The organism is Shewanella algicola (assembly GCF_014648035.1).
Lineage (GTDB): Bacteria > Pseudomonadota > Gammaproteobacteria > Enterobacterales > Shewanellaceae > Shewanella > Shewanella algicola.
On sequence record NZ_BMQI01000001.1, the window covers coordinates 173,015 to 228,649 of the forward strand.

The 55,635-nt window shown below is 44.8% G+C and carries 71 protein-coding genes (2 of these 71 only partly in view); 21 read left to right on the forward strand and 50 right to left on the reverse strand.

The window, feature by feature from the left end:
* From IEY42_RS00800 to IEY42_RS00960, 34 genes are all read right to left on the reverse strand, one after another.
* Nucleotides 1–552, reverse strand: the 5' portion of a protein-coding gene (locus IEY42_RS00800; protein WP_188923483.1) for a hypothetical protein. It extends 438 nt beyond the left edge of the window; the window shows 552 of its 990 coding nt (coding positions 1–552); its start codon is at nt 550–552; the stop codon falls past the left edge of the window.
* A gap of 63 nt (nt 553–615) precedes the next feature.
* Nucleotides 616–3,054 (reverse strand): hypothetical protein, encoded by a 2,439-nt coding sequence (locus tag IEY42_RS00805; protein WP_188923484.1) that lies wholly within the window; start codon nt 3,052–3,054, stop codon nt 616–618.
* Nucleotides 3,055–3,088: 34 nt separating this feature from the next.
* Entirely contained in the window at nt 3,089–3,466 is a 378-nt protein-coding gene (locus tag IEY42_RS00810) for a hypothetical protein (protein WP_188923485.1), read from the reverse strand.
* A gap of 41 nt (nt 3,467–3,507) precedes the next feature.
* Entirely contained in the window at nt 3,508–6,990 is a 3,483-nt protein-coding gene (locus IEY42_RS00815; RefSeq protein ID WP_188923486.1) for a tape measure protein, read from the reverse strand.
* Between the two features lie 96 nt (nt 6,991–7,086).
* Entirely contained in the window at nt 7,087–7,806 is a 720-nt protein-coding gene (locus tag IEY42_RS00820) for a phage tail tube protein (protein WP_188923487.1), read from the reverse strand.
* The gene (locus IEY42_RS00825) at nt 7,803–8,228 is read right to left on the reverse strand and encodes a hypothetical protein (RefSeq protein WP_188923488.1); all 426 of its coding nucleotides are present in this window, start codon (nt 8,226–8,228) and stop codon (nt 7,803–7,805) included. Before IEY42_RS00825 ends, IEY42_RS00820 begins: the two co-directional genes overlap by 4 nt.
* A 28-nt stretch (nt 8,229–8,256) precedes the next feature.
* A complete protein-coding gene (locus tag IEY42_RS00830; protein ID WP_188923489.1) occupies nt 8,257–8,808 on the reverse strand; it encodes a hypothetical protein in 552 nt (183 codons plus the stop codon).
* 8 nt (nt 8,809–8,816) lie between these two features.
* Nucleotides 8,817–9,143, reverse strand: a complete 327-nt coding sequence (locus tag IEY42_RS00835) for a hypothetical protein (RefSeq protein WP_188923490.1) — start codon at nt 9,141–9,143, stop codon at nt 8,817–8,819.
* Entirely contained in the window at nt 9,136–9,456 is a 321-nt protein-coding gene (locus IEY42_RS00840) for a DUF2190 family protein (protein ID WP_188923491.1), read from the reverse strand. Before IEY42_RS00840 ends, IEY42_RS00835 begins: the two co-directional genes overlap by 8 nt.
* 72 nt (nt 9,457–9,528) lie before the next feature.
* Nucleotides 9,529–11,553: a ClpP-like prohead protease/major capsid protein fusion protein gene (locus tag IEY42_RS00845; RefSeq protein WP_188923571.1), complete on the reverse strand. Its 2,025-nt coding sequence runs from the start codon at nt 11,551–11,553 to the stop codon at nt 9,529–9,531.
* On the reverse strand, nt 11,507–13,072 hold the full coding sequence (locus tag IEY42_RS00850) for a phage portal protein (RefSeq protein ID WP_188923492.1): 1,566 nt from the start codon (nt 13,070–13,072) through the stop codon (nt 11,507–11,509). Before IEY42_RS00850 ends, IEY42_RS00845 begins: the two co-directional genes overlap by 47 nt.
* Before the next feature lie 12 nt (nt 13,073–13,084).
* Complete coding sequence (locus tag IEY42_RS00855; protein ID WP_188923493.1) at nt 13,085–13,285, reverse strand: DUF6148 family protein; 201 nt, start codon at nt 13,283–13,285, stop codon at nt 13,085–13,087.
* Nucleotides 13,285–15,267 (reverse strand): phage terminase large subunit family protein, encoded by a 1,983-nt coding sequence (locus IEY42_RS00860; protein ID WP_188923494.1) that lies wholly within the window; start codon nt 15,265–15,267, stop codon nt 13,285–13,287. Before IEY42_RS00860 ends, IEY42_RS00855 begins: the two co-directional genes overlap by 1 nt.
* Nucleotides 15,242–15,775, reverse strand: coding sequence for a terminase small subunit (locus IEY42_RS00865; RefSeq protein ID WP_188923495.1), 534 nt, complete (start codon nt 15,773–15,775; stop codon nt 15,242–15,244). The genes IEY42_RS00860 and IEY42_RS00865 overlap by 26 nt, the downstream gene beginning before the upstream one ends.
* Nucleotides 15,776–15,794: 19 nt before the next feature.
* Complete coding sequence (locus tag IEY42_RS00870; protein WP_188923496.1) at nt 15,795–16,046, reverse strand: hypothetical protein; 252 nt, start codon at nt 16,044–16,046, stop codon at nt 15,795–15,797.
* 48 nt (nt 16,047–16,094) lie between these two features.
* Nucleotides 16,095–16,400 (reverse strand): hypothetical protein, encoded by a 306-nt coding sequence (locus IEY42_RS00875; protein WP_188923497.1) that lies wholly within the window; start codon nt 16,398–16,400, stop codon nt 16,095–16,097.
* Nucleotides 16,397–17,269, reverse strand: coding sequence for a hypothetical protein (locus IEY42_RS00880; protein ID WP_188923498.1), 873 nt, complete (start codon nt 17,267–17,269; stop codon nt 16,397–16,399). Before IEY42_RS00880 ends, IEY42_RS00875 begins: the two co-directional genes overlap by 4 nt.
* Nucleotides 17,266–17,556 (reverse strand): HP1 family phage holin, encoded by a 291-nt coding sequence (locus tag IEY42_RS00885; RefSeq protein ID WP_229779834.1) that lies wholly within the window; start codon nt 17,554–17,556, stop codon nt 17,266–17,268. Before IEY42_RS00885 ends, IEY42_RS00880 begins: the two co-directional genes overlap by 4 nt.
* Nucleotides 17,540–17,773 (reverse strand): Rz1-like lysis system protein LysC, encoded by a 234-nt coding sequence (lysC, locus tag IEY42_RS22705; RefSeq protein WP_373292763.1) that lies wholly within the window; start codon nt 17,771–17,773, stop codon nt 17,540–17,542. Before lysC ends, IEY42_RS00885 begins: the two co-directional genes overlap by 17 nt.
* Entirely contained in the window at nt 17,667–18,131 is a 465-nt protein-coding gene (locus tag IEY42_RS00890) for a hypothetical protein (protein WP_188923500.1), read from the reverse strand. The genes lysC and IEY42_RS00890 overlap by 107 nt, the downstream gene beginning before the upstream one ends.
* A gap of 29 nt (nt 18,132–18,160) precedes the next feature.
* The gene (locus tag IEY42_RS00895; RefSeq protein ID WP_188923501.1) at nt 18,161–18,682 is read right to left on the reverse strand and encodes a glycoside hydrolase family protein; all 522 of its coding nucleotides are present in this window, start codon (nt 18,680–18,682) and stop codon (nt 18,161–18,163) included.
* 166 nt (nt 18,683–18,848) lie between these two features.
* Nucleotides 18,849–19,190 (reverse strand): DUF4406 domain-containing protein, encoded by a 342-nt coding sequence (locus IEY42_RS00900; RefSeq protein ID WP_188923502.1) that lies wholly within the window; start codon nt 19,188–19,190, stop codon nt 18,849–18,851.
* Between the two features lie 228 nt (nt 19,191–19,418).
* Entirely contained in the window at nt 19,419–19,673 is a 255-nt protein-coding gene (locus IEY42_RS00905; RefSeq protein ID WP_188923503.1) for a hypothetical protein, read from the reverse strand.
* 395 nt (nt 19,674–20,068) lie between these two features.
* Complete coding sequence (gene orn / locus IEY42_RS00910; protein WP_188923504.1) at nt 20,069–20,746, reverse strand: oligoribonuclease; 678 nt, start codon at nt 20,744–20,746, stop codon at nt 20,069–20,071.
* A gap of 3 nt (nt 20,747–20,749) precedes the next feature.
* Nucleotides 20,750–21,118, reverse strand: a complete 369-nt coding sequence (locus IEY42_RS00915; protein WP_188923505.1) for a hypothetical protein — start codon at nt 21,116–21,118, stop codon at nt 20,750–20,752.
* The gene (locus IEY42_RS00920; protein ID WP_188923506.1) at nt 21,105–21,323 is read right to left on the reverse strand and encodes a helix-turn-helix domain-containing protein; all 219 of its coding nucleotides are present in this window, start codon (nt 21,321–21,323) and stop codon (nt 21,105–21,107) included. Before IEY42_RS00920 ends, IEY42_RS00915 begins: the two co-directional genes overlap by 14 nt.
* 54 nt (nt 21,324–21,377) lie before the next feature.
* On the reverse strand, nt 21,378–22,631 hold the full coding sequence (locus IEY42_RS00925; protein ID WP_188923572.1) for a tyrosine-type recombinase/integrase: 1,254 nt from the start codon (nt 22,629–22,631) through the stop codon (nt 21,378–21,380).
* Nucleotides 22,632–22,633: 2 nt separating this feature from the next.
* Nucleotides 22,634–22,855, reverse strand: coding sequence for a hypothetical protein (locus IEY42_RS00930; protein WP_188923507.1), 222 nt, complete (start codon nt 22,853–22,855; stop codon nt 22,634–22,636).
* Nucleotides 22,848–23,576, reverse strand: coding sequence for an ATP-binding protein (locus IEY42_RS00935; protein WP_188923508.1), 729 nt, complete (start codon nt 23,574–23,576; stop codon nt 22,848–22,850). The genes IEY42_RS00930 and IEY42_RS00935 overlap by 8 nt, the downstream gene beginning before the upstream one ends.
* 11 nt (nt 23,577–23,587) lie before the next feature.
* Nucleotides 23,588–24,505, reverse strand: a complete 918-nt coding sequence (locus IEY42_RS00940; RefSeq protein WP_188923509.1) for a replication protein — start codon at nt 24,503–24,505, stop codon at nt 23,588–23,590.
* A gap of 60 nt (nt 24,506–24,565) precedes the next feature.
* The gene (locus tag IEY42_RS00945) at nt 24,566–24,976 is read right to left on the reverse strand and encodes a hypothetical protein (protein WP_188923510.1); all 411 of its coding nucleotides are present in this window, start codon (nt 24,974–24,976) and stop codon (nt 24,566–24,568) included.
* Between the two features lie 83 nt (nt 24,977–25,059).
* The gene (locus IEY42_RS00950) at nt 25,060–25,263 is read right to left on the reverse strand and encodes a DUF2116 family Zn-ribbon domain-containing protein (protein ID WP_188923511.1); all 204 of its coding nucleotides are present in this window, start codon (nt 25,261–25,263) and stop codon (nt 25,060–25,062) included.
* Between the two features lies 1 nt (nt 25,264).
* Nucleotides 25,265–25,858, reverse strand: a complete 594-nt coding sequence (locus tag IEY42_RS00955; RefSeq protein ID WP_188923512.1) for a toxin YdaT family protein — start codon at nt 25,856–25,858, stop codon at nt 25,265–25,267.
* A 26-nt stretch (nt 25,859–25,884) separates the two neighbouring features.
* Nucleotides 25,885–26,070: a Cro/CI family transcriptional regulator gene (locus IEY42_RS00960; RefSeq protein ID WP_188923513.1), complete on the reverse strand. Its 186-nt coding sequence runs from the start codon at nt 26,068–26,070 to the stop codon at nt 25,885–25,887.
* A 117-nt stretch (nt 26,071–26,187) separates the two neighbouring features.
* Here IEY42_RS00960 and IEY42_RS00965 point away from each other — a divergent pair, with 117 nt between their 5' ends.
* Nucleotides 26,188–26,880 (forward strand): XRE family transcriptional regulator, encoded by a 693-nt coding sequence (locus IEY42_RS00965; RefSeq protein ID WP_188923514.1) that lies wholly within the window; start codon nt 26,188–26,190, stop codon nt 26,878–26,880.
* Here IEY42_RS00965 and IEY42_RS00970 read toward each other — a convergent pair.
* Complete coding sequence (locus IEY42_RS00970) at nt 26,875–27,498, reverse strand: hypothetical protein (RefSeq protein WP_188923515.1); 624 nt, start codon at nt 27,496–27,498, stop codon at nt 26,875–26,877. The two genes, IEY42_RS00965 and IEY42_RS00970, sit on opposite strands and share 6 nt — an antisense overlap.
* Before the next feature lie 151 nt (nt 27,499–27,649).
* Here IEY42_RS00970 and IEY42_RS00975 point away from each other — a divergent pair, with 151 nt between their 5' ends.
* Genes IEY42_RS00975 through IEY42_RS01035 form a run of 14 tightly spaced genes read left to right on the forward strand, consistent with a single transcriptional unit; the run spans nt 27,650 to nt 33,748 of the window.
* Nucleotides 27,650–27,973: a hypothetical protein gene (locus IEY42_RS00975; protein ID WP_188923516.1), complete on the forward strand. Its 324-nt coding sequence runs from the start codon at nt 27,650–27,652 to the stop codon at nt 27,971–27,973.
* A complete protein-coding gene (locus IEY42_RS00980; RefSeq protein ID WP_188923517.1) occupies nt 27,970–28,137 on the forward strand; it encodes a hypothetical protein in 168 nt (55 codons plus the stop codon). Before IEY42_RS00975 ends, IEY42_RS00980 begins: the two co-directional genes overlap by 4 nt.
* Nucleotides 28,134–28,394, forward strand: coding sequence for a pyocin activator PrtN family protein (locus IEY42_RS00985; RefSeq protein WP_188923518.1), 261 nt, complete (start codon nt 28,134–28,136; stop codon nt 28,392–28,394). Before IEY42_RS00980 ends, IEY42_RS00985 begins: the two co-directional genes overlap by 4 nt.
* A gap of 17 nt (nt 28,395–28,411) precedes the next feature.
* Nucleotides 28,412–28,747: a hypothetical protein gene (locus IEY42_RS00990; protein ID WP_188923519.1), complete on the forward strand. Its 336-nt coding sequence runs from the start codon at nt 28,412–28,414 to the stop codon at nt 28,745–28,747.
* 21 nt (nt 28,748–28,768) lie between these two features.
* Complete coding sequence (locus tag IEY42_RS00995; protein ID WP_229779836.1) at nt 28,769–28,999, forward strand: hypothetical protein; 231 nt, start codon at nt 28,769–28,771, stop codon at nt 28,997–28,999.
* A 4-nt stretch (nt 29,000–29,003) separates the two neighbouring features.
* Nucleotides 29,004–29,402: a hypothetical protein gene (locus tag IEY42_RS01000; protein WP_188923520.1), complete on the forward strand. Its 399-nt coding sequence runs from the start codon at nt 29,004–29,006 to the stop codon at nt 29,400–29,402.
* A complete protein-coding gene (locus tag IEY42_RS01005; RefSeq protein ID WP_188923521.1) occupies nt 29,399–30,100 on the forward strand; it encodes a hypothetical protein in 702 nt (233 codons plus the stop codon). Before IEY42_RS01000 ends, IEY42_RS01005 begins: the two co-directional genes overlap by 4 nt.
* Entirely contained in the window at nt 30,097–30,447 is a 351-nt protein-coding gene (locus tag IEY42_RS01010) for a hypothetical protein (protein ID WP_188923522.1), read from the forward strand. Before IEY42_RS01005 ends, IEY42_RS01010 begins: the two co-directional genes overlap by 4 nt.
* Nucleotides 30,444–30,707: a PapB/FocB family fimbrial expression transcriptional regulator gene (locus IEY42_RS01015; protein WP_188923523.1), complete on the forward strand. Its 264-nt coding sequence runs from the start codon at nt 30,444–30,446 to the stop codon at nt 30,705–30,707. Before IEY42_RS01010 ends, IEY42_RS01015 begins: the two co-directional genes overlap by 4 nt.
* Nucleotides 30,708–31,646 carry a phage N-6-adenine-methyltransferase gene (locus IEY42_RS01020; RefSeq protein WP_188923524.1) on the forward strand — a complete coding sequence of 313 codons (939 nt, stop codon included), beginning with the start codon at nt 30,708–30,710 and terminating at the stop codon, nt 31,644–31,646. It abuts the gene before it with no gap.
* On the forward strand, nt 31,643–31,885 hold the full coding sequence (locus IEY42_RS01025; protein WP_188923525.1) for a hypothetical protein: 243 nt from the start codon (nt 31,643–31,645) through the stop codon (nt 31,883–31,885). The genes IEY42_RS01020 and IEY42_RS01025 overlap by 4 nt, the downstream gene beginning before the upstream one ends.
* Complete coding sequence (locus IEY42_RS01030) at nt 31,882–33,312, forward strand: DNA cytosine methyltransferase (protein ID WP_188923526.1); 1,431 nt, start codon at nt 31,882–31,884, stop codon at nt 33,310–33,312. Before IEY42_RS01025 ends, IEY42_RS01030 begins: the two co-directional genes overlap by 4 nt.
* Before the next feature lie 8 nt (nt 33,313–33,320).
* Nucleotides 33,321–33,446 carry a hypothetical protein gene (locus IEY42_RS22550; RefSeq protein ID WP_268244259.1) on the forward strand — a complete coding sequence of 42 codons (126 nt, stop codon included), beginning with the start codon at nt 33,321–33,323 and terminating at the stop codon, nt 33,444–33,446.
* Nucleotides 33,446–33,748, forward strand: coding sequence for a hypothetical protein (locus IEY42_RS01035; protein ID WP_188923527.1), 303 nt, complete (start codon nt 33,446–33,448; stop codon nt 33,746–33,748). Before IEY42_RS22550 ends, IEY42_RS01035 begins: the two co-directional genes overlap by 1 nt.
* A 7-nt stretch (nt 33,749–33,755) precedes the next feature.
* Here IEY42_RS01035 and IEY42_RS01040 read toward each other — a convergent pair whose 3' ends face one another.
* Nucleotides 33,756–34,049 carry a hypothetical protein gene (locus tag IEY42_RS01040; RefSeq protein WP_188923528.1) on the reverse strand — a complete coding sequence of 98 codons (294 nt, stop codon included), beginning with the start codon at nt 34,047–34,049 and terminating at the stop codon, nt 33,756–33,758.
* A gap of 915 nt (nt 34,050–34,964) precedes the next feature.
* On the opposite strand from IEY42_RS01040, the gene IEY42_RS01045 reads away from it, so the two are divergent.
* Nucleotides 34,965–35,435: a chemotaxis protein CheX gene (locus IEY42_RS01045; RefSeq protein ID WP_188922432.1), complete on the forward strand. Its 471-nt coding sequence runs from the start codon at nt 34,965–34,967 to the stop codon at nt 35,433–35,435.
* Nucleotides 35,436–35,536: 101 nt separating this feature from the next.
* On the opposite strand, the gene alr is transcribed toward IEY42_RS01045, so the two are convergent.
* Both alr and dnaB read right to left on the reverse strand, forming a co-directional pair.
* Nucleotides 35,537–36,655, reverse strand: a complete 1,119-nt coding sequence (gene alr, locus IEY42_RS01050) for an alanine racemase (protein ID WP_188923529.1) — start codon at nt 36,653–36,655, stop codon at nt 35,537–35,539.
* Nucleotides 36,656–36,779: 124 nt separating this feature from the next.
* Complete coding sequence (gene dnaB, locus IEY42_RS01055) at nt 36,780–38,186, reverse strand: replicative DNA helicase (protein WP_188923530.1); 1,407 nt, start codon at nt 38,184–38,186, stop codon at nt 36,780–36,782.
* A gap of 130 nt (nt 38,187–38,316) precedes the next feature.
* Here dnaB and IEY42_RS01060 point away from each other — a divergent pair, with 130 nt between their 5' ends.
* Nucleotides 38,317–40,515, forward strand: coding sequence for a S46 family peptidase (locus tag IEY42_RS01060; protein WP_188923531.1), 2,199 nt, complete (start codon nt 38,317–38,319; stop codon nt 40,513–40,515).
* 199 nt (nt 40,516–40,714) lie between these two features.
* Here IEY42_RS01060 and rplI read toward each other — a convergent pair whose 3' ends face one another.
* From rplI to rpsF, 4 genes are read right to left on the reverse strand one after another with little or no spacing between them, the layout of a single operon-like run.
* Nucleotides 40,715–41,167: a 50S ribosomal protein L9 gene (gene rplI, locus IEY42_RS01065; protein WP_188923532.1), complete on the reverse strand. Its 453-nt coding sequence runs from the start codon at nt 41,165–41,167 to the stop codon at nt 40,715–40,717.
* Between the two features lie 42 nt (nt 41,168–41,209).
* A complete protein-coding gene (gene rpsR, locus IEY42_RS01070) occupies nt 41,210–41,437 on the reverse strand; it encodes a 30S ribosomal protein S18 (RefSeq protein WP_006083042.1) in 228 nt (75 codons plus the stop codon).
* A 12-nt stretch (nt 41,438–41,449) separates the two neighbouring features.
* On the reverse strand, nt 41,450–41,752 hold the full coding sequence (gene priB, locus IEY42_RS01075; protein WP_188923533.1) for a primosomal replication protein N: 303 nt from the start codon (nt 41,750–41,752) through the stop codon (nt 41,450–41,452).
* Nucleotides 41,753–41,760: 8 nt separating this feature from the next.
* Entirely contained in the window at nt 41,761–42,153 is a 393-nt protein-coding gene (rpsF, locus tag IEY42_RS01080; RefSeq protein WP_188923534.1) for a 30S ribosomal protein S6, read from the reverse strand.
* Nucleotides 42,154–42,368: 215 nt separating this feature from the next.
* On the opposite strand from rpsF, the gene IEY42_RS01085 reads away from it, so the two are divergent.
* Together IEY42_RS01085 and IEY42_RS01090 are read left to right on the forward strand one after the other, a co-directional pair.
* Nucleotides 42,369–43,121 (forward strand): DUF481 domain-containing protein, encoded by a 753-nt coding sequence (locus tag IEY42_RS01085; RefSeq protein WP_188923535.1) that lies wholly within the window; start codon nt 42,369–42,371, stop codon nt 43,119–43,121.
* A 75-nt stretch (nt 43,122–43,196) separates the two neighbouring features.
* Nucleotides 43,197–44,627 carry an MFS transporter gene (locus tag IEY42_RS01090; protein WP_188923536.1) on the forward strand — a complete coding sequence of 477 codons (1,431 nt, stop codon included), beginning with the start codon at nt 43,197–43,199 and terminating at the stop codon, nt 44,625–44,627.
* Between the two features lie 98 nt (nt 44,628–44,725).
* Here the strand turns inward: IEY42_RS01090 and rlmB are convergent, their stop codons facing one another.
* The 8 genes from rlmB to zapE form a co-directional block, all read right to left on the reverse strand.
* Nucleotides 44,726–45,469 carry a 23S rRNA (guanosine(2251)-2'-O)-methyltransferase RlmB gene (rlmB, locus tag IEY42_RS01095; protein WP_188923537.1) on the reverse strand — a complete coding sequence of 248 codons (744 nt, stop codon included), beginning with the start codon at nt 45,467–45,469 and terminating at the stop codon, nt 44,726–44,728.
* A 4-nt stretch (nt 45,470–45,473) separates the two neighbouring features.
* The gene (gene rnr, locus IEY42_RS01100; protein WP_188923538.1) at nt 45,474–47,927 is read right to left on the reverse strand and encodes a ribonuclease R; all 2,454 of its coding nucleotides are present in this window, start codon (nt 47,925–47,927) and stop codon (nt 45,474–45,476) included.
* 37 nt (nt 47,928–47,964) lie between these two features.
* A complete protein-coding gene (locus tag IEY42_RS01105; protein ID WP_188923539.1) occupies nt 47,965–48,582 on the reverse strand; it encodes a tetratricopeptide repeat protein in 618 nt (205 codons plus the stop codon).
* Nucleotides 48,583–48,724: 142 nt separating this feature from the next.
* Nucleotides 48,725–50,020, reverse strand: coding sequence for an adenylosuccinate synthase (locus IEY42_RS01110; RefSeq protein WP_188923540.1), 1,296 nt, complete (start codon nt 50,018–50,020; stop codon nt 48,725–48,727).
* Nucleotides 50,021–50,089: 69 nt separating this feature from the next.
* Nucleotides 50,090–50,278: a DUF2065 domain-containing protein gene (locus tag IEY42_RS01115; RefSeq protein ID WP_188923541.1), complete on the reverse strand. Its 189-nt coding sequence runs from the start codon at nt 50,276–50,278 to the stop codon at nt 50,090–50,092.
* 673 nt (nt 50,279–50,951) lie between these two features.
* Complete coding sequence (gene rpsI / locus IEY42_RS01120; protein ID WP_160052681.1) at nt 50,952–51,344, reverse strand: 30S ribosomal protein S9; 393 nt, start codon at nt 51,342–51,344, stop codon at nt 50,952–50,954.
* Nucleotides 51,345–51,358: 14 nt separating this feature from the next.
* Nucleotides 51,359–51,790: a 50S ribosomal protein L13 gene (gene rplM, locus IEY42_RS01125; protein ID WP_188922409.1), complete on the reverse strand. Its 432-nt coding sequence runs from the start codon at nt 51,788–51,790 to the stop codon at nt 51,359–51,361.
* A gap of 300 nt (nt 51,791–52,090) precedes the next feature.
* On the reverse strand, nt 52,091–53,203 hold the full coding sequence (gene zapE, locus IEY42_RS01130) for a cell division protein ZapE (RefSeq protein WP_188923542.1): 1,113 nt from the start codon (nt 53,201–53,203) through the stop codon (nt 52,091–52,093).
* 291 nt (nt 53,204–53,494) lie between these two features.
* Here zapE and degQ point away from each other — a divergent pair, with 291 nt between their 5' ends.
* Together degQ and degS are read left to right on the forward strand one after the other, a co-directional pair.
* Nucleotides 53,495–54,844: a Do family serine endopeptidase DegQ gene (degQ, locus tag IEY42_RS01135; protein WP_188922405.1), complete on the forward strand. Its 1,350-nt coding sequence runs from the start codon at nt 53,495–53,497 to the stop codon at nt 54,842–54,844.
* Nucleotides 54,845–55,009: 165 nt separating this feature from the next.
* Nucleotides 55,010–55,635 carry the 5' portion of an outer membrane-stress sensor serine endopeptidase DegS gene (gene degS, locus IEY42_RS01140; protein WP_188923543.1) on the forward strand. Its footprint extends 454 nt past the window's final position, so the window shows 626 of its 1,080 coding nt (coding positions 1–626); it begins with the start codon at nt 55,010–55,012; the stop codon falls past the right edge of the window.

Here is a 55,635-nt window from a genome sequence, read left to right on the forward strand (position 1 = left end):
GTTGTGTGACGCGTAGGAGTCATCACCTACGGTGTTAGTAGTGTTTAATGCTATAAATTTACCAGCATCAGCAGGTATCACAGAGTTGAAATCCCCGACAAAACATAGGTCATCATATCTTTTGTCATACCCAGACACCGGTGATGTGTCAGACACTATGATGTAAAACCCAGTAGCATTACCGATTACAAACCATTTTGTCATTGATGTTAAGAACGAATGAACACCTGCGCTATAACCCCTACGGTAGCTGGTGTTAATATCCACAAAATCTACAGCAGGTACGAAATCCAACATTACACCTGCATTATTCAAACCATTTCTAGGTGACACAGACACACACGAACCTGTACCCAATGTAGGGTCGTTTCTGAATACAGTCTTAAACTGACTTGGTTCATCAAATACAACAGACCAACCTAGTGGTGATTTAGTACCGTACCCGTCAACTAGGCATTTCCTCAAAATGTTAAGTATTTCAGATGGTTTTCGGTCTGTAATCTGCGGCGCCCCTGCATCATCCCAACGATATACCGTAACTGGTAATCCCATGATTTTTCCTCACGCGAAAGCGGTACCGGCATTACTGCTGGCACCACTGTCTTTAAAAAGTAATTAAGCTTCGTTACCGCGAAACGCCAATACGGCGCGGTCGGTGTTGATTTGGCTGTGGCCTGCTTGCACAGTGCGAATTGGCATAACCGGTTTAGCGCTGGCAACAGTGGCAAAGCGAATGGCTTCACCCGGGTTCCAACCGGCACCGAACGCGCCGGAGCGGATCACAAAGTACGGTTGATTAGTTAACGTATTAATTGGCGCAAAATCGTTTAACGTATCGCCCGTGGCAATTTGGCCAATACGTTTACCGACACAACGAAACGCGGTGCTTGAGGTAAACACTATCGCCCAATCTTCATTTACTGCCGCAGCGTTGGTGACCTCAATCGGGTAATCAACCGTGTTTAAATTGCCTTGCGCAGCCTCGCCGTCTAGGTCCCAATTGTTCGCCCAGCTGGTCATGTCGCGCACCTTGCCGACTCGCGCTTGTAAGTCACCGAGTATCTGCACACTGGCCACACTTGAACCAATGGGATACTCACGCGACAACGCCGCTGAAATGGTCACAGTATTGGTATTCACTGCCGTGACTAACGCCAGCTCGCTTATTGTGTCGCTTAAAATAAACGGTGCAGTAAAGCCGCTAAAGTCACTGTTTAAGGTCACGGTGCCGGCTGCGCTGTCAACGCTAAAGTGATCACTGGTTGCGGTCCATAAACTTGCGCCAGTTGAGTCGGTAATATCAACAAAGTTACTGCCCGTGCGAATGGTAATAACCGCACCATTGCTTGGGCTAACTACGTTTTGATAATCAGTGTGTGAAACCGCAACTGTGCCCCACTGCCTGAATATATCAACCACGCCAGCATTGGGAATGCGCAGCGGGTTTAGGCCGTAAATATCAGCAGGCGGCAGGTTGCGCACTTGCTCGGTAATGTCATAGCGCAAGGTGCTTAACTTAACATCTTGAGTAAACGACAACTGCACCAGGTTATTGACAATACTGCCGCTAATGCCTGTGCCTGTTATCGTGCCATTAGCATCACTGCTGGCGCTAATTAACACATCGCCCACGGTAAACACTTGCACATAAAATGTATCTAACACGGCATCACTGGCATTGAGTACAAACGTGGCCACATTAGCTGACTCGGGCGCAATCACTAAGCCAACATAATCAAGATTAGATATACCATTTTCAAGCGTTATGCTGCCAGTTTGATAGTCTACAATGGCGGCGCGCTTTTCTTCACGCACAACCAACGAGCCAACACCAGACACAATCGTGATGTATAACGCACCATCACGTTCAGTGAATGAGTAAGCCGTACTTTGATGAGTCACCTTACCCGTTAACGTGTTGGGTACTAATTCGCGATCTGCAGGGAATGCATCAGCGTTGTCATAGTTTTGATACGACACGCCCGAGATGTACTGCAACGACACAGGGGTATTGATGTCAGGTTTACGCGATAACGTCACACTCACCGTGTCACTGCTAACCACCACAATGGCATCGTCACTGCCGTACTGAATGCCGCCCGATGTATAACTGGTGATGGGGGTGTAATCTATTGCCGTGTTATCACCCTGCAATACATCAACAAGCGCGAACTGATAGCTTTGCGCCGTTGTCGCATTTTGGGTCACCGTTTTACGTACTATGTCGCCGTCGCTAATTGCTTGGCCTGTTTTAACTTGCTCGCTTAGCACCACTGGCAACAGGTTTTGCTGCACAGCGGCAACGGCTAGATTCTTGTTACTACTCGCGGCAGTTAACTTACTCACGCCATGAAACGTTAACGGGCTGGCCTCGTTCGTTAATCGCAGCTTAGTGCAGTTGGCAGTCGCATTAATGGTGACGTTGTACTCAGGGGTTGCAAAATCAATCGGCGGGTCGAATACAATATTGCCCTCGCTGTTGCCTGTTGCGTTGGTGTCAGTCACCATGGCGTAATGTATTTTGCGTGGCCAGTCTGCATCTTCAACGCCAGGGTATTCCACTGCAATGGCAATCACTTGGCCCACGCGCAAAGAAGTGGTTTTGCGGTACTCTTTACCGTCGAACGTATAAGTAGACTGTAAATACTCGCGGCTAAAGCTGTTTTGATTCGGTAAAAAGCCTGGGGCGCCAGAACGGATTAATGACCCCGCCGTGACTGACGACTCTAATATTTCTTTCATTTCGACCATGCGATCTTCATCGTCTAATGCATCGGCCTCTACCAATAGCATAGACACAAGCGGATCACTCGGCGGCTGACTAATAAACACATGCGCATCGAGCAATGTGGCGGTGTCTGTGGTGTCTAATGCGGGGTAGCATTTAACAACATCGAGTGATGATTGCGCGTGGTCGATGTCTGAAATGGCAGTAAACAATTCGTTAAGTTTGCCCGACTCAACCGCATTACGAGTACGCTGGCCGCCTGCGTCGTCACTGGTACCAAGCAACTCGGGTTTAAATATCTTTAATTTATTACGGGTAATGCTCATGAGCCACCTGTGTTTATCAATAAGCGAAAAAGAGTTATAGCGTTAAGAAACGTAATACCACGTTGGTGAGCAGCGGATACCCGCCTAGCTGGTCGTCCACATCATCACCGGTAATCACGCTGGTTTGGGTGTTATCCCACACCACAGTCATGTCGGTGCCATCGTGACTAATCACAAACTCAGTTAATGTGCTGGCCGCATGGGCTTGCAGTTGTGCAAACTCACTGCGGGGCATCCAGCCGTTTTTACTGCCAAGCTCTAGCGCTATGCCTGCGGGTATCACGGTTTGCTGAATATGCGGGGCACCGTTAAGCGCCCGTTTCATATTGGCTGCAACCCGTTGGGTGTTATTGCGGTTTAGCCAGTGCAATGGCTCGGTTAACACAATAGTGTCGATGGTGGTGTTATACATATCGCCTCATTTTTTAATGTGCGTAACGTTGCCAAACAAAACTAACCACCCACTGATTGCAGGCGCTTAATCTCGGCAACCAACTCATTCACAATGCTGCGCTTGGTTTGCGTGTCGAACGTGGCGTTACCCACTTGCAGCTGCAGCACCACAGTGTCGCTACTGGTTGCTGCGGTTGTGGTGGTCGTGGTTTGGGTTTGAGTTGCCGTGGTTTTGGCTGCGGCCGTTGCTGTCGTGGTGGCGGTTTGTTGCTTGGCAGTTTCGGCATCACTAAGGGCCTGTTTTTCGCTGGCTTCTTGCTGGGCTTTAATCTCAGCAGTTCGGTAAGCGTAAACCTTGTTTAGCGTTTTCTCGGCCTCCTTCAACTGGCTGATTAACGCCTTGTCGCCCGTGGTTTCAGCCGCCGCTAACTGAGCTTTAATCTCAGTCAGTTCTTGCTGATAACGGCGTTTTTCGATTTCATCTTGGCGGCCAAGGTAACCGTCGAGTTCATCTTGCAAGGTGTCGAGGGTTGATTGGGCACTATCACGCAAGGAGTCCATGCTCGATTTAGCCGATTCAATCGCGCTGCGCAGCACACCCAAGTCTTGATCATTCATCAAGTTCATTGAATTTGCCGCACGTTCGGCGCTATTGATTAAACCCACATTGCCGTTTTCGGCTGCATTGAGCGCATCAACCAGTTTGAGCAGTTCAATGCGCTGGCCGTAATACGCCTGCTGCGCCTGCTTACCTGCAATTTCGGCTGCACGGGCAAAGTTACTAATGCCGGTAAAGTCGATAGATTTGGCTTGAATGGTTTGCAGATCACCGATTTCACCACGCAGATTTTTGTAAATCTGAATGGTTTTTTCAAGCTCGCTGCTTGAGTCAGTTAACTGGCGTTGTCCGTATAAAATCTGCTTAAAGTACGCTACGGCGCCAGTGCTGAGGTCAGCAACTTGCGCGGTGATCCCCTGCAAGTATGCTGTAAAAAACTCAGCCACACTTTGCAAAGACGAACCCGCATCTTGCGCGCTTTTAACAATCACGCCCACGGTATTTTGAATGCTAATACCAATGTTAGTGCTTGAGCTTTCTACTTCCTTTTCGGCTTGCTGGCCACTTTCGCCCATGGCCGCTTGTGCTTGGTTCAGCTTTTGGTACTGAGTAACCAATGCGTCAACATTTTCGCTCAAGCCAAGGTTGGCGGCTTGTTGCTTAAGGCTCGACTCAACTTGCTTGTCACCCGCAGCTGCGGCTTTTATCGATGCCTCTGCGTATTTTAAGAACGCCTGGTTAAGCTCGTTCGTTGAGGCAACACCATCCGCAGCACCTTGTTTAACTTCTTCGTAAGTGGCTTTGGCTGCGGCGGCCTGTTCGCGCAATACTGTAACAGTAGTAATGCCAGCCTTAGACATCGCCAATTCAAACTCTTTGATTTTGGCGGTTTGTTCGTCGGTAGCATCACCTTGGCTTTGCTGAGCATCAGCTACATCATTGGCGGCATCAGTTTGTACCTTAGCGCTTTTAGTTGCGGCCTCGCCTGCGGCTTTATAAGCAGTTGCAGCGGCCTGTTCAACCTCCCCCGTTACTTGTTGCCACGCAGCATTAATGTCTTTACTGTCTTGCTCGATTTGCTGTTTATAGCCTTCAGCAATTGCTTTAACAGCACCAGACGCCTGGCGAATTGATGCGGCTAATTCATCACCACCGAGTTTTTCAATCATAAATGCATAGGCATCAATGACCGTCGCGAACGATGACGTAGCAACCAATGCAATGGACGACAAGCCAGCAGTGATACCATTCCACACTAGGCGCAGTGATCCACTAATCACATTTAACGCCCGAGCAAAGGCGGCAATGTTTTCAAGGGTGGCGGTAATGCTTGAGCCACCATCGCGGATCATGGTGGTGAAAAAGTCGCTTATGTCTTGCGCAGCTTGTTTGATTTGACCGCTTTTATTGAGCTCATCAAACTTGGCGTTTAACGACTGAATAAAATCAACGGCTACTTGATACGCGCCAGAATCAGCAATAATGGTTTTAAACTCGGTCCATTTGTTGGACATCAAGTTAACTTGGCCGCTCAAGCGTTCAAGGCTTTTAGAGGCTTGGCCATTGGCTTGGTTACCAATTTCGGTAAACAACTGCTGCATTACATCGCGGCCAAGCAAACCCGCTTCACTTAACTTACCAAGCTGTACCGCATTTTTCCCGGTGACTTTTTCGAGTAAATCCCAAACAGGTACGCCGCGCTCAACTAACTGCAGTATTTCTTCACCCTGCAGTTTTTGTTTTGCCCAGGCTTGGCCAACGGCCAAAATGATACCCTCGAGCTTTTCTTGGCTACCACCTAGTTTAGCGTTGTAATCGACCATGGCTTGCAAACTGCCATTCATGGGGTCGATGCCAAATGTTTTTAACGATGCAAAGGCTTGTTTAGCCGAATCTAAACGGGTACCTGTGTTATTGGCAAAGTCTTTAATCCATTGGGTAGCCTGCTCACCACTGGCAATACTGCCCATCATAGCGGTCATTTGCGCAGTGAACGCGGCGGCCTCATCGCCTGCGGTTAATACCGACTTGATGCTATCCCATAGCTTGTCGATACCGACATACGCACCCGCCATGGCAACCAGCGAGGCGGTTGCACTTTTAATGCTACCACCAAAATCACCGGCATCTTTTTTAGACTCAACCAGTAACTTATTGTGTTTTTCAAGCTTGGTGTTCACGCCGCTTAATGCGGTTTCGGCTGCCGCTTGTTGGCGTTTTAAGTCCTGCGTGGCATCCGCTAGGCTGTCCATGCTGATGCCCGCAGCTTTTACACTGGCGGTATTTTTGTCGAGTTCGGTTTTGTTTTTATTAATACTGCTGGCTAACTGATTTAACTCAGTACGCGCCGTTTTAACTTGCAGTGTGTAATCGGCTTTATTGCGGCTTGCATTGTCAACTGCAGTGCTAACCTCTAACAACTCACGGCGCTGAGTATCTAATGCGGTGGCCAGTTGTGCCGCAGCATTTTTAGCGCTGGTTTGTTCGGTCGTTAATTGCTGTAAATCAATTTTGGCTTTAGCTAATGCGGCGGCTTGTTCGGTGCTTGCCGTTGCACTTTGTTGCTGCTCGGTGCTGAGTTTTTCAACTTCAACACGGGCCTGTTGTAACTCAGACTCGTATTTAACCAATGCCGCTTGCGCTTGATTGTATTCTTGCTCAAGCAGGTTGGTTGAACCCTCGGCCGCTTTTTGTGCGGCTTCAAGTTGCTTTAATTCTTTAACCGCTGCCTTTTGCTCGGTGACTAACTTATCAAGTGCCACCGAATTGTCTTTGTAGGCCTTTTCGCCCTTGGCAATTGATGCTGTTAAATCATCAATTGAGTTGGCAGCGGCTTGTAAATCTTCTAACTCTTTTAAGCGATCGTTTAATACTTCGCTTTGTGCCGCTAACTCAGTGACTGCCTTTTCGGACTTTTTGGCTTCACTTGAAAATAAATCTTTGCCCTGAATGATCAGGTTAATGACTTGGTCTTTAAAACTCATACATCACCAAATTAGCGTTAAAAAACAAAATAAAAGCCCACAGCGGTTAACTGTGGGCTTGAATGTTGAACTATCCGGATATTCCGGACAGTTCAATTACGCTGCGCTACGCACAAAGAACTTGGACTTCCCAGCGGCAACAATGCTGCTGTCGGCCAGTACGCCGCCTTCGATGTCGAATGAACCGAAGTCGTCGCCAATTAAGTCTAGGCCCGATGTTGGTGTAGGCTTCCAGCGGTAAAACTTAAGCACGTTAGGCTTGCCTGTGGCATCGTTAACACCATCAATCACCACTTTGACTTCTTCGCCTGATTCAACCAGTGCTTGCAAGGCATTGCCTGCTTTACTGGTGTAGCTGACTTTTAAGTCTTGGCCTGCAGTAATCTCACCTGTGCTTAATGCACGAATACCGCCAGCGCTAACCACATAGTCAACATCAACAACATAAGTGGGTGTGCCTGAGCTGTGGGTTACCACTGGGGGCACTGCGGTATCAATCATTTTGGCGGTGTCGGCTAGACCATCTAACACAGCAGTAATGGCTTCGTCTGTTACCGACTCAGCGGTTAACACGTCAATTTTACCGCGCAGCGCTAACGCTAGGTTGGCGTTGCTAAAGTCGTTTAACGTCATTGATAAGTTAACCGATTTAACCACGGTGATTTCATCAGCGTTACCGCCACCACCGCGATAGTTTGGCTGCTCTTTGGTTTCTTGCTCGATTGAAATGTTCACGCCGCTGGCGTTACCCACGTCGCGGCCGTTGACATACACGATGCCCGAGCCGATATAACTCTCTACTACGGTTTCGCTCATAGTTGTTCTCCAAATGGTACTGTATGAATTAAGGTTAAAGTGATGACCGCTAATCCATGTTTTTCATGGGCTTCGGGCATAATGTATTTACAAGCCTCGGACTCTTTAAACGTAATAGCTTGGGGTAGCCATGACGGTTTCTCGGTATTACGTTCGTCTTTAAAGAGTGCGCTGCGAATGTCGCGAACCAGGTTGATTAGCTCGGCGGTGGGGTTGGTTGATTTACTCAGATTAATGCCGGCAACCACTTGCAATACCAAATCATCGCGGTATGGGTTAATGCCGTTTTTGGCGCCGAACAAATCGGTATAAGGCTGCAAAAAAATAAACTGCGCTTCTTTTGCCAAAGATTGCGCATAAAAACCTTCGCGCACCGTTGCGCCGTCAACCAGCTTTAGGCGGTCTATGATTGTGTTAATCATGGGTAATGTCTCTTGGTGAAGTTAAGAACTACTTAGCGTATTGGCCGTATTTTTTACGCAAATGGGCGATAATGGGTGGCTCTAACTCGTCACGCATATACCCAAAGCTGCCTGCCACTGAAGGGCCGTATAACGATTTTTGTCCTTTTAAATCTCGCCAAGAGTTGTCACCCGTTTTACGGCTAAACATGAGTTGATTGCCGTTGCGCCCAATGACAGTAAACGCACCGCTAAACCACACAGGCTTATTGCGAATAACGTTTATGCTGTATCCACCGGCTACCCGAGCGGCACGTTTACCCACTTTGTAACGAGGGCTGGCAAACCGAGTTAAGGTGCTGGCGCGCATCCTTGCGCTAATTGAGGCGGTTAGGGTTTTGGGGTTAATGCTCACGCTGAAATGTTGCTCAACATACGACTTAGACTTAAAACCGTATTTGTTAAAAATGGCATCTACAGCAAGCTGATTACCAAAATTGGCGGCATCGTCAATGGCTTTAGCAATGGCAGGTGATTGCGCATCACGAATGCGTTTAAGCTCGCGATCTACTTCTGCAAAGCCTGTGCTAGTTAATGCCATGACAACACCTACATTTGTAAATACACATAGGTCACACACACTGAGTCAGTGCTAACCCGCTGGGTTAATCGGCACTCAACCCCGTTGATGGTAAATACATCGCCCGAATTAACATCACCTTCGCTGAGCAAAAACTCAGCGCGCATGATTAACTCAGGCACGTATTCGTTAGACGATGCGGCAATTTCGCTGCCGTTATCGTCTAGTGACACCAGGCGAGTGTAGGGGGTTGCCCCATCCGTTGGGGCGAACGTGCACGGGTCAGCCAAGCGCTGAAACACCCGTGCTATTTTGGCATTTACTCGTTCAGCAAATACCGCTGCCAAACTAGGCATTGATTTTTACCCATACTGTATCGCTTGGGTTGCCAGCGGCCGCCCATGCTTTACCCGCCAAGGTATTGCCCGATGCAGTTGATGTGATCATGCCGTCTGACTTGATATACACCTGAGCGCCTTGGGTGATGTCGTCGGCGGTGACTTTAGGCAATTCAAACACGCCCTCTGTTACACCAACACCCACGTCATCAAGGGCAACATTGCCAAGCGACACAGCAACTACTTTGCCTAATAACACTGGCGCACCACTGGCCACTGCGGCCGTAGCGATAAAGTCGATGGTATTACCATCTGATACACAATTTTTCATGGAATGATTCCTATGATTTAACAATCAAAAATAAAAAGGCCGCTAGCTAATTGGCTGCGGCCTTTTCGTTAATTACTGACCAGATGACTTGTACACACCACGATGATCAAGCGGTGCTACACCTGCGTCGATACGCACTTTGGTGGCAACACCGTCAACGGTAAAGCCTTGTTGCTGCTCAATGTATGGCGTATCCATGCCGTCAAGGTATGCCACTTCAATGGTGTCACGGCCTTGGCCTGCGGCTAAATACCACGCTGCTGCACTTGCGTCATCTAAACGAGACTCGGCAATAACTTCAGCAAAGTTTTGGATAGGGTTAGCAATACCCGCGTTAACATCGGCGCCTTTAACTGAGCTTGATTTGATGATTTGGTTCATCGTTGTTTCAAGCGCTACTGGGCACAATACAAACTCAGGGCGAATGTTTAAGTGGCGAGTGCCAGACTTTTGCTTACGCATAGCTTGGCGGCCAGCATCTAAGGCCGCAACACTTGCAGCACCTGAGCCTAGGTTGCCATGGTCTGAATGGAACAAGGCTTTACCGTCTGACATTTTAGGGTTTTGCGTTAACACTGCATAAACCAAGTCGCCAATGGTGCCTTTCGCTGCAAAGCCCATTTTCATTGGGATGTCAGTTAACATGCTCATATCGTCATTGATGATTGCCTGGCGAGTAATCGAAAACAATTCACCATATGTTGCTAGGGCGATTTGCTCTGCGCGATCACCTAAGGTGATGTACTTATACTCAGCACCTTCGCGCACTTCGCGTAAGCTGTTAAAGTCACCAAGCCCCACACGTTTAGCAATTTTAAAGTCACCCAACTGGCCTTTTTTGGTCCAGCGTTCAAAGGTTTCTTCTGCGGTTTCCCAGCCCATTAACACCGACTTATTAGCCACATCCAATAGGATGTTTCCAAAATCGCTTGAACTATGGGTAAAGGCTAAACCCACCATCTGCATTGGGTTTAAGTTGGCGATGCCAATACCGCGATCAACCAACGATGCACGGGCAAGCTCACGTAAGTTGTAGCTATTGTAAGCATTGTCTTTTTGCGCTTCACCGTGACCAGCACGATTCATAACATGCGCACGAATTGAGTCACCCACCAAGTTACCGTTACCAGCATGAATGATCACGCTGTTAGGTTGAGCGGCTAACGACGTAGTGCCTTCGCCCAACTTTGCCAAGATCATGTCTTTGGCTTTGCTGGCATCGATGTTGGTATCTGCAATACAGGTGTTTTTAATGTCTGCAAACTGCGGAAACGTAGCGAACGCAGCATTAATGCCGTCGATACGATCTTTGTTCATTGCAGCAGCTGCAGCTTGAATGTCTGCTTGCGACGGTGAAGTTGGTGCTGGCACCGATGCTGCTGGGGTGTTAGTGGCTGCTGGCGCAGGCGTATTGGTTGCACCAGGTACATTACCCTGTGGTGCAAACAGTTTTTTTAGAGCTTCAGGCATATTAGTAAAGTCCTTGAGTCTTTTTGAGTTAAGCGAAGCCGCCATTTGCAGCGGTTCAGTGAGGGTGTTGGCGAAACCTTTTTCAACCGCTTCGCGGCCAGTTAGCCATGTTTCAGCTGCCAAAAGCGTATGTAACTCATCTTCTGGCAAACCTGTTTTTTGTTGATACGCGCCAACTAAATTACCTTCGACTTTGTCGAGTAAGTCGGCATATTTGCGCATGTCGTCGGCATCACCTAACGTGCCGCCCCATGGTTTATGCACCATCATCATGGCGTTTTCGGGCATAATCACTTCATCAAATGCCATGGCAATCACGCTGGCCATTGACGCGGCAAGGCCGTCAATATGGCAAACCTTGTGCGCGGGGTGGCCTTTGATCATGTTGTAAATCGCCATGCCCTCGAACACGTCACCACCTGGCGAATGGATGCGTGCCGTTAAGGTGCCGATTTTGCCTAATGCTTGTAAGTCGCTGGCGAACTGACGGGCACTAATGCCCCAGCCACCAATTTCGTCATAAATCATTAATTCGGCATTACCGTTTTGCGCCTTTAAGCTGTACCAGCTTTTTTCGGGCTTATTGGTCGGTGTCAGGGTCAGGCTTGCTTGTGGTGCTAGCAGCATTGCGGCGGCTACCGCCAGATGCATTTGTGTCTTTTTCACTTGGGGTTACTCCGTTTTGTGGCTCTGGGTCGTTACCCGTGACCATGTCGTTGTCGCGGTTAAACTTAACTTCACGTTGGCGTTGTCGTTTAACTTCGCTTGGGTTACGGCCACGAGCTCGCGCCCAGTCAGCCTCGGTTGCGGCATTACCGGCTATCATCATTTCCCAGCCTTGGGATTCTTTGCGGGGATCAATCCATGGCATGGTTGGTCCGTAGTACACCGCGTCAAACAAGGTGCGGGTGTCTAAGTCTGGCGGCAATGTTAATGGGTCCTGCTTATTCATTAACTCCATCTGCAACCAGTTACGAAATGCTGGCCGCGCCCAGCCGGCACAAAACCATTGCTGCATAATGCGGTTCGACTCGTCTTGCTCGACTAGCTCTTGGCGCTGGCTTGAGTAGCTGCCTTGATAATCACGGGCAATACTTGAGTAACTACCACGGGTGCCTGCGGCACAGGCTTTCAACTGGCCATTACGAAAATCAACCAAGTGCACGTTGGGGCGGTTTGACTCAATCATGCCGACATCTTCACCAACAGCGAGATCATCAAAGGTCATGCCTGGTGCAATGTTTATTTCGCGGTCAGCTTTGGCGTCACCATCTAAGCCGAACATACTGGCATCGCCGCGTTTGATGTAAAACGCTAACGCTGCCGCAATACGGGCGGCGACTCGTTCAGATTCTTCATAGTCTTTTATGTCGCCAAGGCGGGTTAAAATGCCATGAAAAATACTGATACCGCGCAGCTGGTGCAGGCGCTTAAACAAGCCCAAGTGCAGCATATTGCTTGCAGGTACCGTTTTGGTTTTGTAGCGAAAACCGATTTGGTCGGCGGGATGGTCTAGCAGCACATGGTAATTCACCACCTGCCCCCATCCGTTAACCTCTAACCCCTGACGAACGCGACTTGATACATCGTTAAGTTCAAACGGAATGTAATCAGGCTCAAGCGCTTCAATACTGTATTGGGTGCCTTGCGGGTTTGGGTGACCAAACTTAGCCACTTTACCGCGCACTTGCTGGCCGAACACTTCACCGTCGCGTAATGCGGTGCGCAGCACTAAGCGCTCAAGTTCTGGCCGAGTGTAGCGCCCTGTTACGTCAGGCTTTAATGACCATGTGGCAAAACGGCGTTGTATTTCGTTGGCCAGTTCGTCGAGTATTTCACCACTCATGCTGCGAGGCTGTGGCTCAACCACTATGCCTTGGGCACCAATAACCCGCTCTTCCATGCGGTCTAAAATGCCAATACTGAGGTCGTGATTTTCGTCTAACCAGCGCGCTTGTTCACGCAGGCTTTTACCTGCTGCAAATACCGCTTGGTTAGCGCCGCGCCCCTCTTTACTGGCTTTGTGGGTTCGGCTTGGGCTGGCTGCTTCGTAACCTTTTAAGTTGCGATAACTCATTGCGGCCGCCTGCCGTTTTAACGCCCAGCCTGGGGATAAATACGATAGTGCATCGTTAATAATGCTCATGCTGAGCCTCTTTTAAAATCTTGCGAGTGTGGTACCCCGTGGGCGGGTGTACATACTGAGTGTGCGTTGCCATTCAATGCGGCCTTTGCGGATTTGATCCAGGTCTTCTGTACTCATCATCTTGCCGTTGATGGAGACTGACTTACCCGCCAGCACATCTTTTTCGGCTTCGATATAGAGCGCGACCATGTCTGCCGCTTGTTGTTTTGACATTACAGCCAGCCTCCTGATTTAGCCGAGCCCCCATTAAGCCAGTTATTAACTGGGGCTTTTTTCGGTTTTTTGGGTTGTGGGGGGTCATCGGGTGATGATGGGTTTTCTTCTTTATTTGTTACCACTTTACTGAGCGATTCGAGATTGATGCCGAACCTATCAATGGCGATATACAGTGCCGCCAAGGCATACACAAAACAGTCGAGTGCTTCGTTACGTCTACCGCCTGCGTCCCATCGGTAAACAATGCGGCCGTCGCGCCTTGTTGGCATTTTGCGTTCAGACGTTAACTGTTGCAGTTCGGTGTCATCACACACGTTGTCGTTTAGGGGCAAATGAATTGCACCAGGTGTACGCATATCAACACTGGGTTGAGTACGCATCATGGACATGATCAACTCTTTAGCGTTGTCGGTACCGACCTCGGTTAAATACACGCCTTTGTTGGTTCGCTTGCGCGGAAAATTCGCAATCGGCTTGCCATACATGTTGGCGCCTTTAACTGGGATAACACGGTACAAACCGAGCTTTTTACTCATTGAGTAAACCGTGTCGGTATAGTGACCGCCCGAATCCCAACAGGTTGTGCCAATGTTAAGCACGATGCCGTCGTTACGGGTGTAACTTTGGTTTAAGCGCAGCGCAACTTTATCAAGTAGCACTTGGCTGGCTGGGTCGCCATACAAAATAAACCTATCGAACAAGGCGCACTCTTTACCTGCGCCCCACCCCCAAACACGGCCTTCGTAGCGGTCGTCTTGGGTATCAACACCCGCCGTGACATACACAACCCAATCGGGCATTTTGCCGTTGGGGTACATTTCACGCCTGCGGCCGAGGTCTTCCCACTCAATGCGTTCGCCGTTGTCGTTGTCCCACGGCTGGCCTAATTTGGTGTTAACAAAGGTTTGTAGCTTTTCTTTGTCGCCTTTGGCTTTGTAAAATTCGGTGACTAACTTGGCCCAGCTGTTAAGCGTGTTGTAAGCCGACCAGATATAAATTGAGATATTTTCGGGGGTTAAAAAGTCGTTGCCGTCTTTATCAAAAAACGAAATAAAATCTGGGGTGTACACGCCCGTTTTGTCGCATATCCATACTGCGCGGGGGTGTTCTTCCATGTCGTGCAGTTGATTGTTTTCAATGCAGGCACCGCAGTGTTCGCACACGTAATACGCCGTGCTTGGGTCGCTACCTTGCCACTTGATGCCAAATGGTTCGGTTTTGCCGCCCCACTTTAAGTGCTGCAGTTCGTCGCAGTGTGGGCACGGTAAGTTAAATCTAAATTGGTACTGGCTTTCGCTGCATGCCTTTTCAATTTGGCAGGCACCGAGAATTTTAGGCGTTGAACCACGGATCGACTTAGGAAACATCGACAGTTCAACACGGGTATCACCTAAAGATGTGGCGTTACCCTCGTGTTCGATTGACTCGTCAAAACCTGCAAGTTCATCGTAAATTACATCGTCAGTTGATATTTCACGATAATTAGCAGCGGCGGTACCACCGCGCACCATTAGCGTTTTACCGTTGCTGAATACCTTATCTTCTAATGTGCTGTCTTTGTGTTTGCGGCCAATCCAAGGCGCTAGGGCCTTCCAAATCGGCATGTCACGTATTGCCGTTTCAACGTGTTTTTTCATGAACGTTTTGGCGGCACCGTCCCGCGGCTGGTATATCAGCACGTTACGTTTTTTGTGTTCGACTTTGTAACCCGCATTGGCCATCAGCATTTTGGTGTAACCGACACGCGCTGATTTCATAATATTGAGCGTGGTGATTTGGTCGTTACCCATGGCATTTAAAATGCCGATTTGAAACGGTAGACTTTCCCATTTGCCTTCTGTGTAAGACGACTCCGACGACATATAAAAATGCGTGTCGGCGTATTCACTGCACGTTAAAACGGGTGGACGGTAAAACGATTTAAGACCAGCAGATACAGCGGCTTTCAGATTGTTAATCTGTGCTGCTGATATACTCATCTAATAAATCCTCAATGCCGTTGGCCAGTTCAGCGGCGGTGTTTTGGCTTTTAATTACTTCGGCGCGAATGGCGTCTATCGTGCGTTCTGGCATGTCGGGGAATTTACGTTTTACGCGAATGTGTATTTGGTCAAGCACTGGCGATATTTGCGCGGCTATACGGCTCAACACAAACGAGCAAAACGCCACCTCGACCACTTCTTTGCGGTCTTTTTCGTTCTTCAATTCTTGGCCGTCGGCCTGCGCTTTGGTTAAACGGTAGCGCTCGTAATCAATATTTGGTTTGTCGTCTTCATCATCCAGCGGTTTGCTTACATGTTTTTTGCGCTCGTTGGCGACACGATTGCCCACAACATCGGCCATGGTGTACAAACACTCACGGCCTTTTTTGCTGTGTATTGGCACATCCCACTTGTCGAACGCCTGGGTACTAATGCCCAAACTTTTGCACAAGTCGGTTTTATTCAGTAGCACTGGCTCGGCTTCGGGTGTTTGAATACGTGCCATATAATGCCTATTGTTTCAGTTAGTAACCTTGAATGATTGCAGTGCTAGTGCCTGCGCTGGTGAGTGTAAATTTTTCAATGTTGCCTAGTTCGATGTTATGGCTACCGGCTTCTAGGTCTGCTTGAGTAAAGTCAGTACCGTTGATGGTGTACGCCAGCGTGATGTTGTCACCGCTAAATATCAGTTGGTGTTGTTTGCAACTTTGCATAACACCTGGGCGCGTAACGTCCACGGCCGACGTAGTCACCGTTAAATTTTCGCTGTAAATCATGTGAGTTCCTTGGCTTGTTGTGTAAAGCGGGATTGTTACTTGCGGGGGTTATGGGTTGGTAAAATCTTCTTCTATCTCGGTTACAAACTGGGTCGCAAATTCAAGCGCTTCATCCCACGTTAATAACATCGGCGTTGTGTCGCTAATGCCGAATGATACTGTATGACCTTGCTCTGTTAAATAGTCAACAAAGCGTTCAGCGTTTTCCTTGTGATAATTCACCATCCGATAGTCACCGTAAGATACTGCATCGGGCCATGCATTTTTAGCGGGTTCGCTGTCTTGATAGCCTTGTTCAGACAATACAACAAACACGTATAGACCTGAGTTAAGCCATTGTTCTAACTGTGTCATACTGCTGTCCATCCTGCCGCGTTGTAATTAACAATAGTCGCGTTAATACTTCCGACCGTTGCGAGTTGGTTGGCGCCTTGGGACTTGTTGTTTAGTGGGATCTCTAATATTTTCAATCCAGCAGAATCAACACTAAGTTTTGTTATAGCCCCTTTAGCATATGAACCCGATGCCTCCATTAACTTTGATAACTTAACAGTACCTAGAGAAATTGAGTTATCGACAACACCTTCTAAAACTCCGTTTATATACACTGAAGAAACCTGACCTACGCGCCTAAACCTTATGAGCCTAGAGGTGTTATCAGTAACCTTTGTTGTTGACGTTGGCGTTGCGTAGCCACAGTACATCCTTACGGCACCATTCAGATCAAATCTTGCAAATCTGTCATTATTAGCCGCAGCCATAAATGTTTTGTAGTCTGCCGCCAGCCCTTTGTACGTAAATAAAACGTCAAAATCGCCACTTAATACTATTTCACTACTTAGCGATATAAATTGCGTCAATCCATCTGTAATAAACGCATAACTCGTAACACCTAATGCCGCAGCCGTTGACGTAATAGATGTACCTGCACTATCAGTCACAACAACAGTAATCGACGCAGCATTATCAGTAGCATCGGCAGCAAATGACAATGCCGCGCTATTGGTGCCAACGTTTGCACCGTTCTTTTTGTACTGATACGAATAAGGCGCAACACCACCTGTCACTTCACAGCTAAATGTAGCGAGGGCATACTCGTCAACGGTTTTGCTTTGTGGCTGAGATACGAATGATAGTGTCGTAACAACAGGAACCTGAACACCAAACACTGACGTTATAGCTGGTCGTATTGCGGGGCGAAATGCGGGTTTGAATGCGTTCATTTGAGTTCGGCCTCAATATCTTCTATCACGTGACTTGAGCGTTCTAGCTCAATATTTTGCAGCTGCTTGTTCAGTAATTGCTTTTGTAATGCTTGTATCTGCTCGTCTCTGTCACTCTTGCGAGACTGATAAAACCAGTTCACTAACGCAGTGGCCACAGCACATATCACACCAACTAAAACCCCAATATCCATATCGTTCACATAGCTGCCTGCTGCGGTGAAAAACGAGGCGATATAAGAAACAACCGACGTGAACTTTGCACCAATGTCAGTCGTTATACTCATGTGATTGCCGCCATTGTTGTAAACGCTGCATATTTGCATTACACATTGCTAGCGCGTGAGTTTGGGTAAGTGAGTGTTTAAGTAAATCAAGATTGGTGGTACCAACAAAATCAGGGGTGCTGCACAGCACTATCCAATCGGGCGGCGGCAACACATACACCGTTTTGGTTTGGGTCACCACTTTTACAATCGGTGTGCTTGAGCAGCTGCAAAGCATCAGTAGGCAACAAAGCGTTAGCCCAATCTTTAGTAGGTTCATCGTCTGATTCCTTAATGAGATTGGCTTGAACAATTCGGCTTTCGTGCGTAGCCTGTAAATCGATCAGCTGTTTTCGGTGCGTAGCGTTAATCTCAGTCATTACCCGGTAATCACGCTCAAGTATTTTGATACGTTCAGCTTGATTGTCGTTACTGCTTAATAGCGCTTCAACACTCACTTGAGATTGCAATACATCATGCGTTAGCGATGCGTTCTTGGCTTTGAGTGAGTGCATACCCAAACCGCCAACAACGAGCAACGTAGTCATAATCAGCACAAGGCATAAAAGCACAGTGGTTTTAAAATCATTAAACATTACAAGCCCCTTAAACAATAACGCCGCAGTTACTGCAGCGCTTCAAGTGAGTTTACGCATTGCCTGTGTCGGTCTTGCGCGCGGGTCCAAACGCCATAACACCGTTTGTTGCCAGGTGTTGAACAATCAAAACCCGCGACAGTTCGGTACTGTGGCAACAGCAACGCATCACAAGCCTTGCGGTATTCGCCATTTAATACATGTACACGCATGGGCGACTTTAGCCAACGGCCGATGCCGTACTGGTAAACCCAGTCGATATATAAATCATATTCAGCCTGGTTAAGCTCGGCGCCAATTAAGCTTTGTCTAAATCGGGTTTCATCTTTAGAGATATGCGCTTTGGCTATTTGCAGCGCATTAATTGGGGTAACCGTATCGCCTAGCTTAACTGGGCGGTCATTAATATGGTAAGTGGACCCAAAGCCCACGGTAGGCCGATCACCTTTTACCGGAATTGTCGCAGTAGGCGTAAACCCTTCGGAAATAACCAAACCAATAAAAGCAGCGGCCGACAAGCTAAGGCCTGCCACTGTCATTCTGTTAGCCATAATTACCCCCAAACAAATATTCATATGATAGCTATTGATGCATTAACGGGGCGCAAACCCGAACTACGTCATGCCGTTACTTTTTCAAGCTCGGCCACTTTTCGCTGACTGTGTTGCAAAGCGAACTGCTCAAGCTGATTAAACGTGCGAGCTGACACGCTGGCGGTTAAAAGTGTTCTTCACCCGTCAAACCAATTAATGCTATTTCATGATCAATGCCCTCCTGGTAAACAATGTGTAAGCTAAGCTTTTGCGCTAGTGCATGCTCTGCTCGTGCACCGTGTGATTGTTCCCAACCATCGAGCATGTAAACCATATCGGCACACATCAACATGGTGATGCCAATCTGCATGTATTCAGGTTCAGATAAACCCGCTGGCAAAGTGGCTGGGTTAAGCACAATGTGCGTTAACGACTTTTGCACTTGCGCGGCCAAGTTAAACGCAGGCCGATTGCAATCTGGTAAACCAGACATAGGCCCAGCGATATACACTTTTTTACGGTTCATGTGTTCACCAAATAACATGCAAAAAAAATGGGCTCCAATGCAGGAGCCCAATGGCGAGGATGTAAGCAAAGAGAAACGATAGAGGAAGCTAAGCAAGTTACGCAGTTGTACCAAGCTTACATAAATATACCCATTTTTTTGGCCATTAAACAGGCCATATATGGCCTTTAGGTTTTTGGCATTCCGTGATATATGGCGCTAAATTCTCTAGACAATTCAAACTAAAAGTTATCGGTTAAGTGAGCGGTAAGCCCTTTTAGATATTTCATCTAATAACGTTAACTGCTCATCAGTCAATTGGACCTCGCAACGATGACCAACCACAATGGCATTGTCATCGTTATAATAAGTGATGATCTCCATATCATCTGGGAACACCCCAGCAGCTTTAACCTCCACACCAATCAGGTCATCCATATCCAAAGCAAACTTATCAACTCTAAGCAAGCCAAGATTAATGTTTTTTATCTCTAAATTATCCATAGTATTCCTTTACAAAATTAGTATTGAGTTAGGCGCCCAAAAGACTGCAAGCGCAACAATATTGATAACACCAAAACTGAATTTATAAAAGAAAGATCTGGATGATCAAAAGTTGTTATTTACTGCGATCAAAACAAACCGCAAAAAACTGGTAACAGAAAAGGCTACAAATACAAATAAATTCATTAGCTTAAGAATAGTTATCAATGACACATAACTGATTGAATTAGTTAGGTTCGATAAAACAACAACACAACCCCCTAAAATTTTCACATGTAGTGAAGCACTGCGCTTCTCTGCCCCCGCAGTGCACCGAGCCAGAAGGACCCATTTATTTTTTGCCCCAAATGATAATCGATCTCATTTGGATTGGTTCAGACCAAAACCTTGAGGCATCACCACTTCACCCAAGGCATTAGACCTTTAATCAATGACTTAGCAAACCCACGACACGCATTACTGAACCGTTCGTAAGCTGTCTGACTATCACTACCCAGCACTTGCTTATACATTCGCAACTCTTCGATTGATTCACGTATATCAGCTAATGCCTCATGCTTGTATAGCTTTGCTGATGTAGCCTTGCGCTCTAACTCTGGATTGAATGCCCTTGCAGCTAAAGCTAATGCAGATACATCTAACTGACGATAGTGCATATACTCGTGAAGTGTTGGCATCTGGCACATTATGTATGAACGGTCGAACATAATAGAGTTACCAGCAAACACTACACCCTGCTTAGTCTTGCCGTCATACTTAGACACGCTATGCCCTTTAAGCCATTTAATAACTATCTGTTCAGCATCTGCCAATGACAGCGTTGATGCTCGAACGTGATCAATCAATCCGCTTGCGGTGTGCGTATCCAGTGCCCATTCACTGCATGTTGCGATCACTTCATCACTGTGATGAACAACCACACGTAACGGCAAGCCTATTTGATTCAGGTCTTTATCTGTCAGGATAAATGCCAATTCAAGTATTGGGTAATACTCCATACCCAACGCGCCATTAACTAACCGGCCATTAAGGCCACCTGTTTCAATATCGCCAAATAGAAAATAAGGACTCACATCTCACTCCATCATTGTAATTTCTGCGCGTCTTAACCAATACACATAAGACTGTTTACTGTCGAACCCCATCAATGCCCACTGCCCTTTGCAGATGTAGTGCGCTCTAATGGCCCTTATACACTGCGGTGCTAACCGCTCAATCAGCTGGTCGAACTGTCTTACTTCACGCGGGGGCGTAACATCACTAACACCTGCACTACCGTACACAATCACCTCACCCAATTTGTCGCACTGGCTTCGGTTAGCAAACCCCTTACCCCGTTCTTGGTAAGCCCAGTAACGGCCCCAACGACTCAACCCATCACGCAATTCTTTCATCTTCAATAATGATTGACGGTGATCAACCATTGCCACGTTAACTTTCACCATTAATCATCATCCTTATTTCATCAATGCCCAATCGAAACACCTGGTCGCATATTGCCGAAACATCATCAAATGGCACCCTAACTTCACCCAGTTCCCAACGTCGATAAGTCCGTTCGCTTACCCCATAAATCTCGGCAACTTCGGTCTGAGTAAGGCCACGCAATTCTCTGCCCGTTCGTAAAAAATCAAACCCGCGTAATGCCATTTCGCCCCCAAAATCCCTTAACTGCATATTCTTCTACCAATGATGCGGTGATCATCACAGCCAACCGCTTGCACTCTTGGTTTGACCGTTCTCACTTTCAATAGGCGATCTAGGCAATATCTCGGGCGCAACAGAAGAAAACCCACGGTAAATTAAATATTGATGATATTGATCTAACGCTTGGCTCATGCCCTTATCTAATGTCGATTTAACGTACTTGCGCAGCAACACAGGCAAGGCATGATTAAGCAACCGCTCACCAATCATCGTATCGACACCTAAGTCAGCAACAATGGTCCTGAATAACCGACGTAAATCATGGCTAGTGAAATGCTTAAAACGGATCTGGGTATGCCACTCATGAGCACTGCGGATTGAAATAGCGCCAATATTGCCAGGGAATAAAAACGAGCGTTTGCCAACATGTTTCAACTGCCACTTGCGATAATGCTGAATTAACGCCTTAGCAGAATCAGTCATAGGTACCCGATGTTCATGCTTGTTCTTGGCATTACTGGCAGGTATCACCCAATAATCACCCGCAAAATGCTCCCAGCGAGCTAATCGAGTTTCATTAATGCGAGTACCAAACATCATCATCAACACAAACAACATCTGCACAGGCATAGCCACACTACTTAACCGAGTAAACAAATCAGCCAAATCTGACTCAAACAAGCGAGTATCAACCACATCAGCCACCTTAATTGAATAGGTCACTCGATAACCGGCTAAAGGATTAGCACTAATCAAACGCAGTTTTGAAGCCGCCGCAAATACCGCCTTAAGCTTATTCACCGCTTCACGGATGTATTGAGGCGAAAACCCCTCAACCAACATCGGCTTAACCAAACCAACGTCAACAGTAATAAAACTCACATCATGCAAACGAACATCAGCCAAACGAGGTAACAGATGACACTTAATCATCGACTTAATATTGCTGCGCCAGCTCTTGCTATAAGTCGTGTTAGTGGCGATATGTTCCTGGTACCACTCAAGCAAACTGCCAACCGAATCAAACTGGCCAGTCACCATGCCGCCCACATTGCGTTTAGCCAACATCACAGGCAAATCAGCGCATAACGTCTTAATACACATGTTTGGCCAAGTGCCCACCTTTTGCCAAACCGTCTTACCGTTTTCATTCAACACCAAATGAACACTCGCCCGCGTTCGGCCAGCTGCAGCACGTAAACGAATTTCAGGAAACTGCGGATCACGATAATCGCGAATAACCCCAGCACGTAACCAACGACGTAAAGCCGCATCGTTAAGTTTGCCTACCTCAACACCCGATGCCGCCATACTCATGCCACCAACCTGTATTCCCAAGCCTGGCACTTATCACGGCGGCGTTTTTGCTTAACCGACACAGGCAACTCGCGCCAACGCGCACTTAACGCACACTCGCTATCATGCACACCAAAGCGCTCAAAACACTCTTGCTGAATCTCGTACAGGGTTAAAAAACGGCCTTGACTCAACACACGACACAAACGCTCTTTTTGGGTTAATGGCTTATTACTCATTAGAACCTCCAGTTCGCTTACCGCGATAGCTTGGCCAACTAAAAAGCACGCCCAAACCCACTGACTCCAAAACACGGCCATAGGCACGTTCGCCTAGTAATTCCTGTAATTCTGACTTTTTAAGATTGGTGATAAACGAAGTCGGCTTCTTGGCATATAGCCGCTTATCAATAATTCGAGTGAGCCATAACACTTCGTCAACACTGCCACGCTGCAATCCAAGCTCGTCAATAATCAATAAATCAGGCCTTAAAAAATCATTTATTAATTTATCTTCTGAAATCGACGGGTCTTTATAGCTTTCACGCACTCGAGCTAATAAATCCATCACGCTTAACAACACAACAAAATGATTTTTTTCAACAAGTTCATTCACCATGGCGCTCGCTAAATGATTTTTGCCTGTGCCACTGGTCCCACTAAACAAAAAGCCTTTCGCCAGCGCTGAGTACTCGCTAAATTTTTCACAATATTTCTTTGCCTTTTCAACTGCATCAAACTGGTCTTTACGCTCACAAATGTAATTATCAAAGCGACAAGATAAAAAATGTGTATTCAAACCTGTTAAATCCATCAGTTTTTTGTTTTTTCTCGCAACATGATCCTTATAAGCCGCAGCTTCTGACTTTCTTTTTAACTCAGCAATATGCTCTCGAGTCGCCGGCTTCACACCAACAGGAGCGTTTAAACGGGTCAACAGTTTTGATAATTCAGAGTTCATGGTTAGCATCATTAAATCTCCATGTTAAAATCGTCGGCATAGTCGGAATACTCGTTTGTCTGTTCATTAAAAACAGGGATCTGTAAGCTTTTTCGTGGGTTGTTAGTCGTGGGTGTAGGCAGCGGGGTTAGCCATGTTTTATTTCGAATAAATTTAGTGACACCCAGAACAAACTGCCCATTAGCACTAACGCCCCAACTGGCGTCTCGCTGTGCAGCGTGAACCAGCCAAGCGATTGCAGCCTCACAATCTTGCTCTGTCAGTTTTTCAGATTTCCATGCCGCCCAAGCTGCTGAATCCGAACCGCCTTTTCTGTGATTTGGGTATTGTTTAAAAAACGCATTAAACGCAGATTTAGCACATATATCTTTTTGTCTTTCTTTTGTATTAATGTCTTTCTTTTGTGGGGGTCTAGACTGACAGGTTTTACTGTCTAAACTGACAGTGTTAGAGTCTAAACTGACAGGTTTTACTGCCAGTTTAGACAGTGAGTTTTTACTGTCTAAACTGACAGTTTTATTAATTATCGGCTTGTCTAACCAGTCAGAAACCACAGAGTTAACACCTATTTTTTTGCCTTCTTTTAACAGAATATTTCGCTTTATTAATGCACCAACAACACGTGACACATTGTTAGAGTCAATCGAAGTCATTTCCTCAATTTGGCTATAAGATATCCAATCAACATGCTTACCAAAGCCGTATGTACGACGCATGACTGAAAACAAAACTCGGCTTTCTCTATCGCTAAGCTTGGTTAAGCAAAGGGCATCAACAAGCGTATTAGACAACCTTAAGTAACCATCATCTAAATCAGCCTTCACAACAGCCCCCTGCTTACTGGTACCAACAACACAATCAACAGACCTAAACGGCACAATGTTGCTATTTTCGCCATCATTGACGTTATCTATATATTTTTGTAACATCCTCAGACCTCTCTTCGTAGGTATTAACCCCGTTCTGTCGCCAAACTTAAGCGGGGTTTCTTATTTTCTAATTTTCGTTGTATCTATCGTGCAACCAGCCTCAACCAACAAATGGGCAATACCTGTTGCGCTGTTAGTCGGGCTCGTTCTTATCACTGCGGCCATAGCATCAATTTGCTGCTCACGCTCTAGCTTTTCGAAATACTCGCGTTCTTCGGGTGACTCAACCACGTCAACGGGTCGATAAACTAGCGGCTCATGCGCAGGTGGCTGCATAGTGAGCGTCCAATCCGTCACTCCGGCATTCCGCTCACTTTCCAGCAAATATTTACATGACACGGGTGTGATTTCTTTATACCAAATCGTGTCAATGTTTCGGATTTCTGCAACCGCATCGGCATCACTTGGGGAATCTAAAAACAACACATGCACATCGTTAATCAGTTTGTTGTTATCACTTAACTGAGTCATCACCCGCCCCTTTAAACATCAAACAAAAACCAGCAGTTAAAATCACTGCAAAACTCAGCCAACCTAAAATTAAAAACCACATATCAACCCCGCTTTCGCATTAATGTTCTGCGTTGGTCACGTTCAAAATCATCACGGCAATCTGCATCACAAAAACGCTCTGGTGTGGCAGCGTGGCAATAAAAACAATGCCCGGTTAATGGCGGTAGGCTCGGTTTGGCTTTAGCCAACACTGCAGCTAAATGCAGTTCAGCCATATCATTTGCATCATCAACGTTATCAGCCATACTAACCAACCGACTTAAGAGGCTTTTCAACTAAATACGGGTAGTTGCGCTCAAACGCATCCATCGCCGCTTGAGTCATGCCGCGCGATTCACGCAACTCACGATAGGCCTGCTCAACATCATGACGCGACGGCGCCAAACCCAAACGGATCACCGCAATTTGCGCTTCGCTGTTCTCTTTTGTTAACGTCGCGGCCATGTCACTCGTGCTTAACGACATACCATCACCAACATGATCAACCACCACCGTTACGCCAACCATGTTGTAAACATCGTTTAAATAACCAATGCGTAATTCAATTGGCATTGCAGCCAATATTGCCTGCTCAACATAAAACAAGCGTTCAGGCACGGCATGCTGGTCAGCGTACTGCCCAAGCCATCTAAAAATCTTTTGTGCATTAACCCGCGAATCATTGTAAATATCGTCAGAATACGTAAACGAAATGCCCTCTTTAGCTAATACGCTCACCATCTTTAAATCATCAACCGCCTGAACTACCGCTGTGGCCAATGCCGAACGGCTCACTTTAGGTAGTTCAAGCCACTTGTTAATGGCTTTCATCAATAAAGTTAAACGTGATACTTGTTTCATGCTTTTCTCCCTGCGAACGACTAAAATTAAACTGCTTGCTTGATCTGCGGGGTGCTAACTTTGAGTTTCCCGTTCGTGATCACTTGAATTTGATAAGCTCTAAGTAGTGGGACTGTATCCCCCCACTTTGAAATTGCAGGCTGTGAAACATCAAGCGCCTTAGCTAAACGGCCCTGACCTCCAAAGTGCGCAATAACATCAGCTGTCTTCATAAGAACTCCAATGAATAATTAACAGTAAACATAATATAACCAAAGTTAATTAACCGCAACAAATAAAAATAACTTTAGTTAGTACCTGTTTTATAACCTAAGTAATATAATTAACTTATGAAAACACTCGCCCAAAACCTCCAAGAAAAGCTAAAGGCTTCTGGCTTAACTCAGAAGGAATTAGCCGAACGCGCCAACATCTCCCAGGTGATGGTGCATAAACTCATTTCAGGTAAAGCAAAAGAGTCATCTAAATTAGTGGCTATCGCGAATGTGTTAGGTACAACGGCGGAAGAGTTAATTACAGGAAAGGTAAGAGCTAAAGCTGAGGCCAACGCCGAATGGGCGGGCCCAATGGAAACGTGGGACAGTAATACCCCACTCAGTGATGATGAAGTAGAGATCCCTTTTTACATGGAAGTAGAACTAGCCGCGGGGCATGGCATAGTAGAAATGCCGCATTATTACGGGCCAAAATTACGCTTTGCAAAATCCACATTACGTAAATCAAACGTAGACCCAACAAATGCCGCGTGTGTTCGCGTTAGTGGTAACAGCATGGAACCCGTATTACCGAACGGTTCAACCGTGGGCGTAGACACCTCACAAACTAACGTGATCGACGGTAAAATGTACGCAATCAATCACGATGGAATGTTACGCATTAAAACGCTGTATAAATTACCTGGTGGTGGTTTGCGTCTTCGTAGCTTCAACCTAGACGAATGGCCTGATGAACGCTACGAAGGTGACGACCTAAAACAAATCACCGTAATAGGTAAAGTGTTTTGGTATTCGGTATTGCTATAAGCTTCTGATATACACAGTTAGCGTACCACTAGAACTTGGGCACAAAATAGACAGGCTCCCTTTGCCTGATGGGATAGTATACCGAACAGTGCTGTTAGTTGAGTTTCTATTAATTTTAAGATCCGCAGTATGTAATCCCAAATAACTAATATATTCATCATAATTTGTTATTTTTTGCCCAAAAGTACAAGGCTCTGCGCCTTTTAATCCTATCGAAATAAGAGTGACTATATTGTCCAATGTTTCAAATGAAACGCGATAATCGTCATTATCAATTAAAATGTTCCCAACGGAATTAATTTCAACATCGTAATTAACAGCAACGTCAACATTAAATCGCCCAATATAATCAGCAATTCCTTTTAGTGAATTCTCTGGTTTTGGTTGCCGGTAATTAGAGATGTTCGCAACTGGTGCTGTTACTTTGTCTTCTGGATTTTTAACGTTAAATGTATCCGTGCTTAAAAAGTTAATACCCAGAAAAAACACAACAACCCCAACAATCGCAAACCAAACTACCCCACCTGAAATATGATCTCGGCTCTTGCCACAATGCGGACAAGCCTTGGCCGCACTGCTTTTTTGTTGTCCACATTCATCACACGCTATTAACGCCATAAACCCTCCTTAGTTAAGTTTCTATTTATACCACCAACCCAAATGCAGATCATTAAAAAGCAAATCCCAAAAAATAATTAACCAAAGTTATTGACGAAGTAATTAACCAAAGTTATATTTGAGCCGTACCCAATTAACCGAGGACGGCAAAATGATACTGACTAACACACCAAAAACAGACAAAGAACGCGCTGAGCACTTCCACCTGGTCAGCATTCGTTTTGCCTGTTTACTCACCACCAAACAAGACCCAATGGAATGCGAGCGAGTACAACAGCGTATCGAAAAGCTTGAGCGCCAACTCATGGCATGCAACCCAAGCCAACTGTTTACCAAAATGTTTGAAAACCGAGCAGGCGAAATCGGCAGCGAACTGGCCATGCGTTACAACTACAACACAGGCCGCATCACACTATGGCGCAACACCCCACTGCACCAAAGCGGCACGGTGTTTCAACTAAGGGCAAGCATATGAGCGCTGCAACCGAATATTGCGACCGTGAAATAGCCAAGTGCGAAGACATGTTACGCACTTGGCCAAACGAAGCGCCATGCCTAAAACGACTAATCAGAGGCTGGAAGCGCGCCAAAAAACAGATACAAGCCCGCATCGAGCAAGATGCCAAGGAAACCCAATGAACACTGCATTTTTACTCATGGCGCAATTCAACAAAGCCGTGATCCCCATCACGGACATTTGCGACGAATATTTTGGCCTATCAGCAAGTGTGGCAATTCGTTATGCCAAATCAGGAAAGTTGCCAATACCTGCGTTTAGAGCAGGGCAAAGCAATAAATCGACCTGGATGATTAACGTAACCGACCTAGCAGAATATCTAGATCAGTTACGTGACCAAGCCAAAAAAGACCACATTTTCAGCCCAAAAGCGGCGTAAACAGTTTAGGGGGTTTTATGTTTTTTGTGTTCGGAGTGAGTGAAACGATAGTGAAAAAGGCCGCGGATAAAAAATGCAGCCGATTCACAGGGAATTATCCCAATAAACGCGAACTGACTATTGAAGAATATCAACAAAAGCTAGCAAAAACCCGTGATGACCTATTTGCCAAAATGAAAGCACAAAAACTCAGTCACGGCTTATCAACACCCAGTTTAGCAAAGCAATACGCAGAGCTAACCAAAGCACAAGAACGATGCCGTGATATTGAAATTAGATACCGAAAACCAACTGGCGCCATTAACCCAAAAACCAAAAAAGAAGTTTTGGAATGGGCCACATACATAGGCTAACAATCGAAGAGAGCAGCGATTATGAATAAACAAATACCAGCTTTTTTAAGTGCAATGTCAAAGCAGATGCACGAACAGAGCAACCGATGTACTGCTGAACCTACCCCGCACCGCAATGACATACGCATAGGTGCAGGTGTAATTGTCGCCCATAAAATGGGCTGTATGTTACCGGGTGGTAAATACACCGAAAACCCTGCAGAAGCCATTCGCGCAGCGAAAGGCATCCACAGACTAACATGCAAGCGGTGATGATATGAGCCAACTAACACCAAAACAAATTGCAGCAAGAGCGTATTACCAGGCGAACCGCGAGCGCATCTTAGAGCAAAAGCGCGGCAACTATCAGCCAAAACGCCAAAAGCCTGCAGTGATGAAAGTCGCCAGCGATAAAAAACCACAGCAAATAACGCCAGCACCAAAGGCAATCGCACAGCCAAAACCTGTGACCAAGGGCGATATTGAATGGCAAGGCCCACTAAAAGGCCGCAATGGTTTTAACGGTGTCATTAATGACGGCGAAGAATACAAAGACCGTAAAGCCATCAATAAAGCGATTAGTGATCAAGCAAAAGCAAAAGCAGCAGCGCGGCGCAGAGCCGAAGATATAAAGCTAGCGCGGGAACTTGGGTTAGGTTTGGAGGATTTAGCATGAGCCAATTATTTTACTTACGAGATAGTCGCAGCAACGTTGGTGGTACCTGCATGTTTTGGGCTAAAGATGGTTGCGGATATACCAGTGACTTAAACAAGGCGCATGTTTACACCAAAGAAGAAGCGCAGCGTTACTTTGATAGCCGTGATACTGATATTCCGTACAGCAAAGAGCAAGTGGACCTTTTGGCTACGGTAAGGGTTGACCATCAATATTTACCAGACGTTGCAACATCAAACGATGACTTATGCGTTATTCATGTTGTCGGTGACTACAACGGTAACGACATTTACTGGTTAACCGATGCTTATCATTCAATCGAATACAGTGATGCACTTGTCTTGCCACATGCTGAGGCATTAAAGAAAGCCGAACACTTAGCAAAGTACAACGTCAAAGCTGATATTTATTCTAAGTCTGCAATCGATGCCATTGCGCGCCGTACCTTTCAGGTTGGTAGTGTTAACAAGCGAAAAATGGTCACTGGTGCAGGAATTAAGAACAATCACCCACGGAAACGAAATAGACCGACCACTGGCAGAACGCGCGGTAACTGCCCTGATTGCGGCAAGGTTACTTGGGGCGGTAATCCTTACGAAGCCTACACCTGTGCCGAAGCCAAGAACGAAAGCTTAGGGCTTGATTATCGCTTATATGAAACCTGTGAGGATGTGAAACAAGCAAGGAGTGCAGCATGAGTAATTCTTTCGAAATGGATATGCCAACACCATGCCCTCGTTGTGGAGTTGTTGTTGATTTGCACGACATGGTTAGCCATCCCAACGAATTTAAATCACTGGTTTGCGAGTCATGCCACGATGCAATTGAAGCTGAAAACAACCAAGGTTTAGTCATCGATAGCTATGGCAATAAGATAGCTTGGGAGTATTTGCCTGATGAGGAATTGCTAGAAATTTGCGCTAATGGCGAGCTTATCGCTACCTGGCTTTGCGAAGAGGATCCGGAAGATTCGATTAAGGCTTTTATGGTGATATGGAATAAAGCTCAGGCATTAGTTACAAGTGAACAAGGCGGTGCAGCATGAAATACCTAATCCAAGGCGGCGAGTCGGCCGAACGCCTGCAGCTGCTACTGCAACTCACCAACATCGAATCGCCTGACATCATCGCGGCACTTAACGACCACTTTGTCATAGGCCATCCAGATGCCGTTGCAGCAATCCGTAACAGTATTAAAAAAAGTAACTTATCACGCGCAATTGCGCGACTAGAACAAGTGGCATTCACTGTCGAACAAATCAAAGAAATCGACTGGGCCAAATTCAAACCAAGCAAGGTGGCATAAATGAGTCAATATTCAGAAAACCTGCAGGCCATGATTGCTAAGCCGGCTCATTACCTAAAAGAAGTTGGCGACCAGTGGCAAACGCCACCTGCACTATTTTGGGGTGTATTCGCCAAGTTCGGCCCATTTGTATTAGACCTATTCACCGATGGTGAAAATAATAAATGCGCTAACTATTACACAGTGGAAGATAACGCATTAGTTCAAGACTGGGCAGAAGACTTAAACGGGGGCAAAGCATTTGCAAACCCACCTTACTCACGTTCAAGTTACGAAGATGAACAGGCCATTACTGGTATGCGTAACATCATCGATAAAACCCGTATTGAACGCGATAAAGGCGCCAAAGTAGTTTACTTAATAAAGTCGGCAACGAGTGAAGTATGGTGGCCAGAAGATGCCGATCATGTTTGTTTTATCCGTGGACGCATCAGCTTTGACCTCCCCGCTTGGTTCAGGCCAGCCAATAAAAAACAGGCTGCATCAAGCGCAGGCTTTGCATGTGCCATAGCGATATTCGACAAAGAATGGCAAGGCGATCGCATGGGTTATATCAATCGAGAAGACTTATTACGCGATGGCAAAGTGCTATTAGACATTATCAACGCCGCGGCATACCACACACCAACGGCATTAACCATTAAAGGAACGATTGAAACCCGCCCAGATGATTCCGAACAAGGTGAGCAGATCGACATCGAACACATGATTACCCAGGCGAAGCATGAAGAAGCTACTAATAGTAAATGGCCAAGCGAAGTTCAGTATGTCGTTGAAGAAGCTTTTAAAGCCAACCCCAACAAGTTCAACGATTATCGACATGCAGTATTAAGTGAAATAGCGAACACACGGTTACTCGAAAAGCAGCGGCCAAGCAAAATTATCGCAGAATTGAGCACCATGCTTGAGCGAACTGAACCAATGAGGGCTACTGCATGAACAAAATAACCAAAACATTCAGCACCAAACAAGGTGTCGTCACGCTATCAAAGCCGTTCTTCACACTAATACACGAACAGCAACAAGTAGAAGTCACTTACAAACCAAACAACTACAACGGTTGGGGAATGTGTAAAACGTTCAACGCCATTGAAGTGAGCGACTTTACCCAAGCCGATGCAGAGCTATTTGCCAGCACTGCCGATTCAAAATTACGACTACAAGGGTACGCAGCATGAATGGATTAATCATTGATAATTTCGCTGGCGGGGGCGGTGCGAGTACCGGTATCGCTTGGGCAATTGGGCGCAGTGTTGATATTGCAATCAATCATGATCCTGATGCTATTGCCATGCACAAAGCCAATCACCCAGAAACATTACATTATTGCGAGTCAGTATTTGATATCGACCCATTGCAAGCAACTGCAGGTAAGCCAGTTGATTTAGCGTGGTTCTCACCAGACTGCAAGCACTTTTCAAAAGCAAAAGGCAGTAAGCCAGTTAACAAAGAGATCCGTGGCCTTGCTTGGGTAGCTATTCGCTGGGCAATGAAAGTGCGCCCAAAAATAATCATGCTTGAAAACGTCGAAGAATTTAAAACGTGGGGGCCAGTAATTGAGTGCCTGGCAACCGAGTCAATGCGACCTTGCCCAGACCGCAAAGGTGAAACATTTGATGCTTTTGTAAAGATGCTTAGCGATGGAATAGATGCAGACCACCCTGCACTCACCGAATGCGTTGACACACTTGGCCTACTAGATACTGCCAAACTAATTAAAGGACTTGGCTATAAAGTCGAATGGCGTGAAATGCGAGCATGCGATTTTGGCTCGCCAACTATTCGCAAACGATTCTTTATGATTGCCCGTTGCGATAATCAGCCGATAGTTTGGCCACAACCAACACATGGGGCGCCAGATAGTGAAGAGGTTAAATCAGGTAGATTAAAGCCTTGGCGAACGGCGGCAGAATGTATCGATTGGTCAATACCCTGTAAATCAATATTTGGCCGTAAACGCCCGTTAGCCGAAAACACAATGAAGCGAATAGCCAAAGGCATTCAAAAGTTTGTTATTGACTCAGCTAATCCGTTTATTGCACCGGCACAAGTAACTATTACGCCATTCGTAACAGAATGCGCTAACGCCAGTGCCCAACGCAACATGCCTGCAAATGAACCATTAAGAACTATTTGCGCAGAAATCAAAGGTGGTCACTTTGCACTGGTAACAAGCCACATGGTTAAGATGCGCGGCACTAACATCGGTTTTGAAATGACTGAACCTGCTCACACCATCACCGCAGGCGGTTTACACCTTGGCGAAGTACGGGCGTTCTTCATCAAATACTACGGTAATGAGCAAGACGGAGTGGCTTGTAACGAACCTCTGCACACCATTACCACCAATGACCGTTTTGGCTTAGTAACTATCAAGGGTGAGTCATACCAAATTGTTGATATTGGCTTGCGTATGCTTGAGCCACATGAGCTGTTTGCCTGTCAGGGCTTTAGTTCAGATTACATCATTAGCGATTACAACGGTAAATCGACCAAAAAACAGCAAGTCGCACGGGTTGGCAACAGTGTACCACCGCAACTATCGGAAGCACTGGTAAAAGCTAACTTGCCAGGTCAATCCAAACAAATTGCAAAAGCAGCATAGGGGGTTATATGAAACAGTCAGAAGCAATCAAACAAGCGTTACGCCAATGGTACGCACTGCCCCGCGACCAAGTCGGTTCATGCCAACAATACATGAAAACGCTAGCAGAAAAACTAGCAAAGGAAGGCAAATAATGAATGCAACCAACGCAGTAGCGCAAAATTCGGATTTAATCGAGTATTACTACGTCAAACAGCACATGAGCGGCGATCAGGTTGCCGCTCAACTAGGCCTTAGCCAATATCAGGTAAAAAAATACCTACGTGAACATGGCATGGCCAGAAGCAGAACAGAAGCAACTTCAAAAGCTGCTCACACATTAAGACAAAAAGCGGCTAACAATGCGCTGAGCGCATACGACATGCAAGAGCTGCGCGAGTGCCGGGTATCAACGCTTGCATTATCGTTAATGCATAAACCTCAACAATTGGTTTAAATGGTTTTCACGCGCGGATTTGCTTGTCAATCGAACGAGCAAATCCGATAAAATAACCCAAATTATTTGGCTCATCTAAATTTATCGCCAGCAATATATCACTCAACTGCACAGCCAAATCTGGATGGTGTTTAACAACCCCAACATAACGCTCCCCCATTAACATGCCCACATGTTCAGCACTGTGATAGTTATCAGCATCGGGCAAACTCCACCCAGAAAATCCACGTTCATAAAATTTTAAAAATGGTAATAAACGCTCAATTTGCCTAATGCCTGTCAATTGTTCTAAACTAATCATTGAAAATACCCTCTCCCAAAAATAGGTTGTTTTCCAAGCACCGGTTGTCGCAAGCAGCCGGTGCTTAGTTTTTTAAAATACACTACCTTTTGTTAACCGCAAGGTTATGAATCTAAACTTTATCCAATTTAACTGTTTCATTTAATTCCCGCAAGCACAAAAACACCGTAACATACTGATAAAAAAGAGAATACTCGCACATTGTACGGGTGCTCTCATTTGTAATTATTAATAAAATCTAGATGTTTGTATAAGAAATTAAGATTTATCTATGCTGAATAATATTTTAGTAATATTGGGGAACCATGAAGACAAGAAAAAACAACGGGGAACCTATGGGGAACCAGAAATAATGCGACCGCTTTAATATCAGCAACTTACGTTACAAAAGCTCCAATCTAGCATCGGCGCGATTGAAAAGGTACGATCAAGGGTATCTATTGAAGTGTCTATCTTAGGCGTTGTATTCACTGAATTATTTATACTCATAAGCTGGGGATTATTTTTACACATATTGAACTGCGCGGGGAACCTCTAAGGAACCATAAACATTGGACTCTAGCTATACGAAACCAGTATAGGATCCCATGTATTATCCAAGTGATAATTATACACATGACAGCGATTCTTTACCAAAGGATCCAGCACGATACAGTCAATCTAGGGATTGATATGAAAAATCAACTATCAACAATCAACTATCAACACCACCACTCACAGCGAATAATATATCGCTTTAGAAAGCGCTTTTTGCAAACAAATTCACTTTCAATTTCATTTTTGTGTTCTAAGCTTAAAACTGTATTGCAATTTGCTGATATAGTGTTAGCTCTTATTAGTAAACTTCGACAATAACGGTTTATGTGCGTGTAAATGTACTTCCGTCAATTTGAATGTAGAAGGGTCGTTTTTCTTATGAACGTTGAATTCATCAACCCATTTCTTGTGTCTTTAATCAATGTAATCTCAACGATGGCGACAATGGATCTTAAGCCAGGTAAACCTCAATTAAAAAACCACGATCTTGCCAAAGGAGATGTATCTGGCTTGATTGGTATGGTGGGGCCTAAAACGCGTGGTTCGCTTTCGATAACCTTTGAACAAACCTTAATTCTTGAAATTATGAATAAAATGCTTGGCGAAAAGTATGAATCCATTAATGATGAAGTGACGGATTTAGTAGGTGAAATCACCAATATGGTGACTGGTGGTGCCAAGAATTTACTCAGCGATAAAGGCTATGATTTTGATATGGCAACACCAGCTGTGGTGTCAGGTAAAAACCATACGATTTCTCATAAAGCACGAGGTAAAAAAATCATGATGCCTTTTACCCATGAACACGGAAATGCCTATATTGAAATCTGTTTTGAAGATGCTCAATAACCCGATGTGTTAATCGTAAACTTAATCAAGTTATCTTCAGCGTTAAACAAAAATGCCCAAGACGCTACAGTATCTTGGGCATTTTATTCATTGCCTGTTATTTAGTCGAGTAACTCAACCACCACTCTAGGGGTTAATTTAGTCACTAATTCATACGCGATTGTGCCAATATGTTCAGCCACCTCTTCAACCGCTAATGCTTTACCCCAAAGTTGAACACTGTCGCCCACTTTATCTGATGCGTTGGCACCAAGATCGACCGTTAACATGTCCATCGACACTCGGCCAACAATTGGTACGCGGCGACCATTTATCCAAACGGGTGTGCCTTCTGGTGCATTACGCGGGTAACCGTCTCCATAACCAATAGCCACCACGCCTAAACGGGTATCTTGCTTGGCGGTCCAAAATGCACCGTAACCAACGCTATCGCCGGCTTTATGTTCACGCACGGCAATGAGGTTCGACACCAATTCCATCGCCGGAATTAATCTGTGATTCACGCCTCTATCGCCGACGACAGGCGAAATACCATAAAGCGCAATTCCAGGTCTTATCCAATCAGCCTGGCTCGTTGGCCAAAATAAGGTACCAGCTGAATTAGCCAGAGTGCGATCGCCGCCTAAGCCATCAATGACTTGTTCAAAAGCATTGATTTGAGCTTGAGTCATTGAGTTGTCAGGTTCGTCAGCACAGGCAAAATGAGTCATTAAATGGATAGGCTTAGCTACTTGAGGGCAATGCATTAAGCGCTGATAAACCTGCTCAAACTGCTCTAAGCTAAAGCCGATTCGGTGCATACCTGTATCGATTTTTATCCATACTGTAACGGGCTTTTCAAGCTTTATGGTCTCTAGCATCTGTAATTGTGATTCATGATGAACCACAGTATCGATATGATGAGTAACCAATAAAGGTAAGTCAGATTGACGGAAAAAGCCTTCAAGTAATAGCAGTTTTCCTTTTACACCACCGGCGCGCAGTTGCAATGCTTCTTCGAGTCTGGCTAAACCAAAACCATCGGCACCACCGTCGTATTTACCTTCGCTTTTAATAAAGTTTAATATACCGACACTTTCTGCGACATTTAATAACCCATGGCCATAACCATTGGCTTTTACTACCGCCATAATTTTGCTATTAGGCGCAATAAGACGCAGCTGTGCCAAGTTACTTTGCAATGCATGACGACTGATTTCAGCGCGAGGAAACGGTTTCAATAGACTGCCTTAATTAAACAATAAAAACATAACGCATTTTGCCGGTAAAAAAACTAACTTATCCCTCACCGGCTAAAGATCATAAACAACCTAAAATTATAAATAAATATTATGTAATCAATGATTAATCTTCTTCAAACTGCGGCCCAGCATAATTATCGAAACGCGAGAATTGCCCCTGGAACACCAAACGCACACGACCAATTGGGCCGTTACGTTGTTTACCGATGATGATTTCAGCAGTGCCTTTATCTTCAGAGTTGTCGTTATACACTTCGTCACGATAAATAAACATAATTAAATCAGCATCCTGCTCAATCGCACCTGATTCACGTAAGTCTGAGTTAACCGGACGTTTATCTGCACGTTGCTCTAGCGAGCGGTTAAGCTGCGACAGTGCAACAACCGGGATTTCGAGCTCTTTTGCTAAGGCTTTTAATGAGCGCGAGATCTCTGAAATCTCCAAGGTACGATTATCTTTTAGCGAGGGTACCTGCATTAACTGCAAGTAATCGATCATAATCATCGACAAGCCACCATGCTCACGGGCAATACGTCTGGCACGGCTGCGGACTTCAGTTGGTGTTAAGCCTGAACCATCATCAATGTACATTTTGCCTTGCTCAAGCATAATACCCATGGTTGATGAAACGCGCGCCCAATCTTCATCATCCAATTGACCAGTACGGATCTTGGTTTGATCGACACGGCCAAGCGAGGCCAACATACGCATCATAATCTGTTCTGACGGCATCTCGAGACTGAAAATAAGCACAGGCTTATCTTCATTCATCGCGGCCTGTTCGCACAAGTTCATCGCGAAGGTGGTCTTACCCATCGATGGACGTGCTGCCACAATGATTAAGTCGCCCGCTTGGAAACCGGCGGTCATTTTGTCTAAATCGCCAAAACCACTCGATACGCCCGTCACACCATTATGTGGATTATTGTAAAGTTGCTCGATTTTATCGACGGTTTTTTCAAGAATGCTTTTGATGTTTTCCGGGCCTTCATTGGCATTGGCACGCATCTCGGCAATTTTAAATACTTTGGTTTCAGCTAAATCGAGTAAGGCGCTCGAATCGCGACCTTCTGGATTATAACCGGCATCAGCTATTTCGTGGGCAACGCCAATCATGTCACGTACAACAGCACGCTCACGCACAATATCTGCATAAGATAAAATATTACCGGCGCTTGGGGTATTTTTAGCAATTTCACCTAGGTACGCAAAGCCGCCAGCATCTTCTAGTTGATCTTCAATTTCAAGTTGCTCAGAGACGGTAATTAAATCAAGTGGCTGGCCTGATTCCATCAACTTTTGCATTGCGGCATAAATCATTCGATGTGAACGAGAATAAAAATCTTCTGGCACAACCGCTTCAGAAACACGGTCCCACGCTTCTGCATCGAGCATTAAGCCACCCAAAACGGATTGCTCAGCTTCAATAGAATGGGGTGGCAATTTTAATGCATTAACTTCTGCATCCTTTTGCCTATTTCTGGCTTTAAAAGCACCTTGTTGTGACATTAACACTCCCAATTTACAACGACTTTACAAAATATGGTATAACACCGAGACTAAGCATAATTCGCAGTCATTTAGAATCAAAATGACGCCTCAGTCAACGGTTATAAATTAATAATTTTAAGGAAAATACATGCGTATTGCACTTGTTGCAGCATTGGTGCTGACATCTCATTTCGCCCATGCTGATGAAGGCCAATGGCAGCCATACCAAATGCTATCTATTGCCGACAAATTACAACAACGCGGCATTGATATTCCCGCATCGCAACTTGCCGACTTAGGTCAGTACCCAATGAATGCCGTTGTCAGTCTGGGCTATTGTACCGCCAGTTTTGTATCGCCCCAAGGCTTAGTTGTCACAAACCATCATTGTGCTTATCGCGGCATACAATATAACAGTAAAAAAGAACATAATTACCTCGCAAATGGCTTTTTAGCCAACACCCAAGCAGAAGAACCTTCTGCAGGGCCAAACGAACGTTTATACATTACCGAAGAAGTCACAAATGTGACCAATCAAGTGATGGCAAATTTAAGCCATGAACCCTTGGCGCGTTTTGAAGATATTCAAAACCATAGTAAGGCATTAATCAAAACTTGCGAAGCTGACGACAACTACCGCTGTTCGGTTAACAGTTTTCACCATGGTTTAGAATATTACCTCACTAAGCAGCTTATTATTCGTGACGTGCGCTTAGTTTATGCCCCACCAGAAAGTGTGGGTGGATTTGGTGGTGATATTGATAATTACGAATACCCACGCCATTCAGGCGATTTTACTTTTTTACGCGCTTATGTAGGTAAAGATGGTAAACCTGCCACTTATTCCGATCAAAACGTCCCTTATACTCCTAAAAGTTATCTAAAAATTAATGCCGATGGCGTTAAAGCTGGTGATGGTATTTTTGTTGCTGGTTTTCCAGGCGCCACGAGCCGTTATAACTTAACCAGTGAACTTCAGTTTGCCAACGATTGGCTTTATCCAACTTATGCTAAACGATATCAGTTACAAATTGATACGCTAACCTTAATGGGAAAAATGGATAAAGATATTGCGATTAAATATGCTGGTACCATGGCATCAATGGCAAACCGAATGAAAAAGCTAAATGGCTTGCTCGATGGCTTTAAAGCAACGGATATCGTCGGAATTAAGCAACAGAGAGAAAATGACTTTTTGGCTTGGCTAAAAACAGATCCTAATGCCAATCTTAAGTTAATTAATAACTTAGAAGCTTTGTTAGCAGAGCAGCATGCTCAAGAACAAGCTAACTATTATTTTAAAAATGCACAATCGAGTGTGTTATTAACTGCGGCAAGTAAATTGTATCGCCTCGCGAAAGAAAAACAAAAGCCAGATGAACAACGAGAAACAGGCTTTCAGCAACGCGACATGAAGATGTTTAAATCAGCATTAAAACGCATTGATAGAAGTTTTGACCCTGCCGTTGATAAAACCCTTTGGTTACAAGACCTACAAGCTTATGTTGGTCAGCCACTTAAAACAGAAGTATTTGATAATGCGTTAAGCAGCGCAAATAGCTTTGAAGAGTTAGAAGCGAAAGTAGAAGGTTTGTATGCGCTAACCGATTTAACTGAACAAGCAAAACGCCTTGAATGGATGGATAAAACGGCTGCGGAATTTGAAACCAGTGAAGACCCTTTTATCCGTTTAGCTGTTGCTATTCATGATGCCAACATAGCACTTGAAAAAAGTGAAAAGTTGCTTGAAGGCAAGTTATCTTCCGTTCGTCCTGAATACATGAAAGCCATTATTAGTTATTATAAGTCAAACAACTGGCCCGTATACCCTGATGCAAACCGAACTCTGCGCATTACTTATGGCATGGTTGATGGTTATCAATCAAAAGACGCCCTTTATAAGCAGCCATTTACACGCTTAGAAGGCATTTTGGCTAAACATACAGGTGAAGAACCTTACAATGCTCCAGCTAAGTTATTAGCTGCCATTAAGGCAAATGATTACGGCGAGCACAGAATCTCTTCAGTATATCAACAGCCTAGTACTTGGGTATGTAAGTTGATGTCATGCTTAGACAAGCCTGCCGATTTTAACTCGGTACCGGTTAACTTTTTATCCAGTGCAGACACAACAGGTGGCAACTCAGGATCGCCGGTGTTTAATGGTAAAGGCGAGTTAGTGGGTCTTAACTTCGACTCGACTTACGAAGCCATTACTAAAGATTGGTTCTTTAATCCAACCATTACTCGTGCTGTGCATGTTGATATTCGTTATATTTTGTGGATGATGGATAAGGTTGATCATGCAGATAACTTAATTAAAGAGTTAGATTTAGTCAGAAACTAATTAACGCCTTAATGAATAATACCTAGCACTTTTGCTGGGTATTTTTTTATCTATTTAGCACCAATCACACACCATGAAGGTACTATCAATACGGCACTTGGTACAGTACAAATAAGTACTTATTAATACAATGCCCCCTAAATTGCAGGCATAAAAAAACACCGCCCGTGGGCGGTGTTTTCTATGGAGCTAAAGGTAATTAAGCTTCTGCAACAACAGATACTTTAACTACAGCTTTAACTTCAGTGTGTACTTGTACTTCAACTTCGAAGTCACCAGTAGAGCGTAAAGCACCTAAAGGTAAACGTACTTCAGCTTTAGCAAGTTCAACGCCAGCTGCAGTAACTGCATCAGCGATGTCACGGTTGCCAATTGAACCGAATAATTTACCTTCATCACCTGCTTTAGAAGCAATAACAACTGATTCTAATGCAGCTAATTTTTCAGCACGAGCTGTCGCAGTAGCTAATTCAGCAGCTAATTTAGCTTCTAATTCAGCACGACGAGCTTCAAATACTTCAGTGTTTGCTGCGTTTGCTACAACTGCTTTACCGTATGGTAAAAGGAAGTTACGAGCATAACCAGCTTTAACAGAAACTTGATCGCCTAAGCCACCTAAGTTTGCAACTTTATCTAGCAGAATAACGTTCATTATCAAATCCTCTTTATTCGATTAGGAATTAATACTGCAATATTACTGATGTAAATCAGTATATGGCAGTAGAGAAAGATAACGAGCACGCTTGATAGCGCGAGCTAGTTGGCGTTGGTATTTAGCACTAGTACCAGTGATACGGCTAGGAACAATCTTGCCGCTTTCAGTGATGTAGTTCTTTAAAGTAACGATATCTTTGTAATCAATCTCTGCAACACCTTCAGCGGTGAAACGGCAGAACTTGCGACGACGGAAATAACGTGCCATTTTGACAGTCTCCTAAGTTTTCAATTCGACATTTTCAGCATGCAAAACTAAACGGTTTTGACCATTTCGTCCTTGTTGTAGTGAAAGAAACCCTTCTACTTCAACTTGCACACCTGCTTGTAATTTATCTGTAACGCTATTAAAGCGTGGCCCACTTAATATCACTTGAATAATGCAGTATACGTTTCGTAATAAGTCTGCTTCATAACGCTGTGATTTATGCTCTACCGTAATAACCGTATGGTTTATCCCGCTAGGGCTATTTAATCGTTTAGTGCGGGTGACCGTGCCAAACAAAGTTAAGTGGTTATTCACAGAGTAAATTATTCAGCCTTTTCTTCAGCGCTTTCTTCAGTGCTACGGTCATCAGTAGAAGTACGACGTGAATCACGTTCGTCTCTTGCTTTAGCCATAGGTGAAGCTTCAGTAACGGCAACTTTAGTGCGCATTACCATGTTACGCAGAACAGCGTCGTTGAAACGGAAAGCTGTTTCTAACTCTTCGATAGACTCTGCAGAACCTTCTACGTTCATAAGAACATAGTGAGCTTTATGTAGGTCTTGGATTGGGTAAGCCAATTGACGACGGCCCCAATCTTCTAAACGGTGTACTGTACCGTTAGCAGCGGTAATAATACCGGTGTAACGTTCAATCATACCTGGGACTTGTTCACTTTGATCTGGGTGAACCATAAATACGATTTCGTAATGACGCATTTATTGCTCCTTACGGTTAAGTAGCCTCTTTTCTGGCTCAGTCAGACCAATGTGGAGGCAAGGAACGAATTAAAGTGACTGATTTGAGCGCGCGATAATACATAAACCTAGACAGAAACTCAAGCAATAACTCTCTTTTCAGCAAACTTGATTGCAGGTATGATGTCGGCAGTTAAAAACCCTGCGTTTACGCCATCACATAATAAAGCCATTTAATGATGACCATAAAAAAAACCGTTCTCACCTGCTGCCTCTTCTTATTATCCACTCCAGCATGGGCATTGGTTCCACCTGAGTACCAAGAACCAGACACCAGCTTTAATGCTGAAGTCGAGGCGGGCCTACAATTAAACAGCGGCAATAACGAAACAAAAAACTTCAACGGCCGAACTTACCTAACCTATGACTCATTAAAAACAAAACAAGAAGCCACTTTAAAAGCGTATTACGCGGCAGATGGCAGCGAGTCAACCTCAGAAAAATATGAACTATATTTACAGTCTAACTATAAATTAGATCGTGGTTATGTATTTGGCCGAGGCGAATTTACTTGGGACGAATACGGTTCGTACACCCGTATTAGTACTATCTCTACCGGTTATGGTTTTGATTTAATTAAAAACTATACCACCAAACTTAGCCTTGAAGCCGGTCCGGGTTATCGTTATGACAAACCTCAGGCAAGTACTACCGAGCCTAACCCTGATGATAACCGTGATGTTATTCTGCGTACCGCAGCTAAATACACCGTTAAATTGCAGGAATACACTAGTTTTAATGCCGACGTAACCGCCGAAACTGGTCTAGAGAATAATACTTTAACCCTTGATATGAGCTATAAAAACACCTTTATTCAGGACTGGGCATTTAAAATAGGCATGAACGTTAAGTACACAGAAGTAGTGCCAGAAGACAGTAAAAAAACTGACACAGTTACCACGTTTAACTTGTTGTATACCTTTCAATAATTTAACGAGAATGATGCGAAACATATCATTCTTTCAATAAATAATAAGCTTTACTGAACTTTTAGAGGCTCAGTTATGGACAGCCCGCTACGCAGTTTTGCATCCTTATATGGCACCACCTTTTTGATGGTGCTTGCTGCCGGTTTACTCACGACCTATTTAGGCTTAAGCCTAACGAATATGGACGTGCCACAAATATGGATTGGCGGCATGATGTCGGCCTACTATATTGGCCTGGTTTGCGGTTCTAAAGTAGGTCATAAACTGATTGCACAAGTCGGTCACATTCGTGCTTTTGTTGCTTGTGCGGGTATTGTGACCGCCTCGGCATTAGGCCACGCACTGATTGATAATTTAACCGTCTGGTTAATACTGCGACTTGCTGTTGGTATGGGAATGATGTGCCAATATATGGTGCTCGAAAGCTGGCTAAACGAGCAAGCAGAAACCAATCAACGTGGCACCGTATTTGCTAGTTATATGATTGTCTCTTATCTTGGGTTAATGGCGGGTCAGGGAGCAATTAGTTTATATCCTGACCTGGGTATTGAGCCGCTACTGTTAATCGCCATTTGTTTTGCATTGTGTATCGTGCCCATTGCCATCACACGCCGAATCCACCCGGAACCTCTGACTCCAGCGCCACTCAAAATGGGCCACTTTTGGCAACGTGCACCGCAAGCGTTATCCACCATTGCTTTTGGCAGCATGATAGTCGGCTGTTTTTATGGTTTGGCCCCGTCATACGCCACCGCTAAGGGCATTGACCCAGAACATGTCGCGCTATACATGACCTGTACCATTTGCGCGGGATTACTGGCGCAGTGGCCAATGGGTAAATTGTCTGACATTATTTCGCGCAGCGTACTGATCAGAATAAACTCTGCCTTATTAGGCGTGTTGGTATTATTCATCACCATCATCCCTTTTCACTCTGTTTATTCGTTAATACTCACCAGCTTATTTGGTATTTTAGCGTTCACCTTATACCCATTGGCCACCGCACTGGCTAACTCTCGGGTTGAACAACATGAACGTGTTGGGTTATCAGCAACCATTCTAGTGACCTTTGGGGTTGGTGCGAGTATTGGTCCTCTTATTGCCTCGGCTTTAATGCAAGCAATGGGCGATCAAATGCTTTACGGCTTTATGGCCATTTGCTCATTTACGTTACTCGCCAGGCTCATCTGGGTTAATCGACGCCAAAAAGCAGAACAATTCTCTACTGGCGATTATGTGATGGCGGGTGGTGACTTAGTCAGCTCACCATTAGCCGCATCACTTGACCCTCGTGTCGATATTGAGATGGTAAATGAGCAAATGATTTATCCAGCTGATGATGCCTTTGATCGTCTCGATGATGAAATTGAAGAAGAAATTGACGATACAGAGGGTGTTGAAGGACAAGCTGATTACAACGCAGCTTATGCCAATATTACTGAAGATGACTCTGAAGATGATGATATTGACGATGAAGACGTCGATAATGAAATGAGTCGGCGCTAACAGCTAAAACAAAAACGGCGATAATCACATTATCGCCGTTTTTTATCATCTTACTATCACTAACAACTCAACTCGTTAACGGTTTAGCTAATTTGTTACTAAGCGCCTAAACGCTGTCTAACCGCTTCAAACAAACAAATACCGGTCGCCACTGACACATTTAAGCTCGACACACTACCCGCCATCGGAATAGAAATAAGCGAGTCACAACTTTCACGAGATAAACGACGCAAGCCTTTGTCTTCTGCGCCCATAGCAATCGCTAATGGACCTGTTAAATCAGCTTGATATACATTGCCATCAGCTTCGCCTGCAGTGCCAACAATCCACACACCTTTATCTTGTAAATGGCGCATAGTACGCGCCAGGTTTGTCACCTGAAACAGCGGAATGGTTTCTGCTGCGCCACAAGCCACTTTGCTCACCGTTGAAGTTAATCCCACTGAGTTATCTTTTGGCACGATGATAGCGTGCACGCCCGCTGCATCGGCATTACGTAGGCAAGCACCTAAATTATGTGGGTCGGTCACGCCATCTAAAATAAGCAAAAATGGTACGGCAGTTTTGTCTAATAGTGCATCTAAATCATGTTCAGTTAATGGTTTAGCCGCTTTTACGCGGGCTACAATACCTTGATGCTGAGAACTACCGGCTTTTTCATCCAACACTTTACGCGCTGCACGCTGCAAGGTAGTACCAAACTCTGAAGCGGTTTTAATTAATGGCGTTAAACGTTCATCATCACGGCCTTGCAATAACCACAACTCAATAACACGCTCTGGGCTATTTGCTAATAAGGCTTGAACGGCATGAATGCCAAAAATAGTATCTTGTTTTTTCATTTAATTACTTTCTCTTGCTGCGCTTGGCAGGGGTTTTCTTTACTGTAGATTTGGTTTTGCCAGCATCAGACGCATTGTCTTTTACTGATGATTTTTTCGCGCCAGCAGGCTTTTTTGTACCCGTAGGTTTTGCACCTGAACGACTTTTGCGTGATTTAGGCTTATCCGATCTAGCATCTGACTTACCACGAGCCGGTTTTGCCCCTTCAAGGTTAGCGCGCTCGCGTGCGGTCATAACTTTAGCGGTACGTGGCTTTTTACCACTACCTTTACTGTTGTCACCAACCATCAACAGATCAATTTGACGATCATCTAAATTTACCGCAGCAACCTTCACCGTCACTTCATCACCAACTTGATAGACTTGACGAGTATTTTCACCAATTAAACGCTGACGCATTTGATCAAATTGATAGTAATCACTGGCTAGACTTGAAATATGCACCAATCCATCAATAAACAGCTCATTTAAGCGTACAAACAAACCAAAGCTGGTGACTGAGGCAATGATGGCCTCAAAAGTATCACCTACATGGTCTTGCATGTATTCACATTTAAGCCAATCGCTCACATCACGAGTGGCTTCATCTGCACGACGTTCGGTAGTTGAACATTCTTCGCCGAGTAAATCGAGCTCTTCAATCTGGTAAAGATAACCACCATCTTGAGTCCACTTGTCAGTCACCTCGCCTTGCTCTTTTGCAAGTAAGTACTTAATCACTCGGTGCAAAATCAAATCAGGATAGCGGCGAATTGGCGAAGTAAAATGCGAGTACGCCTCTAATGCTAAACCAAAGTGACCTTCATTATCGGGGCTGTAAATAGCTTGGCGCATTGAACGTAACAGCATGACTTGAATTAACTCAAAATCAGGTCTGTCGGCAATTTTTAACATCAAGTTTTGATAATCGGTTGGTGTCGGTTCTAAACCGCCATCCATGCTTAGACCGCGTTCAGCTAAAAACTCTTTAAAGTTGGCCAGTTTCTGCTCAGAAGGTGCTTCATGGACACGATATAGCACTTCGCCTTTATGCTTTTTAACAAACTTAGCAGAGGCAACGTTAGCTAAAATCATACACTCTTCGATGATCTTATGCGCTTGGTTACGGCCTCTTGGCACAATTTTGTCAATTTTACGATCTTCATTGAAAATGAACTGCGTTTCCAATGTTTCAAAGGCAATAGCACCACGTTCAGCTCGGCGCTGATCTAAGGTGAGATACAAAGATTGTAAGCACAATAAATGCGGGAACAAGGCTTCGTGTTCAGGTAAAATCGGGCCGCCTTCAAGCATGTCGGCAACTTGCGTATAAGTAAAACGTGCATGCGAGTGCATTACCGCTGGATAAAATTTGGTGCCAGAGAGCTTACCCGCTGCAGAAATGGTCATTTCTGCAACCATACACAGACGGTCGACTTGTGGTTTTAGTGAACATAAACCGTTAGAGATTTTTTCCGGAAGCATTGGGATCACTTGCGACGGGAAATACACCGAGTTACCACGTGAACGAGCTTCTACATCAAGTGCTGAGTCGGTTCTAACATAATGACTGACATCAGCTATCGCCACCCATAAACGCCAGCCACCGCTTGGTTTGGCTTCTGCATATACCGCATCATCAAAGTCGCGCGCATCTTCACCGTCGATAGTTACAAGCGGTAAATGACGTAAATCTACACGACCTTCCTTATCTGACTCTGGTACTTCGTCAGGAATACGCTTGAGTTTTTTCTCGATGACAGCAGACCAAGTGTGCGGTAAATCGTAATTACGTAAAGCAATTTCGATTTCCATCCCCGGTGCCATGGTTTTACCCAATACTTCGGTCACTTTAGCTGCGGCTTTAACAAAACGGCCAGGACGACGGGTGAGTTCAACCACAACCACATCGCCAGCTCTTGCGCCATTACGATCGTTGTTATCGATTAAAATTTCTTGGGTGATGCGGCGATCATCAGCAATCACAAAGCCCATACCACCATCAACATGGTAACGGCCGACTAAAGCGGCTGTGCGCTCTTGCACCAAACGGACAATACGCGCTTCGCGACGACCACGGCGATCAGTACCGGCTTTTTGGGCCAAGACTTTGTCGCCATGAAAATACATCAGCATATCGCGGTTATTAATAAATAGGTCGTCACCGCCCTCGTCCGGCTTAAAAAAGCCAAAACCATCACGATGGCCAATAACGCTACCAGACAATAAATCCATACGCTCAGGTAGACCATAGCTTTGACCACGAGTAAACACTAACTGACCGTCACGTTCCATAGCGCGCAAGCGTCGACGCAGCGCTTCTAATGGTTCTTCTTCAGTAATGTTTAATGCTTGTGCTATTTTGTCGCGGCTAACGGGAGACTTTTGTGCGCGCAAGTATTCTAAAATGTACTCGCGGCTAGGAATAGGATTGTCGTACTTGTCTTGCTCTCTCTCAAAATGAGGATCGTTGATCATTCAATTTCCAAATAATTCGCTCCATAACGTGGAGCTTCTAACGTGTGTACAGCTGTGGCTGCTGGGCCCTAACCACTATACTGGCGGGCATTTTTGCAGCTAACATCTGCAATAAAGACGAGGCCTTTTTCTGCTGGGCATCGTTATCAAATATACTGTTATATAACCAATGATAACCCATTTCGTAATCGGTTGGGCTACCATAACCTTCGCCAAATAATCGTACTAGTAGCATTCTGGCAGAAACATCACCATTGGCGGCTGCGGGTAATACATACTGTACTGCGCGATTAGGATTTTTAACCACTAGTTTACCGCGATAATAATAATCCGCCAATTTTACCATGGCTTCTGAGCTGCCTTGCTCTGCTGATGTTTGCAATAACATCATACCGCGCGATGGATGTGCACTAACACACACGCCATTATTTAACATTTCACCCCATAAAAACTGGTACAAGGGTTGTTTTAATACTTCTGCTCTGGCCTCGATATCTTGCACTAATTGGCAGTCGTCGGCCTTAACACGTTGTAAATACTGATCGGAGTGGATCAGCGAGATCAATTGTTTGTCGCTATAAATATCGACCGCTTCTGTTAAGGCAAATACGTTAACAGAAATAAGGCTTAATAAGGCTAGAGATACACGCAACATAAGGATTCTCGATGACACTATGATGACTTATTTATCGGCAGTATAGTGCATTTCTTGAGTGCTACAATTCGAGAAAACACATTGTAGTCATTAACAAATTTACATCACTCATAAAAAAGGCCGCTTTCGCGGCCTGTTTCTTTTACTTGAACGGACTAAGCAAAATCATCGTTTGATTTCTGTCCGGACCCGTAGAGATAATATCAACCGGCGTTTCTAATAATTCTTCGAGACGCTTAATATAGTTGATAGCTGCCGCAGGTAACTGCTCGATTGAAGTTGCACCAAAGGTGTTTTCGCTCCAACCTGGCATGCTTTCATAAACCGGTGTCACTAGCTCGTAACCTTCAGCTGCTAAAGGAGTTACCTTTTCAACTGTACCATCTGGATACTCATAGCCTACACAGATTTTAACTTCTTCTAGACCATCTAATACATCTAGTTTAGTCAAACAGAAACCGCTAACACTGTTGATTTGTACTGCACGGCGCATTGCCACTGCATCTAACCAACCTGGACGACGCTTACGGCCAGTTGTCGCACCAAATTCTTGGCCTTTCTCACCGATGTAATCGCCGAGTTCATTAGCCAGTTCAGTCGGGAAAGGACCTGCACCAACACGAGTGGTGTAGGCTTTCATGATACCAAGTACATAATCTAAATGGCGAGGACCAAAACCTGAACCTGTCGCAACACCGCCAGCGGTCGTGTTTGATGAGGTCACAAATGGATAAGTACCGTGGTCGATATCCAATAATGTACCTTGAGCACCTTCAAATAGAATTGGCTCACCCGCTTTACGTGCAGTATCTAGCATTTCAGTTACGTCAACACACATGCTCTTTAAGTAGTCAGCAATTGCTAACGCATCGTCAAGAGTTTGTTGATAGTCAACGGCTTCAACTTGATAGTACTCAGTTAGCATGAAGTTATGGTATTTCATGACTTCTTGTAACTTAGTTGCAAATAGCTCTGCATTAAACAAATCGCCGATGCGTAAACCGCGACGCGACACTTTGTCTTCGTATGCAGGACCAATACCGCGTCCAGTAGTACCAATGGCTTTATTACCACGCGCTTTTTCGCGAGCGATATCAAGTGCACAATGGAATGGAAGAATAAGCGGACATGCTTCAGAGATAAGTAAACGCTCTTCGACAGGAATACCGCGGCCTTTAAGCATGTTGATTTCTTTCATCAACGCGTCAGGCGCTACGACAACACCATTACCGATGATACATTTTACATTGTCACGTAAAATGCCAGACGGAATTAAATGAAGAACGGTTTTTTCACCATCAATTACCAAAGTATGACCAGCATTATGGCCGCCTTGGTAACGAACTACGTATTTTGCCTGTTCTGTTAAAAGGTCGACAATCTTACCTTTGCCTTCGTCACCCCATTGAGTGCCGAGTACGACTACATTTTTGCCCATTATTAGCTGCAACGTCTTGTGGTATAAAATAGAATTTTAACAGATTTTAGTATGTTATAGCCAAGTATTTTATTGAAAAATGATCAATAAAACGACGCCTGCTGTCACTAAGCTGCCACCTAAGCGTCTGAGAACATTTTGCTTTTGTGTTGAAAGCTCTAATAAATATTTTTGCCATTGAGTCGGAAAAATAAGCGGACCAAGGCCCTCAAGAATCAAAACCAAGCCCAACGCCGTCATTAATAACTGTAAACTCATGTATAAAACCTCAACGTTCACTTGTAAAAATTCTATCTAGTGTGCTTGATTATGCGCTAAATAGCACAATGATTTATATAAACTCGCATTAGAATGTGCTCTTTTAGTGAAAATTATCAGTGCGGTATTCGAGGCAGGATTTTGAGGGCGAAGTGCGCTCGACAACTGCTCCTGCGTTGTTCTACCTCCTGCATCCATGCAGTCGTACCTTAAGAAGGCTAACAAAGCAGATCACGCTGATAAATTCGTCCTTTGTGACGCAGCCTAAAATAGATCACATTCTAATACTAATTCCACTAATTATCTGGTCACTCAGCGGGAGTTCTGTGCCTTCTAGGCAAGTAATAGGATTGAAGACATAGTTGTTCTCGGCAACTGCTCCTGCGTTGCTCTACCTCCTGCATCCATGCAGTCGTACGTCAAAATGCTATTAAGCAGCATAAAAGGCACAGAAACCCGCCTTGCAGGAGGCACTCAGACCGTTCATTTCTTTGTTGCATTGTCTTAGAAGGGAATAACCATTATTTCAACAATGCGCCTCAAACTGAACAATCTGAGTGACTCTGATTGGCCACATAATTAATGGAATTGGTATAATAAGGATTGGTATTACATTTATTTCAGGCAATAAAAAACCCAGCATAAGCTGGGTTTTTTGAATCCAAAAAACGAATTAACGCTTAGAGAACTGTGGCTTACGACGTGCTTTACGTAGACCAACTTTCTTACGTTCAACTTTACGAGCATCACGGGTAACAAAACCAGCGGTACGTAGAGTAGGACGTAAAGCTTCATCTAGTTGCATAAGTGCACGGGTAATACCGTGACGAATTGCACCAGCTTGGCCAGTAGTACCACCGCCCTTAACAGTTACATAGATGTCTAACTTTTCAGTCATTTCAACTAACTCTAATGGTTGACGAACAACCATACGAGCAGTTTCACGACCAAAATATACATCTAAAGGACGTTGGTTTACGATGATATTGCCACTACCTGCTTTAGCGAAAACGCGAGCTGTAGATGTTTTGCGACGGCCAGTGCCGTAGTACTGAGTTGCAGACATTTGCTTACTCCCGTTTAGATATCAAGAACTTGTGGTTGTTGTGCAGCATGGTTATGTTCAGTGCCAGCGTAAACTTTAAGCTTACGGAACATAGCACGGCCCAAAGGACCTTTTGGTAACATACCCTTAACTGCTTTCTCGATAATCATTTCTGGTTTTTGAGCCTGTAGCTTTTCGAAGCTGATTTGCTTGATGCCACCAGGGAAACCTGAATGCGAGTAGTAAATTTTACCAGCTGCTTTGTTACCAGTTACAGTCACTTTTTCAGCATTGATAACGATGATGTAATCACCAGTGTCAACGTGAGGAGTGTATTCTGGCTTATGCTTGCCGCGTAAGCGAGTTGCGATTTCAGTTGCAATACGACCTAAAGTTTTGCCTTCAGCGTCAACAACGAACCAGTCACGAGTAACCGTCTCTGGTGTAGCAGTATATGTAGTCTTCATTATACAAAAACCCAATGTTTAAAATTCTGTCTCACATGCTGAATGCAAATGCAATCAACACAAAATTACCGATTCTTGCCCCTTCGAGCACGAATATTGGCTTACAACTTCCGCCCAATTGGCGGAGTAACGTGGGCAGGGTGCGGATTATACGCAAAGCAGATGCAAAAATCACCTGCTTTTTTACTAAATAGATAAAATATTCGATCTGTTAACTTAAGATGCGGTTATCTCACTTGTTCATCAATGATAAAGCCATCTTTCGGGTATTCAACAATCTGTCACAATGCAGAGAATCACTTAAGTTAAGTGCTCTAAAGCAAGGTAGTCACGTGATTGCATTTCAATTAACCGCGAACGACAACGTCTAAACTCAAAACTTAATTGGCCATCGGTATAAAGGTGTTCTAACTCTATTTGCGCCGACACAATTAACTTAACGTTACGTTCGTAAAACTCATCAACCATCGCCAAAAAACGTCTGGCGATATCATCACCCGTTTGCTGCGCGCCCATTTGCTCTATGCCACTTAACAAGACTGTGTGATAAAGGCAGGCGAGCTCCATGTAATCTCTCTGCGAACGTGGACCGTCGCACATGTCTCTAAAATTAATCAACAGTACCCCTTTAGATTGCTGACGGATATTAATCTCCCGACCATCAATTTCTATAGGCGCAATCTGTCTTTCTGCATCTGTCGCGAGTTGGTCGAAGTAATGTAGAAGATTAATGTCTGCCTGTTTATCAAGTGGATAATGATAAATCTCAGCTTGTTCTAAGGTCCGTAAACGATAATCAATCCCTGAATCCACATTTAAAACTTCACAATGTTGATTAATCAGGGCAATAGCAGGTAAGAAGCGCACACGCTGCAAACCATTTTTATACAACTCGTCAGGGATGATATTAGATGTAGCAACCAGTGCGACCCCTTGCTTAAACAGCTCTTGGAATAGTGTTCCCAATAACATGGCGTCGGTGATGTCTGACACAAAAAACTCATCAAAACAGATAACCTGATATTGGCTAGCCATTTTTTTCGCAATCGTAATCAGTGGATCTTGCACCCCTTTTAAACCGTCGAGTTCATGATGTACTTGATGCATAAAACGGTGAAAATGCGCTCGTAATTTGCGCTCTCCCGGCAATGCATCGTAAAATGTATCCATTAAATAGGTTTTGCCGCGCCCGACTCCGCCCCATAAATATAATCCTTTTACAGGTGCTGACTTGGCTTTTACCCCAACGGCAGAAAACAATTTAGATAAACCAGAACTGGGTTTATTGGCTGCGATGATTTCATCATAAACACGTTGCAATGACTTAACTGCCTGCTCTTGTGCGGCATCATGTGAAAAATCTTCTCGGGTAAGGTCTTGTTGATAATGCTGCCAAGGGGTTAACTGCGCCACGATTACGACTCTCTTACATCAATAAATTACTGCGGATAATAACATTAAAAATTCAATACGAGTAACCGCTTAACCGGATCAAATTAAGGTTTGTTAATCAAATTTGAACTAACAAATAACACGTCACTCTCAATAATTAACTCAGATTAACCCATATTACTGACAGCTTTTATCGCGACACCATGCAGCGTTGTCTACTCTCATTTATTAACGATATTTAACTTTGAATTCTTGCAATCAAGCCACATATTTTATTTACAAGCTTGAATGCAATCAGGAGCTACCTAACCTATGAAAACCAAATTAAGCCTACTTTCTGCAGCACTATTAACAGCTTCATTGTCGTTATACCCTGCTGTATCGCAAGCCGCCATTCCACAAGCGGTTGAAGGTCAAGCTGTACCGAGCTTAGCCCCAATGTTAGAGCGTACGACCCCAGCTGTGGTGTCGGTAGCCGTATCGGGCACTCAAGTGTCAAAACAGCGAGTGCCAGATGTATTTCGTTACTTCTTTGGCCCTAATGCGCCGCAAGAGCAAGTGCAAGAGCGCCCCTTTAGAGGCTTAGGCTCGGGGGTTATTATTGATGCAGCTAAAGGCTACATTGTAACCAACAACCATGTCATCAATGGCGCTGATGATATTCAAATTGGCTTGCATGATGGCCGTGAAATTAAAGCCAAACTCATTGGTGCAGATAAAGAGTCAGATATTGCCTTGTTGCAAATTGATGCTAAAAACTTAACCGAAATTAACCAAACTGATTCAGACAATATTCGCGTAGGTGACTTTGCTGTCGCGATTGGTAATCCATTTGGTTTAGGGCAAACCGTTACCTCTGGTATTGTGAGCGCCCTTGGCCGCAGCGGTTTAGGTATCGAAATGCTCGAAAACTTTATTCAAACTGACGCAGCCATTAATAGCGGCAACTCTGGTGGAGCATTAGTTAACTTAAACGGTGAGCTTATTGGGATTAACACCGCAATTGTTGCCCCAAATGGCGGTAACGTAGGCATCGGCTTCGCCATCCCAGCGAACATGGTTCACAACCTAGTCGATCAAATTATTGAACACGGTGAAGTACGCCGCGGTGTATTAGGGGTTTCTGGCCGTGATTTAGATAATGAGCTGGCAAAGGCTTTTGGCCTAGACACACAACACGGTGGTTTTGTTAACGAAGTCATGCCGAAAAGTGCTGCCGATAAAGCAGGGCTAAAAGCCGGTGATATTATTGTCAGCATTAATGGCCGTAGTATTAAGAGCTTCCAAGAATTACGCGCTAAAGTCGCCACCATGGGCGCAGGCGCTAAAGTCGAGTTTGGTATTATTCGCGACGGTGACAAGAAAACCATTAAAGCCACTTTAGGTGAAGCAGATAAAGTGGAAGCTGAAGCTGGCAATGTACATCCAATGTTGCAAGGTGCGACATTAGAAGATAGCAAAAAAGGTATTGAAATTACCGAAATTGCTCAAGGTTCACCCGCTGCCATGAGTGGCTTGCAAGAAGGAGATTTAATTGTCGGGTTAAACCGCACTAAAATTTCCAGCCTAAAAGCATTAAAAGAAGCCCTCGAAGACAAGCAAAGTTCAGTGGCGTTAAAGATTTTAAGAGACAACAATTTACTGTATTTAGTTTTACGCTAAATCAGTAAAAGTAGATTATTCGTTTCGATTTACAGCCACTCATTAACACGCTGTTAATGAGTGTGAACTGACTTGAAGATTTAAGCATCGGTGCAAGCTTGGCCGATGCTTAATTTTTTGAGCTATGTTAAGATAAAGTTCATATTTTTCAACAAATGTCAGGCCATGAATTTAAAAGACACGTGCATCTATATTGTAAAAGCTATGACATTTGGCCTGATCATGGCAGCTGTTTTTTTAGTGATCACCTCTATACTTCCTAATCACTCCCTTAATACAGGTTTATCTTCCGTACACAGTGGTGGCGCTGAGCTGTCTTTTGCCAAAGCCGTTCGCCGTGCAGCACCTGCCGTGGCCAACATTTACAGCCTAAGCATTGACCAACGTAACCCATTAAACGCAAGTTCACTTCAAGGCTTGGGCTCTGGGGTGATTATGAGCAAAGATGGATACGTGCTTACCAATTACCATGTGATTAAAAAAGCTGATGAAATTGTCATTGCACTGCAAGATGGGCGCAAATTTACCGCTGAAGTGGTTGGCTCCGATCCTGTGACAGATTTAGCAGTGCTCAAAATTGAAGGCGATAACCTACCCATTGTACCGTTTAATCTCAATAATCCAGCCCAAGTAGGCGATGTAGTATTAGCTATTGGTAATCCGTACAACATCGGCCAAACCATTACCCAAGGTATTATCAGTGCCACTGGCCGTAACGGTTTAAGCTCTGGTTATTTAGACTTTTTACAAACCGACGCAGCTATTAATGCAGGCAATTCAGGTGGCGCATT

Bases quoted from the DNA above. Each gene is read 5' to 3' on its own strand.
- dnaB (WP_188923530.1), bottom strand. From the start codon at position 38,186: ATGTCACAACAAGGTGCTTTTAAAGCCAGAAATAGGCAAAAGGATGCA.
- IEY42_RS00915 (WP_188923505.1), bottom strand. From the start codon at position 21,118: ATGGTGAAAGTTAACGTGGCAATGGTTGATCACCGTCAATCATTATTG.
- IEY42_RS00825 (WP_188923488.1), bottom strand. From the start codon at position 8,228: ATGATTAACACAATCATAGACCGCCTAAAGCTGGTTGACGGCGCAACG.
- IEY42_RS00835 (WP_188923490.1), bottom strand. From the start codon at position 9,143: ATGCCTAGTTTGGCAGCGGTATTTGCTGAACGAGTAAATGCCAAAATA.
- IEY42_RS01060 (WP_188923531.1), top strand. From the start codon at position 38,317: ATGCGTATTGCACTTGTTGCAGCATTGGTGCTGACATCTCATTTCGCC.
- IEY42_RS00965 (WP_188923514.1), top strand. From the start codon at position 26,188: ATGAAAACACTCGCCCAAAACCTCCAAGAAAAGCTAAAGGCTTCTGGC.
- IEY42_RS00925 (WP_188923572.1), bottom strand. From the start codon at position 22,631: ATGGCGGCATCGGGTGTTGAGGTAGGCAAACTTAACGATGCGGCTTTA.
- IEY42_RS01020 (WP_188923524.1), top strand. From the start codon at position 30,708: ATGAGTCAATATTCAGAAAACCTGCAGGCCATGATTGCTAAGCCGGCT.
- IEY42_RS00970 (WP_188923515.1), bottom strand. From the start codon at position 27,498: ATGGCGTTAATAGCGTGTGATGAATGTGGACAACAAAAAAGCAGTGCG.
- rpsI (WP_160052681.1), bottom strand. From the start codon at position 51,344: ATGTCTGCAACTCAGTACTACGGCACTGGCCGTCGCAAAACATCTACA.
- IEY42_RS00845 (WP_188923571.1), bottom strand. From the start codon at position 11,553: ATGCTGCTAGCACCACAAGCAAGCCTGACCCTGACACCGACCAATAAG.
- IEY42_RS01085 (WP_188923535.1), top strand. From the start codon at position 42,369: ATGATGACCATAAAAAAAACCGTTCTCACCTGCTGCCTCTTCTTATTA.
- IEY42_RS00880 (WP_188923498.1), bottom strand. From the start codon at position 17,269: ATGAACGCATTCAAACCCGCATTTCGCCCCGCAATACGACCAGCTATA.
- IEY42_RS00990 (WP_188923519.1), top strand. From the start codon at position 28,412: ATGTTTTTTGTGTTCGGAGTGAGTGAAACGATAGTGAAAAAGGCCGCG.
- IEY42_RS01035 (WP_188923527.1), top strand. From the start codon at position 33,446: ATGAATGCAACCAACGCAGTAGCGCAAAATTCGGATTTAATCGAGTAT.
- IEY42_RS01000 (WP_188923520.1), top strand. From the start codon at position 29,004: ATGAGCCAACTAACACCAAAACAAATTGCAGCAAGAGCGTATTACCAG.
- IEY42_RS00895 (WP_188923501.1), bottom strand. From the start codon at position 18,682: ATGGCTAACAGAATGACAGTGGCAGGCCTTAGCTTGTCGGCCGCTGCT.
- rlmB (WP_188923537.1), bottom strand. From the start codon at position 45,469: ATGAAAAAACAAGATACTATTTTTGGCATTCATGCCGTTCAAGCCTTA.
- lysC (WP_373292763.1), bottom strand. From the start codon at position 17,773: ATGCTTTGCAGCTGCTCAAGCACACCGATTGTAAAAGTGGTGACCCAA.
- IEY42_RS00890 (WP_188923500.1), bottom strand. From the start codon at position 18,131: ATGTTTAATGATTTTAAAACCACTGTGCTTTTATGCCTTGTGCTGATT.
- rpsR (WP_006083042.1), bottom strand. From the start codon at position 41,437: ATGGCACGTTATTTCCGTCGTCGCAAGTTCTGCCGTTTCACCGCTGAA.
- IEY42_RS01005 (WP_188923521.1), top strand. From the start codon at position 29,399: ATGAGCCAATTATTTTACTTACGAGATAGTCGCAGCAACGTTGGTGGT.
- degQ (WP_188922405.1), top strand. From the start codon at position 53,495: ATGAAAACCAAATTAAGCCTACTTTCTGCAGCACTATTAACAGCTTCA.
- IEY42_RS00930 (WP_188923507.1), bottom strand. From the start codon at position 22,855: ATGAGTAATAAGCCATTAACCCAAAAAGAGCGTTTGTGTCGTGTGTTG.
- IEY42_RS00950 (WP_188923511.1), bottom strand. From the start codon at position 25,263: ATGGCTGATAACGTTGATGATGCAAATGATATGGCTGAACTGCATTTA.
- IEY42_RS01040 (WP_188923528.1), bottom strand. From the start codon at position 34,049: ATGATTAGTTTAGAACAATTGACAGGCATTAGGCAAATTGAGCGTTTA.
- IEY42_RS00815 (WP_188923486.1), bottom strand. From the start codon at position 6,990: ATGAGTTTTAAAGACCAAGTCATTAACCTGATCATTCAGGGCAAAGAT.
- IEY42_RS00995 (WP_229779836.1), top strand. From the start codon at position 28,769: ATGAATAAACAAATACCAGCTTTTTTAAGTGCAATGTCAAAGCAGATG.
- IEY42_RS01010 (WP_188923522.1), top strand. From the start codon at position 30,097: ATGAGTAATTCTTTCGAAATGGATATGCCAACACCATGCCCTCGTTGT.
- IEY42_RS00830 (WP_188923489.1), bottom strand. From the start codon at position 8,808: ATGGCATTAACTAGCACAGGCTTTGCAGAAGTAGATCGCGAGCTTAAA.
- IEY42_RS00875 (WP_188923497.1), bottom strand. From the start codon at position 16,400: ATGACACAGTTAGAACAATGGCTTAACTCAGGTCTATACGTGTTTGTT.
- IEY42_RS00865 (WP_188923495.1), bottom strand. From the start codon at position 15,775: ATGGCACGTATTCAAACACCCGAAGCCGAGCCAGTGCTACTGAATAAA.
- rnr (WP_188923538.1), bottom strand. From the start codon at position 47,927: ATGATCAACGATCCTCATTTTGAGAGAGAGCAAGACAAGTACGACAAT.
- IEY42_RS00980 (WP_188923517.1), top strand. From the start codon at position 27,970: ATGAGCGCTGCAACCGAATATTGCGACCGTGAAATAGCCAAGTGCGAA.
- IEY42_RS00905 (WP_188923503.1), bottom strand. From the start codon at position 19,673: ATGGATAATTTAGAGATAAAAAACATTAATCTTGGCTTGCTTAGAGTT.
- IEY42_RS22550 (WP_268244259.1), top strand. From the start codon at position 33,321: ATGAAACAGTCAGAAGCAATCAAACAAGCGTTACGCCAATGGTACGCA.
- IEY42_RS01015 (WP_188923523.1), top strand. From the start codon at position 30,444: ATGAAATACCTAATCCAAGGCGGCGAGTCGGCCGAACGCCTGCAGCTG.
- IEY42_RS00855 (WP_188923493.1), bottom strand. From the start codon at position 13,285: ATGTCAAAACAACAAGCGGCAGACATGGTCGCGCTCTATATCGAAGCC.
- IEY42_RS00935 (WP_188923508.1), bottom strand. From the start codon at position 23,576: ATGAACTCTGAATTATCAAAACTGTTGACCCGTTTAAACGCTCCTGTT.
- rplM (WP_188922409.1), bottom strand. From the start codon at position 51,790: ATGAAGACTACATATACTGCTACACCAGAGACGGTTACTCGTGACTGG.
- IEY42_RS01115 (WP_188923541.1), bottom strand. From the start codon at position 50,278: ATGAGTTTACAGTTATTAATGACGGCGTTGGGCTTGGTTTTGATTCTT.
- IEY42_RS00810 (WP_188923485.1), bottom strand. From the start codon at position 3,466: ATGTATAACACCACCATCGACACTATTGTGTTAACCGAGCCATTGCAC.
- IEY42_RS01110 (WP_188923540.1), bottom strand. From the start codon at position 50,020: ATGGGCAAAAATGTAGTCGTACTCGGCACTCAATGGGGTGACGAAGGC.
- IEY42_RS00805 (WP_188923484.1), bottom strand. From the start codon at position 3,054: ATGAGCATTACCCGTAATAAATTAAAGATATTTAAACCCGAGTTGCTT.
- IEY42_RS00940 (WP_188923509.1), bottom strand. From the start codon at position 24,505: ATGTTACAAAAATATATAGATAACGTCAATGATGGCGAAAATAGCAAC.
- IEY42_RS01025 (WP_188923525.1), top strand. From the start codon at position 31,643: ATGAACAAAATAACCAAAACATTCAGCACCAAACAAGGTGTCGTCACG.
- IEY42_RS01030 (WP_188923526.1), top strand. From the start codon at position 31,882: ATGAATGGATTAATCATTGATAATTTCGCTGGCGGGGGCGGTGCGAGT.
- rpsF (WP_188923534.1), bottom strand. From the start codon at position 42,153: ATGCGTCATTACGAAATCGTATTTATGGTTCACCCAGATCAAAGTGAA.
- IEY42_RS00900 (WP_188923502.1), bottom strand. From the start codon at position 19,190: ATGAACCGTAAAAAAGTGTATATCGCTGGGCCTATGTCTGGTTTACCA.
- IEY42_RS00960 (WP_188923513.1), bottom strand. From the start codon at position 26,070: ATGAAGACAGCTGATGTTATTGCGCACTTTGGAGGTCAGGGCCGTTTA.
- rplI (WP_188923532.1), bottom strand. From the start codon at position 41,167: ATGAACGTTATTCTGCTAGATAAAGTTGCAAACTTAGGTGGCTTAGGC.
- IEY42_RS01105 (WP_188923539.1), bottom strand. From the start codon at position 48,582: ATGTTGCGTGTATCTCTAGCCTTATTAAGCCTTATTTCTGTTAACGTA.
- IEY42_RS00945 (WP_188923510.1), bottom strand. From the start codon at position 24,976: ATGACTCAGTTAAGTGATAACAACAAACTGATTAACGATGTGCATGTG.
- IEY42_RS00955 (WP_188923512.1), bottom strand. From the start codon at position 25,858: ATGAAACAAGTATCACGTTTAACTTTATTGATGAAAGCCATTAACAAG.
- IEY42_RS00885 (WP_229779834.1), bottom strand. From the start codon at position 17,556: ATGAGTATAACGACTGACATTGGTGCAAAGTTCACGTCGGTTGTTTCT.
- IEY42_RS00870 (WP_188923496.1), bottom strand. From the start codon at position 16,046: ATGATTTACAGCGAAAATTTAACGGTGACTACGTCGGCCGTGGACGTT.
- IEY42_RS01090 (WP_188923536.1), top strand. From the start codon at position 43,197: ATGGACAGCCCGCTACGCAGTTTTGCATCCTTATATGGCACCACCTTT.
- IEY42_RS00920 (WP_188923506.1), bottom strand. From the start codon at position 21,323: ATGGCATTACGCGGGTTTGATTTTTTACGAACGGGCAGAGAATTGCGT.
- IEY42_RS00985 (WP_188923518.1), top strand. From the start codon at position 28,134: ATGAACACTGCATTTTTACTCATGGCGCAATTCAACAAAGCCGTGATC.
- IEY42_RS00850 (WP_188923492.1), bottom strand. From the start codon at position 13,072: ATGAGCATTATTAACGATGCACTATCGTATTTATCCCCAGGCTGGGCG.
- IEY42_RS00975 (WP_188923516.1), top strand. From the start codon at position 27,650: ATGATACTGACTAACACACCAAAAACAGACAAAGAACGCGCTGAGCAC.
- IEY42_RS00860 (WP_188923494.1), bottom strand. From the start codon at position 15,267: ATGAGTATATCAGCAGCACAGATTAACAATCTGAAAGCCGCTGTATCT.
- IEY42_RS00840 (WP_188923491.1), bottom strand. From the start codon at position 9,456: ATGAAAAATTGTGTATCAGATGGTAATACCATCGACTTTATCGCTACG.
- IEY42_RS00820 (WP_188923487.1), bottom strand. From the start codon at position 7,806: ATGAGCGAAACCGTAGTAGAGAGTTATATCGGCTCGGGCATCGTGTAT.
- IEY42_RS01045 (WP_188922432.1), top strand. From the start codon at position 34,965: ATGAACGTTGAATTCATCAACCCATTTCTTGTGTCTTTAATCAATGTA.